The organism is Streptomyces sp. CA-288835 (assembly GCF_050936385.1).
Taxonomy (GTDB): Bacteria; Actinomycetota; Actinomycetes; order Streptomycetales; family Streptomycetaceae; genus Streptomyces.
This window is the reverse complement of sequence record NZ_JBNJMW010000001.1, coordinates 3,020,687-3,078,357: the sequence shown is the minus strand read 5'-3', so window position 1 is coordinate 3,078,357 and position 57,671 is coordinate 3,020,687. Positions and strand designations below refer to the sequence as shown.

Here is a 57,671-nt window from a genome sequence, read left to right as displayed (position 1 = left end):
CCCGCTGGCGGGCTCAAGGGCTTTATGTGCCCGTGGCGGTCAATGTGTCGCCGCGGGATGTGCACACGCCGGGGTTCGCGGGGTCGGTCGCCGCGCGGCTCGCACGGCACGGAGTCCCGGCGGGGGCCCTGCAGTTGGAGATCACCGAGCATGTGCTGCTCGAGGATCCGCACCGGGCCGCGGCCACGCTGGCCGCGCTGACCGGGCACGGCGTGAAGATGTCCCTCGACGACTTCGGCACCGGGTACTCCTCGCTGGTGCATCTGCGTCGGCTGCCCGTGAGCGAGCTGAAGATCGACCGGTCCTTCGTGGCCCGGCTGGCCATCGACACCGAGGACGCCGAAATCGTCCGCTGCACCGTCGATCTCGCTCACTCGCTGGGGCTTCTCGTCGTCGCCGAAGGCGTGGAGGATGACGAGACGTGGGAGCGGCTCCGGGACCTCGGATGCGATGCGGTTCAGGGGTGGCTGGTCGCCGCGGCGATGCCCGCGGAGGAGACGACCGCGTGGCTCCGCGCCCGCGGGTCCAGGGGTTGGCAGCGGCCTCGGGCCGCGCTGCCCGCAGCCGCGGCGGATGATCCGGGACGGGTCGTTTAGGGGACCCCTCAGGGGCACGGTGCTCCACAGGGCGGGAGGCAGAACGGAAACCCGGGCGCAGCCACCCGCACCGGCGCCATAGGATTGGCGCAAACCACACACACTCACCCCTGAGGATCGCTGCATGCCTGGCATCACGCGCGAGGAGGTCGCCCACCTCGCACGGCTGGCGCGTCTGGAGCTGAAGGACGAAGAGCTCGATCACTTCGCCGGTCAGCTCGACGACATCATCGGCGCGGTCGCCCGCGTCAGCGAGGTCGCCGACCAAGACGTACCGCCGACCTCCCACCCGCTGCCGCTGACGAACGTCATGCGCGCGGACGAGGTCCGTCCGTCGCTCACCCCCGAGCAGGCGCTGTCCGGCGCCCCTGCCCAGGAGCAGCAGCGTTTCAAGGTGCCGCAGATCCTGGGGGAGGAGTAACCCGACATGACGGACAGCAACGTCACCATCATCAAGCTCACCGCCGCCGAGATCGCCCAGAAGATCGCCGCCGGCGAGCTCACGGCCGTGCAGGTCACCGAGGCCCACCTGGCCCGTATCGAGGCCGTCGACGAGAAGGTGCACGCCTTCCTGCACATCGACCGGGAGGGCGCGCTCGCCCAGGCCCGTGCCGTCGACGAGAAGCGGGAGCGGGGGGAGAAGCTCGGTCCCCTCGCCGGCGTACCGCTCGCGCTCAAGGACATCTTCACCACCAAGGGGATCCCGACCACGGTCGGTTCGAAGATCCTCGAGGGCTGGATCCCGCCGTACGACGCGACCGTCACCCAGCGGCTGAAGGCCGCCGACGTCGTCATCCTCGGCAAGACCAACATGGACGAGTTCGCCATGGGGTCCAGCACCGAGAACAGCGCGTTCGGGCCGACCGGCAACCCGTGGGACCTGACGCGTATCCCCGGCGGCTCCGGCGGCGGGTCCTCCGCCGCTCTCGCCTCCTTCCAGGCGCCGCTCGCCATCGGCACCGACACCGGCGGCTCCATCCGCCAGCCCGCCGCCGTCACCGGCACGGTCGGCGTGAAGCCGACGTACGGCGGGGTGTCCCGGTACGGCATGGTGGCGTTCTCGTCCTCCCTCGACCAGGGCGGTCCCTGCGCCCGTACGGTCCTGGACGCGGCCCTCCTCCACGAGGTCATCGCCGGTCACGACCCCCTCGACTCGACCTCCATCGCCGCGCCCGTACCACCCGTCGTCGAGGCCGCCCGCAACGGCAGCGTCGAGGGTATGCGCGTAGGCGTCGTCAGGCAGTTCCGCGGCGAGGGCTACCAGGCCGGTGTCGTCCAGCGCTTCGACGAGTCGGTCTCCCTCCTCAAGGAACTGGGCGCCGAGATCGTCGAGCTGGACTGCCCGTCCTTCGACCTGGCGCTGTCCGCGTACTACCTGATCGCGCCGTCCGAGTGCTCCTCGAACCTCGCCCGCTTCGACGGCCTGCGCTACGGCCTGCGCACCGGCGACGACGGCAGCCGCTCCGCCGAGGACGTCACCTCCCTCACCCGTGAGGAAGGCTTCGGCGACGAGGTCAAGCGCCGCATCATGCTCGGCACGTACGCCCTGTCGAGCGGCTACTACGACGCGTACTACGGCAGCGCCCAGAAGGTCCGTACGCTCATCACCCGCGACTTCGAGAAGGCCTTCGAGCAGGTCGACGTGATCGTCTCGCCGACGACGCCGACCACCGCCTTCCCGATCGGTGAGCGCGCCGACGACCCGATGGCGATGTATCTCGCCGACCTGTGCACCATCCCGACCAACCTGGCGGGCAACGCCGCCATGTCGCTGCCCTGCGGCCTCGCGCCGGAGGACAACCTCCCGGTCGGTCTGCAGATCATCGCGCCCGCGATGCAGGACGACCGCCTTTACAAGGTGGGCGCCGCGGTCGAGGCCGCCTTCGTGGAAAGGTGGGGACACCCGCTGATCGAGGAGGCTCCGTCGCTGTGAGCAAGGCACTGTCGAAGGCCAAGGGCTTCAAGAAGTCGAAGTCCGGCACGTACCTGTCCATCGCCACGACCGCGTTCGGCGCGATCGGTGTCGCCAAGCAGATCAAGAAGGCGCGCGTCGAGAACGACACACTGCGGCTCGTCGACGCCGTGGTGACCGCCGCCGGCGTCGTCACCGGTCTCGCACTGCTCTACCGCGAGCTGAAGCGGCTGGGCGACGACGACGTCCTGCTGGGCTGAGAGGGAAGTTTCACCGTGACCACCACGATCGACCTGGTGTCGTACGAGGACGCGCTGGCGTCGTACGACCCCGTCATGGGCCTCGAGGTCCATGTCGAACTCGGCACCAAGACCAAGATGTTCTGCGGCTGTTCGACCGAACTGGGCGCCGAGCCGAACTCGCAGACCTGCCCGGTCTGCCTCGGCCTGCCCGGCTCCCTCCCGGTCATGAACGCGACCGGTGTCGAGTCCGCCATCAAGATCGGTCTCGCGCTGAACTGCGAGATCGCCGAATGGTGCCGTTTCGCCCGGAAGAACTACTTCTACCCGGACATGCCGAAGAACTTCCAGACCTCCCAGTACGACGAGCCGATCGCCTTCAACGGCTATCTGGACGTCCAGTTGGAGGACGGCGAGGTCTTCCGCGTGGAGATCGAGCGCGCCCACATGGAGGAGGACACCGGCAAGTCCACACACGTGGGCGGCGCGACGGGCCGTATCCACGGAGCCTCGCACTCCCTCCTCGACTACAACCGCGCCGGCATCCCGCTCATCGAGATCGTCACCAAGCCGATCGAGGGTGCGGGGGAGCGCGCTCCCGAGGTCGCCAAGGCGTACGTGGCCGAACTGCGCGAGCTCATCAAGGCGCTCGGTGTCTCCGACGCCCGCATGGAGATGGGGCAGATGCGCTGCGACGTGAACCTGTCGCTGCGCCCGAACGGCACCGAGAAGTTCGGTACGCGCTCCGAGACGAAGAACGTCAACTCGCTGCGGTCGGTGGAGCGGGCCTGCCGTTACGAGATCCAGCGCCACGCCGCCGTCCTGAGCAGCGGCGGCACGATCATCCAGGAGACCCGCCACTTCCACGAGGACACGGGCTCCACGACCTCCGGGCGCGTGAAGGAAGAGGCGGAGGACTACCGCTACTTCCCCGAGCCGGACCTCGTCCCCGTCGCTCCGACCCGCGAGTGGGTCGAGGAGTTGCGGGCGGGCCTGCCCGAGCTGCCTCGGGTACGCCGCAACCGGCTGCGTGAGGAGTGGGGGATCTCCGAGCACGACATGCAGTCGATCCTCAACGCGGGCGCGGTCGATCTGATCGCCGCCACGATCGAGGCGGGTGCCGACTCGGTCTCGGCCCGCAAGTGGTGGATGGGCGAACTGGCCCGGAACGCCAACGAGACGGGGCGCCCGATCGACGAACTGCCGATCACCCCCGAGCAGGTGGCCCGGGTGACCTCGCTGGTCAAGGAGGGCTCCCTCAACGACAAGCTGGCCCGTCAGGTCATCGAAGGCGTTCTCGCGGGCGAAGGCACCCCGGACGAGGTCGTCGAGAAGCGCGGCCTGAAGGTTGTCTCGGACGAGGGCGCCCTCACGACCGCCGTCGACGAGGCCATCGCGGGCAACCCGGCCATCGCGGACAAGATCCGCGGCGGCAAGGTGGCCGCGGCGGGCGCCCTGGTCGGCGCGGTCATGAAGGCCACGCGAGGGCAGGCCGACGCGGCGCGCGTCAAGGAACTGATCCTGCAGAAGCTGGGCGTCGAGGGCTGAGCTCTCGGGAGCGTGTCTGAACGCCGGTGGGGCTGGAGCACTCCAGCCCCACCGGCGTTCTGGCGTTCAGGGATCAGGCACCTCGCCGTCCAGGAAGGGCGCAGCCCAGGTCCCGTACTCCGGACCTTTTGCCTCTCGGCCCGTTCCGGTACTTCCGTCCGTCATCTGCCGTCACTACGGTCCCAGCCGGACTGTCAATGGGTCACTCGCGAACCATTGGTCTCGACTGGGAGGTCGGCCTTGTCATCCTCGTCACCCTCGTCAGCGTCACCGGAGATCACCCGCAGACGGCTCATGGCCCTCGGCGGCGGCGCGCTCGGCGCCGCCGTCATCGGCTCGTTCCTGCCGCCCTCCCTTCAGGAGGCGCTCGCGCAGGAACCGCCGAGCGGTGGTCTCGAGGCCGTCGAGCATGTGGTGATCCTGATGCAGGAGAACCGATCCTTCGACCACTACTTCGGCGCCCTGCGCGGCGTCCGCGGCTTCTCCGACCGCAACGCGATCCGTCTGCCCGAGGGGACGTCCGTCTTCGAGCAGCCGGACGGGTCGCGCTCCGTTCTGCCGTTCTCCGTGCGCGAGGCCGCCGAGGCACAGCAGAAGGACCTCCAGTACATCGGGGCGCTCGACCACTCCTGGACCGGCGGCGGCACCGCCTGGAACGACGGCTGGATGAACGGCTGGATCAAGGCCAAGACGCCCGCGACCATGGCGTACTACACCCGCGAGGACCTCCCGCTGCACTACGAGCTCGCCGACACCTTCACCGTCTGCGACGCCTACCACTCCTCGATCCACACCTCCACCAGCCCCAACCGCAACCATCTGTGGAGCGGCAAGACGGGCTACGAGGCGAACGGCGACCGGGCCGTCGACAACGACGCGTACGACGAGGGCACCCACCCCGGCTACGACTGGGGCACGTACGCCGAGCGCCTGGAAAAGGCGGGCGTGAGCTGGCAGACGTACACCGAGTGGGAGAACTTCACCGACAACCAGGTCGAGTTCTTCACCTCCTTCAAGGCGATCGCCCGCAAGGTGCTGGCCGAGACCGAGTTCACGTACCTGGAGGCCTTCTACGCGAAGGTCCGGGACGCCGCCGACGCGACCGAGCGTGAGCGGCTGCTGGCCGTCCTGGAGGAGGGGGTCGGCACGCTGAGTGCCGAGGAGCGGTCGCTGTTCGAGCGCGGGCTGCGGCGGGTGCCCACGGGCAAGCTGGCGGAAGCGTTCGCCAAGGACGTGGCGGACGGGAAGCTCGCCAAGGTGACCTACCTGGTGCCCTCGGCCGTCGACTCCGAGCACCCCTCCGTGTCCTCGCCCGTCCACAGCGCGACCATCGTCTACAAGGTCCTCGACGCGCTCGCCTCGCATCCCGAGGTCTGGCGGCGCACGGCCGTGTTCATCAACTACGACGAGAACGACGGGTTCTTCGATCACGTTCCCCCGCCCGTCCCGGCCGCCGGGAACGAGGAGGAGTACTTCAAGGACCTGCCCACCGGACTCGGTCCGCGCGTCCCGATGCTGGTCGTCTCGCCCTGGACCGTCGGCGGCTTCGTCTGCTCTGAGGTCTTCGATCACACCTCTGTGGTCCGCTTCCTGGAGAAGCTGACCGGCGTGAGCGAGCCCAACATCGGCGCGTGGCGGCGCCAGGTCACCGGCGATCTCACCGGCGCCTTCGACTTCAGCCGCGGCCACCCGCAGCCGGAGGCCGAACAGCCCGGCGCCATCCCGCCGTTCACCGGCCGCTGGAACCCCCAGCCGCCCGCGCAACAGTCGATGCCCCAGCAGGAGCCCGGCACCCGCCCGGCGCGCCCGCTGCCGTACCAGCCCGACGCGCACGCGCGCGTGCAGGACGAAAAGGTGCAGGTACGGCTGGTCAACGCCGACCACTCCAGCGCGCACTTCGCGCTCTATCCGTACGCCGGCGAGTTCAAGAACCCGCAGCACCAGGACGTCGAGCGGGAGGGCGCCTGGGAGGTGCCGGTGCGGGGGACCTCGTACGACTTCACCGTGACCGGGCCGAACGGCTTCCGGCGCGAGTTCGCGGGAGACACCCGCGCGCGTGCCGAGCTCGCCTCCGCCGTCGATGCGGGCGCGCGTGCCCTGCGCCTCACGCTCCGCAACACCGGAAGCAGGCCGCTGACCTTCACCGTCCGGCAACTCGGTTACGCCGAAGCCGCGGCCGGAGACCGGAAGTTCACCGTGCAGCCGGGCCGGGCGGTCGCCTTCGCGCACGCCACACGGGACGCCCACGGCTGGTACGACGTGGAGGTGACCGCGGCCGGGGACGCCGCCTTCCGGAGGCGGCTGATGGGGCATATCGAGAACGGGCGCGCGAGCGTGTCCGGCTGAGATACGCGACTGCTTGCCGCTGAAACGCGCGAGCGTATCCGGCGGCGATTCGCCGCGTGGGGCGGACGCCGGGAAATGCGAGCGGGTTCACATAAGCGTGCTGTGAACTCGCTCGCATTCCTGTGAGTAAGTCCACGAAAACGGCTAACGATCTCTACGGCCTGCAAGAGTTGTCCACGTATTGCTCATGTGTTCTTTGCTCGGCGGTTCCCGGTAAAGATCCACAGTCCCCACCCCCACTGGGAGCTCGTTCGTGGCAGCACTCGCACGCTGGTGTGTCCGGCACCGCCTTCTTGTCGTTCTGTTCTGGGTCCTGGCGCTCGGCGGTACAACCGTCGCCGCAATGGCCGCCGGATCCGCCTACTCGAACGACTACAAGGTGCCCGGCACGGAATCCGGCCAGGCGGCCCAGCTGCTGAAGAAGAGCTTCCCGGACATGGGCGGGGACAGCGACACCATCGTCTGGCACACCGCGTCCGACGCGGGTTCCGTACGCGCCGCCGACGTCGAGCAGACGATGAAGGGCACCCTCGACAAGATCGAGGAACTGCCCGGCGTGGCCTCCGTGACCGACCCGTACGACAGCCAGGCCGCCGGGCGGATCAGCGCCGATGGGCACACCGCCTACGCCTCGGTCACCTTCGACGAGCAGTCCAAGGACATCGACAAGGCCCACGTCCAGGCGGTCGTGGACACCGCCAAGGACGCCGAGGCGGACGGCCTCCGGGTCGAGCTGGGCGGTAACGCCATCGGGCTCACCGAGTCCTCGGGCGGCCATATCGCCGAGGTCGTCGGCGTGGTCGTCGCCGCCGTGGTCCTCTTCCTCGCCTTCGGCTCGCTCGCCGCCTCGCTGCTGCCGATCGCCACGGCCCTGGTGAGCGTCGGCACGGCGTATGCGGGCATCGTGCTGCTCGGCCACTTCATGACCGTCGCCGACTTCGCGCCGATGCTCGGCATGCTGGTCGGCCTCGGCGTCGGCATCGACTACGCGCTGTTCATCGTGACCAGACACCGGCGCGGGCTGAAGCGCGGGCTGCCGGTCGAGGAGGCCGCGCGGAACGCGGTGGCCACCACCGGACGCGCGGTCGTCTTCGCGGGCGCAACCGTGTGCATAGCCCTGCTCGGCATGCTCATCCTGCGGCTCAGCTTCCTCAACGGCGTCGCGATCGCCGCATCCCTGACCGTGTTGCTCACGGTCGCCGCCTCAGTGACCCTGCTGCCCTCGCTGCTCTCCTTCATCGGCATGCGCGCCCTCAGCGGCCGCGAGCGCCGGCACCTGGACGAGCACGGTCCTGAGCCGGAGATCCCCACCGGGCTCGCGGCCCGCTGGTCCGCCTTCGTCGAGCGGCACCCCAAGCTGCTCGGAGTCGTCGCCCTCGCCGTCATGACCGTGCTGGCGCTGCCCACCCTCGGCCTGCACCTCGGCACCTCGGACCAGGGCAACAACCCGGAGACCGCCACCACCCGCCAGGCATACGACCTGCTGGCCGACGGCTTCGGCCCCGGCGTCAACGGCCCGCTGACCCTCGTCACCGAGGTCGACGGCGGCCAGGACCGGCTGGCCCTGGACAACCTCGACGAAACGCTCCGGTCCACCGAAGGTGTCGCCTCGGTGACCCCGGTGACGTACGACCAGGGCGGCGACACCGCGTACCTCACCGTCATCCCGGAGTCCTCGCCGCAGTCCGAGAAGACCAGCGATCTCGTCGACCGGCTGCGTACCGACGTGCTGCCGCGGGCCGAGGCGGACACCTCGCTCGATCTGCACGTCGGTGGTGTCACGGCCGGCTATGACGACTTCGCCGAGGTCATCATCGGCAAGCTGCCCCTCTTCGTGGGCGTCGTGATCGCTCTCGGCTGCCTCCTGCTGCTGCTCGCATTCCGCTCCATCGGCATACCCCTGAAGGCCGCCGCGATGAATGTCGCGGCCGTCGCCGCCGCCTTCGGCGTCGTCATCGCGATCTTCCAGTGGGGCTGGGGAAGTGAACTGCTGGGCCTCGGCAGCGCGGGCCCGATCGAACCCTTCCTGCCCGTGATCATGGTGTCCGTGCTCTTCGGGCTCTCCATGGACTACCAGGTCTTCCTGGTCAGCCGGATGTACGAGGAATGGCTGGAGACAGGCGACAATCGGCGAGCCGTCCGCGTCGGCCTCGCCGAGACCAGCCGGGTGATCAACTCCGCCGCCGTGATCATGATCTCGGTCTTCCTCGCCTTCGTACTCAGCGGCGACCGCGTCATCGCGATGTTCGGCATCGCGCTCGCCGCCGCGGTCGCGCTCGACGCCTTCGTCCTGCGTACGCTCCTGGTGCCCGCCCTGATGCACATGCTCGGCGGCGCCAACTGGTGGCTGCCACGCTGGCTCGACCGCCGTCTGCCGCGCATCAGCATCGAGCCGCCCGACTCCAGCCCTGCCATCCCCTCCCATGCGACGATTCCGGCTGCGCGCGACGGTGCGCTGATGGACGTACTCGTGAAGGAGCGGCAGCAGGATGTACGCGATATCCCTGGGTGAGGACGGCGCCGAACTGCGCCCCCTGGAGCCGTGGCACGCCGAGGAGTTCCTGGCGCACCTGGAGCGGGGACGAGAGTTCATCGGGCAGCACATCCCCTTCGGGGCGAACGCCACGGATGCCGGCTCCGCGCGCGAACTCCTCCAGTCGTACGCCGACAAGCGCGCCGCCGACACCGGCAGCCTGCACGGCGTGTGGCTGGACGGGAAGCTCGTCGGCGGTGTGCTGTTCCTGCACTTCGACGCCGAGCTGGGCACCTGCGAGGTCGGCTGCTGGCTTGAGCCGGCCGGCGCGGGACGTGGGCTCGTCACCCGCGCCATGCGGATCCTCATCGACTGGGCGGTCGACGAGCGCGGCATCCACCGGGTCGAGTGGCAGGCGTCCACCGCCAACGAACCGAGCATCAACGTGGCGCGACGGCTGGGCATGAGCCGCGACGGCGTGCTCCGGGAGAGCTACCCCTACAGGGGCGTGCGCCAGAACCTCGAGGTGTGGTCCGTGCTCGCGCCGGAATGGCGTGACGCACGCGCGCGTGCAGCTCGCGACGATCACTAAGACGCCTCAAGACACCTTGGCGATCATTAAGACACTTCTCAGACAGCGTCCGTACGGTGCGGGGCATGGGATCCAAGACAGTTGACGAGGCCGGCACCCACACCGGCACCGACGCAAAGCGCGACGAGGAGGACGTGCAGCTCACGAAGGACGGCGACACGGCCGCGGACCAGGCCGACGCCGAGGTGTACCAGGACGACGAGCAGGAACACCCGGACTCGGGTGACGGCACGAGTGTGGCCGCCGGAGGCTCCGGTGTGGGCCAGGGTGCCGCCGCCGTCGTCTCCGCCGGGCTCGGCATCGTGTCGCTGACCGGCAGCTGGGTCGGCACGGTGGCCTCCGCGCGACAGGAGATCACCGGCCAGCTGGAGATGCAGGCCGCGGGCAACGCGAGCGTCGCCACGCAGCTCCAGGCGCTCTACGGCGATGCCTGGCAGGCCACCGCTCTGTGGGGCGGGCTCTTCGCGGTGGCCGCACTGATCGTCGGCGTCGTGGTGCTGGTGCGACCCGCGTTCGGGAACCCCGACCGGGTGCAGGCCCCGTGGATCAAGTCGGTCGCCTGGGCGGGCGTCTCTCTCGGCGTCATCGGTCTGTTGCTGGCCGCCCTCAAGTACTCCGACGTCCTGCTCTCCGTGCCCTCCGCCGGCTGAACCGCCCACCGGGAAGCAGTCTGGAAAACCGCACGTCCTGAGGGGCCTTAGGTCCGCCGCGAGCTTCTTACGGCGGACCTAAGGCCCCTCCCGTGCGCAAGATGCGGAACTCTCCCGATGTGACGGACCCCCCTGGGAGACGAAGGTTGAGGCATCGCACAAAGCGAGGCCCGAAACCGACTTCTTCAAGAGGGGTACGAGATGTTCGCGTACGAGCTCCAGCAGATCCGCTCCGCCGAGATGATCCGCGAGGCCGACAACTACCGGATGGTGCGCGAGGCCATCCGCGCCCGCCGCGCCGCCCGCCGATCGGCGAAGGACGACACCGAAGGGCAGGTGAATCGCCGGCCATATCCACGCCGCCACCGCTTCGCACGCGCGGCGTGATCGCGGCGTGATGGCGACCGGGGAAGGCGCCAAGAGCGCCGGAAGTGCGACCGGAAGTGCCAGCGGTGCCGGGAGTCCGGGGGGACTCCCGGCACCGCGCCGTACGGAGCTGCCGCCGCGCCATGCAGGGCAGTTGGGGACCGGCGGGGCGCCGGCGCCGGGGGACAGGCGGGCGCCGTTAATCGCTGCAGCGTTGTCAGACCCCTGTGCGATGCTCGGCGTTGTGGAGACCAGGTCCGTCAGTCCGGTTTTCGTCGGTCGCGCCGACGAGTTGGACGTGCTGAACGACGCGCTCGCCCGCGCCGCCGCGGGCGAGCCACAGGCGTTGCTGGTCGGCGGTGAGGCGGGCGTCGGGAAGACGCGGCTGATCGAGGAGTTCGCCGGTGCGGCCGACCGTCAGGGCGCTGTCGTGGTGCTCGGCGGCTGTGTCGAAATCGGCGCCGACGGGCTGCCGTTCGCCCCCTTCTCCACCGCCCTGCGCGCTCTGCGCCGCCAACTGCCCGACGAGCTGGCCGCCGCGGCGGCCGGGCAGGAGGAGGAGCTGGCCCGGCTGCTGCCCGAGCTGGGCGACACCTCGCGCGGGCGGCACGACGAGGAGGGCATGGCCCGCCTCTTCGAACTCACCGTCCGTCTCCTGGAGCGCGTCGCCGCCGAGCGCACGGTGGTCGTCCTCCTGGAAGACCTGCACTGGGCCGACGCCTCGACCCGCCATCTCCTCGCCTACCTCTTCCGTACGCTCCGCAGCGGCCGCCTCGCCGTCATCGCCACCTATCGCGCCGACGACGTCCACCGCCGTCATCCGCTGCGCCCGCTGCTGGCCGAGCTGGACCGGCTGCGCACGGTCCGCCGTATCGAACTCGGCCGCTTCAGCCGCGCCGAAGTCCGCCGACAGATCGCCGGAATCCTCGCCTCCGAGCCCGCCCCCGCCCTGGTCGACGAGATCTTCGAGCGCTCCGACGGCAACGCGTTCTTCGTCGAGGAACTCGCCGTGGCAGCGAACGAGGGCTGCCGCACCGGCCTCACCGACTCCCTCCGGGACCTGCTCCTGGTCCGGGTCGAGAGCCTGCCCGAGAGTTCCCAGCGGGTCGCCCGGATCGTCGCCGAGGGCGGCTCCACCGTCGAGTACGGACTGCTTGCCGCCGTGGCGCAGCTCTCCGAGGACGATCTCATCGAGGCGCTGCGGGCCGCCGTGGGCGCCAACCTCCTGCTCGCGACACCCGACGGGGACGGCTACCGCTTCCGCCACTCCCTGGTGCGCGAGGCCGTGGCCGACGACCTGCTGCCCGGCGAGCGCTCCCGCCTCAACCGGCGATACGCCGAAGCGCTGGAGGCCGACCCGACGCTCGTACCGGCCGATGAGCGCGCCGCACGCCTGGCCAGCTACTGGTATCACGCGAACGACGCGGCCAAGGCCCTGCCCGCCGTCCTCGAAGCCTCCGTGGCAGCCCGCCGCCGGCACGCCCACTCGGAGCAACTGCGGCTCCTGGAGCGGGCGATGGAGCTGTGGGACTCCGCCCCCGACGCCGTGCGGGCCGAGTTGCGCCCCGTCGACTACACCGAGGCCTATCCGCCCTGCGGCTGCGCCCCGTCTCCTGCGTGCGGCTGCGACCCGGGGAACCAGCCGCTGACCTATCTCGACCTGATGGCCGAGGCGGCCGTCGCGGGCCGGTACTGCGGGGAGCGCGAGCGCGCTCTGAAGATCACCAAGCGGGCCCTTCACCTCCTGGAGGGCGGAGACGAGGCCCTGCGCGCTGCTTGGTTCTGGACCCAGCGTTCCCGACTGGTGCAGGCACTGGGCCGCGGCGACGGCTGGAAGGAACTCGGCACAGCCGAGGAGCTGGTGAGAGGTCTGCCGCCTTCGGAGGTGCACGCCGAGGTCCTGACGTCCGTCGCCAACTGGTCCATGCTCCACACCCCGGGGCCCGATGCCCTGACGGACGCCGAACGTGCCGTGGAGTACGCACGCATGGTGGGCGCCCGCGAGATCGAGCTGAATGCGCGCCTCACTCTCGGCGGCCTCATGGTCGAATCGGGCGATATCGAGGCGGGTCTCGCCGAGTTGTACGAGGTCCGGAGACAGTCGGTCGAGATCGGGGCCGCCCGGGAGGTGGGCCGCAGTCATGTGAACCTGCCGTCCATTCTGGAAGGCATCGGCCGCTCCGAGGAGGCCGTCGGCATCCTGCGGGACGGTCTTGAACTCACTCGCAGAATGGGTTTGTTGGAGTCGGAGTCCTGGGTGTGGGACAACCTCTCGGAGTCTCTCTACTCGCTGGGCCAGTGGGACGAGGCCAGTGAGGCCGCGACGCATGCACAGCACGCCCTCCCGAGCGCCAAGCCGCGCGGCGGCTCCTTCCTGCGCCTCGTCGACATCGCGCTCGCCCGCGGGCATCTCGCAGAGGCGGGCCGCCACCTGGCCGCCGCCCGCGACGCATACGGCACCCATGACCCCATGCCGCAGAACTCCTTGCCGCTGGCCCGGCTCACCCTCACTCTCGCCGCCGCCCAGGGCCGCCTCCCCGACGCCCGCGCCGAACTCGACCGCGCGCTGGAAACCGGCCTGCCACCCGGCACCCAGCGCTACGGCTGGCCGCTGCTCCTCGCCGCCGCCACCGCGGAGGCCGACGCCCGCGGTCTGCCCGCCGCCGAGCAGGGCCGCGTCAAGCACATCGAGCGCATACGTGAGCACGCCAAGCCACTCGCCACGAACGTGCCGCTCTGGCATGCGTACGAGCGCTGGGTGCGCGCCGAACTGCTGCGCGCCGAAGGCAGGGACACCCCGGCCGACTGGTCCGCCGCCGTCACCGCCTTCGAGTCACTTGAGCGCCCCTACGACCTGGCCCGCGTCCGCCACCGCCTCGCCGAGTCCCTGCTGGCCTCCGGCCCGGGCGACGACGACGCCCGCGACCGCGCCACTGAGCTTCTGCGCCTGGCCGGAGCCGTCGCCGACCACCTCCGTGCCCGCCCGCTCACCGAGTCCATCGCCCTGCTCGCCCAACGCGCCCGCCTCACCTTGACGCACACCCCGGGGACCCCGGAGCGGTCAGCCCTCACCCCCGCCGACCCGGCCGAGGCGCTCGGCCTCACCAGCCGCGAGCGCGACGTCCTGCGCCTGGTCGCCGCGGGCCGCAGCAACCGCCGCATCGCCGAGGAACTCTTCATCTCCCCGAAGACCGCCAGCGTCCACGTCTCCAACATCCTCGCCAAGCTGAACGTCTCCGGCCGCGGCGAGGCAGCGGCCCTGGCCCACCGGCTACGGCTGTTCCCGTCCGAGACACCCGCTGCTGAAGCGGCCGGCTGAGGCCTAGGCTGTAAGGACCCCGGGCCGAGGGAGGCGCCGTGTTCAACATGTTCGAGGAACTGTTCGCCCCCGGCCGCAAGCACACCCAGGACGAGCGCAACCGTCTCGAGATGACCCGCGAGGACGCCGGGGACAGCGACCCGGGGCGGGGGCCGATAGACCTCACGTCCGGCAAGGTCGTCGTACGGCTGCCTGGTCAGGCTCCCGCGGAATCAGACGCCGGCGTGCCCGCGGAATCGGACGCTGAGGCGCCCGCGAAGCCGGAAGCCGGGGTGCCCGCGGACCCAGACGCCGGGCAGCGCACGGAATCAGACGCCGGGGTGCCCACGGAGCCGGATGCTGGGTCGCCCGCGAAGCCGGAGGCCGGAGTGCCCACGGAACCAGATGTCCGGGGGCGCACGGAACTGGACGCCGGGGCGCCCGCGAAGCCGGACCCCGGCGGGGACTGAAGGTCCACCCGGAGCTCCTGAGCTACTGCCACCCCCGGCTACGTCACCTCCAGCTCAAGAATCTTGTCGTCCCCGTCCTCCGGGGTACCCCGGCCGTCCGTTTCGCTGGTGACCAGCCACAGCTTGTTCTCGCCCGCCGAGACCACCGTGCGCAGGCGGCCGTGTTCTTCCTCCAGGAAGGCCTGGGGGTCGGCTGCCCTCTCCGTGCCGTTCAGGGGGATGCGCCACAGGCGCTTGCCGCGCAGGCCCGCCATCCAGATGGAGCCCTCCGCGTAGGCGATACCGCTGGGGGAGGCCTCGGCCACGCCCCACTGGGCGATCGGGTTGTGGTACTGGGAGTCGTCGGACTCGCCCTCGGCGTCCGGCCAGCCGTAGTTGTCGCCCGGCTCGATGTGGTTCAGCTCGTCCCAGGTCTGCTGGCCGAACTCGGAGGCCCACAGGCGCTTTTCGGAGTCCCAGGCCAGGCCCTGCACATTGCGGTGGCCGTACGAGTAGACGGCGTTGTCGAAGGGGTTGCCCGGCGCCGGCTCGCCGTCCGGGGTCAGGCGGAGGATCTTGCCGCCCGGGGAGTCCTTGTCCTGGGCCAGGTCAGGTTCGTACCGCTCGCCCGTGCCGGCGTAGAGCATCTTGTCCGGGCCGAAGGCGATCCGCCCGCCGTTGTGATTCGTGCCCTTCGGGATGCCCCTGAACACCGTGTCGGGAGCGCCCAGTTGCTCACCCGCCGGCTTCTCCGCGTCGTACAGCATGCGCACGATGCGGTTGTCGGACGCCGAGGTGAAGTACGCGTAGACCATGCGGTCCGAGGCGTACTCCGGTGAGAGGGCGAGCCCCATCAGGCCACCCTCGCCGGCGGCGGCGACGCCCGGCACCGTGCCCACCTCGGTCTTCTTGCCGCTCTTTGTGTCGACCCGGGTGATCGTCCCCTCGTCGCGCGAGGACACCAACAGGTCGCCTTCGGGCAGAGGCGCGAGGCCCCACGGCGTGTTCAGACCCTCGGCGACGGTCCGCACGACCTTCACGGAGCCCTTCGCGGGCGGCGCCTCACCAGTCGCCTGCCCGCCGGGGGAGGACCCCGGTTCCGTACGACTCGGGGCGGCGTTCGCTCCGCCGTCCGACCCTCCCTCGTCGCCGGAAGAACAGCCGGCCGTCAGCAGGAGGGAGGCGGCGGCCAACACGGCCGTCACAGCTCGACGTTGCACGATCTGGATCCCTTCGACGCGGCAGGTTCTACTGTTCATACACCGCAACCGCCTCACAGGTTCCCGATCTCAGAACGCGAAATGCGACGAGATCCGGCCGGGCAGCACGGCGAGACCTTTACGAGCCCTCCGCACCACCCTCGCTCATCAAGCTGTGAGCCTGTACTCGAGCTGTGAGCCCGTGCTGCCATGACCCCGTGCTGCGCTCAGCCCGTCCCGCTCACTCCCACGACCCCTGAGCCGCAGGCAGCTTCGCCACCTCCGCCAGATCCCGCGCCGACAGCCGCAGCCCGGCCGCCCCCGCGTTCTCGGCCGCCCACCGCTCCCGCTTCGCCCCCGGCACCGGCACCACGTGCCGCCCCTGCGCGAGCACCCATGCGAGCGCCACCTGCGCCGGAGTGACCTCCGCACCGGTCTCCTCACCGATCCGCCGTGCGATACGGCGCAGACCGGCCACGATCGGCTGGTTCGCGGCCATCATCTCGGCGGTGAAGCGGGGATGCCGGGCGCGTACGTCATCGGGTTCGAAGCCCTCGCCGGGCGTGAGCGTGCCGGTCAGGAAGCCGTTGCCGAGCGGCATCGCGGCCAGGAAACCGACGCCGCGTGCCTCGCACCACGGCAGCAGCCCGTCCAGTGCCTCCGGCGACCACACCGACAACTCGGCCTCCACCGCGCTCACCGGGAAGACCTGCTGCACCCGCTCCAGCTGCCGGATCGTTCCGTCGTGCAGGTGTGCCCCCGAGCGACGGCCGGAGCGGGCGCCCACCGCGCACAGCCCGAGCGCCCGTACCTTCCCCGCCGCCACGAGTTCCGCCATCGCGCCCCAGGTTTCCTCGACCGGCACCTCGGGGTCGGCGCGATGCAGCTGGTACAGGTCGATGACGTCCGTCTGCAGCCGCCGCAGCGAGGCGTCGCAGGCCCGTTTCACATACCCGGGGCGGCCGTTGGCCACGATGTGCTGCTCACCGACCAGCAGCCCGCACTTGGTGGAGACGAACGCCTCCGGTCGCCGCTCCTTGAGCACCCGGCCCACCAGCAGCTCATTGGTGAAGGGCCCGTACATGTCGGCGGTGTCGAGGAGGCTGCAGCCCCGGTCGAGGGCCGTGTGCAGGGTCCGTAGCGACTCATCGCTCCGCTGCCGGGAAGCCGAGTACGCCCAGCTCATCGGCATGCAGCCGAGCCCGACGGCCCCCACCTCGAGCGCCGCAGCCCCGATCGTCCTCCGCTCCACCTGGCCGTGCCTCCCTTTTCCGACCCCCAAAACTAACCTCTGGGTCTGTCAATGCTTGGCCTAGCCTCCTGAGCATGACTTCCGAAGTGTGGCTCCCGTTTGATCCAGCCGACCTCGACGGCCGCCCCGAAGGCCTCACCTACCGCTTCTGGGACGGTGAGCAGGACTTCCCCGCCGATCCCGCCGACTGCGCCTTCTATGTCGTGCCCTACATGAAGAGCAGCGAGATCTCGGTGCGTCCGATGGCCGAAATGACGTCCGTACGGGTCGTGCAGACGCTGTCGGCCGGAATCGACCACGTCCAGCCCGGTCTCGGACTGCTGCCTACAGGCGTGCAGTTGTGCAATGCGCGTGGGGTGCACGACGCCAGTACGGCCGAGCTCACACTGACGCTGATCCTCTCCTCGCTGCGGGGCATCCCCGAGTTCGTACGCGGGCAGGAGCGCGAAGAATGGCGGTCGGGGTTCCGGCCCGCGCTCGCCGACAAGTCGGTGCTGATCGTCGGCTACGGCTCGGTCGGTGCCGCGATCGAGGACCGGCTCGCGCCATTCGAGGTCGCGCGGGTGGCGCGCGTCGCGCGCTCCGCACGTGAGACGGAGCGCGGGCCCGTGCATCCGATCACCGCACTGCCCGAACTCCTCCCGGACGCCGATGTGGTGGTGCTCATCACCCCCCTCACCGAGCAGACCAGGGGCCTGGCGGGTGCCGATTTCCTGTCGCGGATGAAGGACGGCGCCCTGCTGGTGAACGTCGCCCGTGGCGGCGTCGTCGACACGAAGGCGCTGCTCGCCGAGCTGGAAACTGGCCGAATCCGAGCGGCACTTGACGTCACCGACCCCGAACCGCTGCCCAAGGGGCACCCGTTGTGGCATGCGCCGGGAGTGCTCATCAGTCCGCATGTGGGGGGCCCGACATCCGCGTTCTTTCCGCGCGCCGAGCGGCTCCTGGTGGACCAGTTCCATCGTTTTGTGAACCGGGAGCCGATGCGGAACGTGGTCCTTACGACGGGCGCGTAGCCTCTGCGACCACCCTCCGCAGTCCCCTGACTGCGGTCGGTTCACGTATCACCGCTGGTCGTCACGGAGAGTAGAGGGACTATGTCCCTGAGTGACGAGACTGGTGTATCGTCCGGACAGGGGATGCGCCGAGCACCGGACGGCGCCGGGGACGAGACGTGGACTGTGAGGGGGGCGACGGGCGATGTACGGCCTATGGACCAACGATCCGACGCGGCGAGGCCGCCGACGGCGAACCTCCCACGCACCACACAGAAGTGGCCACAGCCACCCACACCACCACAGGCACAGCGGTCGCAGGTGGCACGCACCCTCACCCACGAACCGGCCTCGCACGGCCCGGGCGGGGACACCCCCATCGGCAGGCCGGGACCAAAGGGACTCGGGGGCGGCGCGGACCGGAGGGGCACAGTGAGCTCCCAGGGGGCGCTGCTGGCCCGCCGTCCCCTCACCGCCGACGGCACGAGCCTGGTCCCGCAGGTGGTGCTGGCCCTGGTGTGCGCGGCGTACACCCTCGGCTGCGCTTTCAGCTGGGGCTCGGGGACGCTCGCGTTGATCATGGGTGACTTCGGGCTGAGCGCGGCCGCCGCCGTAGCGGCCGTCTCCTGCTTCCTCGGCGCCCGGCGCGGGCGCAGCCGTTTTCGACCTGCCTGGCTGCTGTTCGCCCTCTCCTCCGCGATGACGGCGGCGGGCAACTTCGTCTGGGGCTGGTACGAGGTCGTCCTGTCCCGCCCGATACCCAGCCCCAGTTACGCCGACCTGTTTTTCCTGTGCTTCGCCCCACCGGCCATCGTGGGACTCCTCGTGTTCGCCAAACGGCCCGTGACCAAGTCCGGCTGGATCTGTCTGTCCCTGGACGCCTGGCTCATCGGCGGCTCGCTGCTCACGCTCTCCTGGAGTCTCGCGCTCGCCCAGACGGCCAAGACCGGGGGGCCGAGTGTCGCGCACACCGCGCTGTCGCTGGCGTACCCCCTGCTGGACATCGCGCTGATCAGCATGGTCCTCGCGCTGCACTTCAGGCGGACGCTCGTTCATCGGGCCGCGGTGAACACCGCCATAGGAGCCCTCGCGCTGACGGTGATGTGCGACGCGCTGTTCACCTCACCGCTGCTGCACGACGGCTACCGCTCGGGCCAGTTGCTCGACGCCGGCTGGTTCGCCGGTTCGCTGCTGCTCGCCTACGCCCCCTGGGTGGGGCATCGACAAGGACAGACGGACACGGAAGAAGAGGGGCACACGCGCGTGGTGTCCGGCTACGTGCCACGGCCCCGACCGGGACAAGCAGCACCCCTGCCAGAACAACCGGCCCAGGTGCCCCTCCAGGAAGGAGGTTCCAGTCGGCATCCGGCAGGCCGGCCCATCGCCGGTTCGCTCGCGGCACTCACGCCCTATCTGGCCGCGGCCGTCTGCACGTTGGGCATTCTCTACAACGTGCTCAACGGCCGCAGCGTCGACCGCGTGGTGCTCATCACCGGCGGCACGGTCGTCCTCGCCCTCGTCGTACGCCAGGGCATCATGCTGCTCGACAACATCACCCTCACCCAGGAACTGGCCCAGACGGAGAGCCACTTCCGCTCCCTGGTGCAGGGCTCCAGCGACGTCATCATGATCGCCACGCCGAACGGCATCCTCCACTACGTCAGCCCGGCCGCCTTCGGCGTCTACGGACGGCCCGCGGAGGAACTCGTCGGGACCGAACTCGCCTCGCTCATCCACCCGGAGGACCTGGGCTGCGTGGTGCACGAAGTGCGCCGCTTCCTCGCCGCCAGCCCCCTTGAGGAACCCACTACGCGCATCGAATGCCGCTTCCGGTCCGGCGACGGCGGCTGGCTCAATGTCGAGTCGACGGTCAACCGGCACCACGGCGGCCTCATCCTCAACAGCCGTGACGTGACCGAACGGGTGCGCCTGCAGGCCCAGTTGCAGCACAACGCCGAGCACGACCCGCTCACCGACCTGCCCAACCGCGCCCTGTTCACCCGGCGCGTCCAGCAGGCGCTGTCCGGGCGCCGCTCCTCCGACCGCGGCACCGCCGTGCTCTTCATCGACCTCGACGGCTTCAAGGCCGTGAACGACACGATCGGGCACCAGGCGGGCGACGAGCTGCTCGTCCAGGCCGCGCGCAGACTGCAGGACGCCGTACGGCAGGGGGACACGGCCGCCCGGCTCGGCGGCGACGAGTTCGCGGCCCTCATCGTCGGCGACGGCACCCGCGACCGCACCGCGCGCGAACGCCACATCCTCGAGCTCGCCGACCGGCTCCGCGTCACCCTCTCGCAGCCGTACTCCATCGACGGCAACGATGTCCGGGTGGCCGCCTCCATCGGCGTCGCCTTCGCCGAACCGGGCCTGGGCGCGGGCGAGTTGCTGCGCAACGCCGACCTGGCGATGTACCGCGCCAAGGCCGCGGGCAAGGGCCGCGTCGAGCTGTACGCGCCACAGATGCAGCAGGACGTCGTACGGAAGGCGGAGCTCGCGACCCGGCTGCGGGCCGCGCTGCACGACGGCGAGTTCGCGCTGCTGCACCAGCCCGTGGTCTGTCTCGACACCGGCCGGATCACGACGGTCGTCGCGCAGGCGCGCTGGCGCTCGGCCCAGGGCGCGCTGCTCACGCCCGCCGACTTCCTGCGCGTCTCCGAGGACAGCGACCGCACCGCCGAACTCGGCCGCTGGATACTGGAGGAGGCCATCGAGCAGGCCGCCGAGCGCGGTGCCACCGGGCTCGCCGTGCCCGTCGCCGTCCGGATGAGCGCCCGCCGGCTCCTCGACCGTTCGATGCCCCTCAGCTCCATCGAGGCCCTGCTGACCCGGCACGGCGTGGCCTCCGGTGCCCTGGTCATCGAACTGGCCGAGACGGACCCCCGGGTCTCCATGGACGAGCTGGAGCGCCGGCTGAGCGCGCTCAGGCGTCTCGGCGTCCGGATCGCCCTGGACGGCTTCGGCAGCGGCTACGCGACGATCACCGCGCTACGGCGCCTCCCCGTCGACGTACTGAAACTCGACCGCTCCCTGGTCGAGGGCGTCGTCGAGTCGGCCCGGCTGCACAAGATCACCAGCGGGCTGCTCCGGATCGCCGGTGATCTCGGACTGCAGTCGGTGGCCGACGGAGTGGACCGGCCCGAGCAGGCCGTCGCCCTGCGCGAGATGGGCTGCACCCATGGCCAGGGCATGGCGTTCTCCGAACCGCTCGACGAGGTCAGGCTGCGCCGCGCGCTGGCCTCCGGCCGTTACCCCCTGCCCGGCCACCAGGCCGAGCCGGTTCTCGTGAGCGGCTCGGTGGCCGGGGTTTACGCAGGTGGAGGCTCCGGTGCTTATACGGTCGGCGGCCCTTCGGGGGCGTACGCCACAGGGACGGCTCTCCGCTCACATAATGAGACTCCCGTCCCACCCACTTGACAGGCACAGTGTGCCGGGGAGAGGGTCTGTGCCATGCGCACCCGAATTCTCGTACTTGGAAAGCGCGTCGGCTGAGCTGGGAACGACCGGATCGTTGAACCGGAACTCCCAGCGACCGCACCCGACGCGCTCCCCTCGCTTGCCTCACGGCACGAGGGGTTTTTTGTTGCACAGGCCCAGCCGTACAAGAGTCGCACACCGCACAAACCTCGCAAAAACCCTCAGCATCGAGAAGAGAATGCCGATGACCGAGCAGGCCACCGGGGCCCACCATCCGCAGCCGCGGCCCCGTTCCTCAGGGCAGCCGTCCGCGCCCGAGCACATGACGGGTGCGCAGTCCCTCATCCGTTCGCTCGAGGAGGTCGGCGCCGAGACGGTATTCGGCATTCCCGGCGGCACCATCCTTCCGGCGTACGACCCGATGATGGACTCCAAGAAGGTCCGTCACGTCCTGGTCCGTCACGAGCAGGGCGCCGGCCACGCGGCCACCGGTTACGCGCAGGCCACCGGCAAGGTCGGGGTGTGCATGGCCACGTCCGGTCCGGGCGCCACCAACCTCGTCACCCCGATCGCGGACGCGCACATGGACTCCGTGCCGCTCGTCGCGATCACCGGGCAGGTCGTGTCCAAGGCGATCGGTACGGACGCCTTCCAGGAGGCGGACATCGTCGGCATCACCATGCCGATCACCAAGCACAGCTTCCTGGTCACCAAGGCGGAGGACATCCCGCAGGCGATCGCGCAGGCGTTTCACATCGCCGCCTCCGGCCGCCCGGGACCGGTCCTGGTCGACATCCCCAAGGACGTCCTCCAGGCGAAGACGACCTTCAGCTGGCCGCCGGCCATGGACCTGCCCGGCTACCGCCCGGTGACCAAGCCGCACGCCAAGCAGATCCGCGAGGCCGCCAAGCTGATCACCGCCGCCAAGCGGCCCGTGCTGTACGTCGGCGGCGGCGTCATCAAGGCCGGCGCGACCGGCGAGCTGAGGGTCCTCGCAGAACTCACCGAAGCGCCCGTCACCACCACACTGATGGCGCTCGGCGCATTCCCCGACAGCCACCCGCTGCACGTGGGAATGCCGGGCATGCACGGTTCGGTCACCGCCGTCACCGCGCTGCAGAAGGCCGACCTGATCGTCGCCCTCGGAGCCCGCTTCGACGACCGCGTCACCGGCAAGCTGGACAGCTTCGCTCCGTACGCCAAGATCGTCCACGCCGATATCGACCCGGCCGAGATCGGCAAGAACCGCGCCGCCGACGTGCCGATCGTCGGGGACGCCCGCGAGGTCATCGCCGACCTGGTCCAGGCCGTGCAGAAGGAGCACAGCGAGGGCAACACCGGCGACTACAGCGCCTGGTGGAAGGACCTCAGCCGCTGGCGCGACAACTACCCGCTCGGCTACGACCAGCCCGACGACGGCTCGCTCTCGCCGCAGCAGGTCATCGAACGCATCGGTCAACTCGCCCCGGACGGCAGTATCTTCACGGCGGGCGTCGGCCAGCACCAGATGTGGGCCGCGCACTTCATCCAGTACGAGAAGCCCGCGACCTGGCTCAACTCCGGCGGCGCCGGAACCATGGGCTACGCGGTCCCGGCCGCTATGGGAGCCAAGGCGGGCCAGCCGGACCGTACGGTCTGGGCGATCGACGGCGACGGCTGCTTCCAGATGACCAATCAGGAGCTCACCACCTGCGCCCTGAACAACATCCCGATCAAGGTCGCCATCATCAACAACGGCGCCCTCGGGATGGTCCGCCAGTGGCAGACCCTGTTCTACAACCAGCGCTACTCCAACACCGTGCTGCACAGCGGCCCGGAGGCGGACGGCAAGCAGCCGAGCGCCGGCACCCGCGTCCCCGACTTCGTGAAGCTGTCGGAGGCCATGGGCTGCCACGCGATCCGCTGCGAGTCCCCCGACGACCTGGACAAGGTCATCGAAGAGGCGAACTCCATCAACGACCGCCCTGTCGTCGTCGACTTCATCGTCCACGAGGACGCGATGGTCTGGCCGATGGTCGCCGCCGGCACCTCGAACGACACGATCATGGCCGCCCGGGACGTCCGCCCCGACTTCGGCGACAACGAAGACGACTGAGCGAGCGAGACCGCAGAGACGAGAACACAGAGAAGAGACACAGAGAAATGTCCAAGCACACGCTCTCGGTCCTGGTGGAGAACAAGCCCGGTGTCCTCGCCCGGATCACCGCCCTGTTCTCCCGCCGCGGCTTCAACATCGACTCGCTCGCCGTCGGCGTCACCGAGCACCCCGACATCTCCCGCATCACCATCGTGGTCAATGTCGAGGACCTGCCGCTCGAACAGGTCACCAAGCAGCTCAACAAGCTCGTCAACGTCCTGAAGATCGTCGAACTCGAGGCGGGCTCGGCCGTTCAGCGGGAACTCGTTCTGGTGAAGGTCCGCGCCGACAACGAGACGCGCTCCCAGATCGTCGAGATCGTCCAGCTGTTCCGCGCCAAGACCGTGGACGTCTCCCCGGAGGCCGTCACCATCGAGGCCACCGGCAGCAGCGACAAGCTGTCCGCGATGCTCAAGATGCTCGAGCCGTACGGCATCAAGGAACTCGTGCAGTCCGGCACGATCGCCATCGGCCGCGGCGCCCGCTCGATCACGGACCGGTCGCTGCGCGCGCTGGACCGGTCGGCCTAAGACGCCAAACGGGCGGTCGGAACGCGTCCGACCGCCCGTATTCCGAGACCCCGAGACTTCGCTTCCGCCCCCCGTCATACGGTGGGACGCAACACCTGCACTCCCGAGGAGAGAACCCAAAGTGGCCGAGCTGTTCTACGACGCTGACGCCGACCTGTCCATCATCCAGGGCCGCAAGGTCGCGGTCATCGGCTACGGCAGCCAGGGCCACGCCCACGCGCTGTCGCTGCGTGACTCGGGTGTCGACGTCCGCGTCGGTCTGCACGAGGGCTCCAAGTCCAAGGCGAAGGCCGAGGAGCAGGGGCTGCGCGTGGTGACGCCGTCGGAGGCCGCCGCCGAGGCCGACGTCATCATGATCCTGGTGCCGGACCCGATCCAGGCGCAGGTCTACGAGGAGTCGATCAAGGACAACCTCGAGGACGGCGACGCGCTCTTCTTCGGCCACGGCCTGAACATCCGCTTCGACTTCATCAAGCCCCCGGCGAACGTCGACGTCTGCATGGTCGCCCCCAAGGGCCCGGGTCACCTCGTGCGCCGCCAGTACGAGGAGGGCCGCGGCGTTCCGTGTATCGCGGCCGTCGAGCAGGACGCGAGCGGCAACGCCTTCGCGCTGGCCCTCTCGTACGCCAAGGGCATCGGCGGCACCCGCGCCGGCGTCATCAAGACGACCTTCACCGAGGAGACCGAGACCGACCTGTTCGGTGAGCAGGTCGTCCTGTGCGGTGGTACGGCCGCGCTGGTCAAGGCCGGTTTCGAGACGCTGACCGAGGCCGGCTACCAGCCGGAGATCGCGTACTTCGAGTGCCTGCACGAGCTGAAGCTGATCGTGGACCTCATGTACGAGGGCGGCCTGGACAAGATGCGCTGGTCGATCTCCGAGACCGCCGAGTGGGGCGACTACGTCACCGGCCCGCGGATCATCACGGACGCCACCAAGGCCGAGATGAAGAAGGTCCTCGCCGAGATCCAGGACGGTTCTTTCGCCCGCGAGTGGATGGCCGAGTACCACGGCGGCCTGAAGAAGTACAACGAGTACAAGAAGCAGGACTCCGAGTCCCTGCTGGAGACCACCGGCAAGGAGCTGCGCAAGCTCATGAGCTGGGTCAATGACGACGAGGCGTAAGCCTTGAGGCACGGGGCCGCAGCGATTCGCTGCGGCCCCTTTGCCGAACCCCCGGTAACCGCTTGTCCACGGCGCGCAGCCACGGATGAGTGATCCTTCCGCGGAGGCGCAGGACAGCCTCCGCAGCCGCACTAGACTGCTGAGATACATACGCGTCAGGCCCACAACGTCGTGCGTCTTCCACGCGGCCACCACCCTCCACCGCATGCGGCCGTCGGGACGGCCGTCCGCATTGGACCTGTGAGGACTCACGTGAGCACTGCTGCCAACGGCAAACCGGTCGTACTCATCGCTGAAGAGCTGTCGCCCGCGACCGTCGACGCCCTGGGCCCGGACTTCGAGATCAGGCATTGCAACGGAGCGGACCGAGCCGAACTGCTCCCGGCCATCGCCGAGGTCGACGCGATCCTGATCCGTTCCGCCACCAAGGTCGACGCCGAGGCCATCGCGGCCGCCGGCAAGCTCAAGGTCGTCGCACGAGCCGGCGTCGGCCTGGACAACGTCGACGTCTCGTCCGCCACCAAGGCCGGCGTGATGGTCGTCAACGCACCGACCTCCAACATCGTCACGGCCGCCGAACTCGCCTGCGGCCTGCTCCTGGCCACCGCGCGCCACATTCCGCAGGCCAACACGGCGCTCAAGAACGGCGAGTGGAAGCGCTCCAAGTACACCGGCGTCGAGCTCGCCGAGAAGACCCTCGGCGTCGTCGGCCTCGGCCGCATCGGCGCCCTCGTCGCACAGCGCATGTCGGCCTTCGGCATGAAGGTCGTGGCGTACGACCCGTATGTGCAGCCCGCGCGGGCCGCGCAGATGGGCGTGAAGGTCCTCTCCCTCGACGAGCTGCTCGAGGTCTCGGACTTCATCACCGTGCACCTGCCCAAGACCCCCGAGACCCTCGGCCTCATCGGTCACGACGCGCTGCACAAGGTCAAGCCGTCGGTGCGGATCGTGAACGCCGCGCGGGGCGGGATCGTCGACGAGGAGGCGCTGTACTCGGCGCTCAAGGAGGGCCGCGTCGCGGGCGCGGGCCTCGACGTGTACGCGAAGGAGCCCTGCACGGACTCCCCGCTCTTCGAGCTGGACCAGGTCGTCTGCACCCCGCACCTCGGGGCGTCCACGGACGAGGCGCAGGAGAAGGCCGGTATCGCCGTCGCCAGGTCGGTGCGTCTCGCGCTCGCCGGTGAGCTCGTCCCGGACGCCGTGAACGTCCAGGGCGGCGTCATCGCCGAGGACGTCAAGCCGGGTCTGCCGCTCGCCGAGAACCTCGGCCGCATCTTCACCGCCCTCGCGGGCGAGGTCGCGGCCCGCCTCGACGTCGAGGTGTACGGCGAGATCACCCAGCACGACGTCAAGGTGCTCGAACTCTCCGCTCTGAAGGGCGTGTTCGAGGACGTCGTCGACGAGACCGTGTCGTACGTCAACGCTCCGCTGTTCGCGCAGGAGCGGGGCGTCGAGGTGCGGCTGACCACCAGCTCGGAGTCGCCGGACCACCGCAACGTGGTGACCGTGCGCGGCACGCTCGGCGACGGCGAGGAGGTGTCGGTCTCCGGCACGCTGGCCGGTCCGAAGCACCTCCAGAAGATCGTCGCGGTGGGTGAGTACGACGTGGATCTCGCCCTCGCCGACCACATGGTCGTCTTCAAGTACGCCGACCGCCCCGGCGTCGTCGGCACCCTCGGCCGCATCCTCGGCGAGGCCGGCATCAACATCGCCGGCATGCAGGTCGCCCGTACGGACCTGGGCGGCGAGGCGCTGGCGATCCTTACGGTGGACGACACGGTTCCGCAGAACGTGCTCAACGAGTTGGCGGAAGAGATCGGCGCGACGTCGGCTCGGTCGGTCAACCTGGTCTGACGCTTCGTTCACGAAAGGGTCCGAGCCACCGTGCAGGTGGCTCGGACCCTTTTCGTATGGGGAAGGCCTGCGCTCAGGCGAGGGCCTTCTCGGACTCGCACGCGCTCGCGCACTCCATGGCCTCCGGCTTACGGACCCGCACCCGCCGCAGTGTCACCGATGCCAGGACCGCCGCCCCCAGCAGAAGCACCGTCGCGGCGATCGCCGCCGCTTGCATGCCGTTGGTGAAGGCCTCGCGGGCCGCCGTCGCCAGGGCTTCGCCCGCACGGTCGGGCATTTGAGCGGACACGGCCAGGGCGCCGCCGAGCGTCTCGTGGGCCGGGCCTGGGGCCGAGGCGGGGATTCCGTGGCCGTACACCGTGGTGCCGATGGAGCCGAGGGCCGCCATGCCCAGCGCTCCGCCGAATTCAGTGCCCGTTTCCAGGACCGAGGAGGCGGTGCCGGCCTTCTCCACCGGTACGGTGCCCAGCGCCAGGTCCATCATCTGGGACATGACGACGACGATTCCGGCGGCGATGACCGCGGCCCCGGCCAGCACCAGCCACAACGAGTCCGTGCCGGCGACGGTCAGCAGCCCGTAACCGCAGGCGGCGACCACGAAGCCCCCGGCGACGACGTGCGCCCGGTTTACACCGCGCTGCACCAGCTGCGCGGCGACCGGCGCGGCGATCCCGACCAGCGTGCTGGGCAGCAGCCCCCACAGCGCGGCCTCCATGGAGCTCTTGCCGAGGACCGACTGGAGGTACTGCGTGGTGAAGTACGCCGAACCCATCATCGCGAACATGGAGAGCAGGTTCAGCGAGACGGCGGGGGCGAAGCCGCGGCCGCGGAAGAGGGCGGGCGAGATCATCGGGGAGGGGATGGTGCGCTGGCGGTGGACGAAGAGCGCGGCGAAGAGCAGGCCGACGGTCACCGAGATGACGTAGCGGACGTTCCAGCCCTCCGAGGAGATCTCCTTGAGGCCGTAGATCACCGGCAGGACGGCGGCCATGGACAGCGGCACGCTCAGCAGGTCGAAGCGGCCCGGCGCCGGGTTCTTCGACTCGGGGAGCAGGATCGGGCCGAGGATCAGCAGCAGGACCATCGCGGGCAGGTTCACCAGGAAGACCGAGCCCCACCAGAAGTGCTCGACCAGGAAGCCGCTCATCACCGAGCCGAGCGCGATGCCGGCCGTCATGACGCCCGACCACAGGCCGATCGCCTTGGCGCGCTGGGCCTGGTCCGTGAACATCGTGCGGATGAGCGCCATCGTCGACGGCATCAGCGTCGCCCCGCCGATGCCGAGCACCGCGCGGGCCGCGATCAGCATTTCGGCGCTGTTCGCGTACGCCGCCACCAGCGAGGCCGCGCCGAAGGCCGCCGCGCCGATCAGGAGCAGCCTGCGACGGCCGATGTGGTCGCCCAGCGAGCCCATCGTCATCAGCAGTCCGGCGAGCACGAAGGCGTACATGTCGAAGATCCACAGCTGCTGGGTGCCGGACGGCTCCAGGTCGGCGCTGATGTCCGGAATGGCGAAGTAGAGGACGGAGACGTCCATCGAGACCAGGAGCAGCGGCAGCATCAGGACACCGGTCGCGAACCATTCGCGGCGGCCGGCAAGGGGCGCGGGGTCGGTGGTCGTGCTCGTCGGATTCGTCATGCCGAGCAATGTACGAGCGTCTTAAACGCTTGTCTAGTACGAGTGTGTAATACGTGGGTCTAGGACGCTTGTCTGTCCCAGCGGTACGCTGGCCCGCATGGGACACCGTGAGGATCTGCTCGAAGGCGCCAAGCGCTGCCTGCTGGCGAAGGGGTTCGCGCGCACGACCGCGCGCGACATCGTCAAGGAGTCGGGGACCAACCTGGCCTCGATCGGCTATCACTACGGCTCGAAGGACGCGCTGCTGGCGCAGGCCTACGTGTCGGTGGTCGAGGGGATGGGCGACGCCTTCGAGGGGGACGGGACGGCCCTGAGCGATACCGAGCCAGGATCCCTCGAACGGTTCCAGGGGGTGTGGTCGAACATCATCGGCACCATGCGGGATCCGGGATCGATCTGGCACCTCAGCATGGAGGTCCTGGTCATGGGCGACCAGATGCCCGAGGTGCGCGAGCACCTGGCGCTGGCGCAGCGGGAAGCCGCGCGCGGGCTCGTTCCGATGCTCATGGGCGGGCGCGAGGAGGACGTCTCCGACGAGACCACGGACACCCTCGGCATGTTCTATGTGACCCTGATGACGGGTCTGATCGCGCAATGGACCTTCGACGCGAAGACCGCGCCCGGCGCGGAGCAGCTCGCCGAGGGGCTGCGCCAGGTGATCGCCGGGGTGGCCAGGGCTACGAAAGACTGATCCGGCCGTCCCGCATCTCCGCGACGCGGTCGCAGAAGTGGCGTACGAGTGCCATGTCGTGGCAGATGAACAGGTAGCCCAGGCCCAGGCGTTCCTGTAGTTCGGCCAGGAGGTTCAGGATTCCCGCGCGCAGGGACGGGTCTAGGGCGGAGACCGGTTCGTCGAGGATCAGGAGCTTGGGTTCGCAGGCCAATGCCCGGGCGATACCGGCGCGTTGGCACTGTCCGCCGGAGAGTTCGTACGGGCGGCGGTCGCCGTGGGACGGGTCCAGGCCGACCTGCTCCAGGAGCTCGGCCACGCGGGCGGGGCCGGTCGTACGGTCCCAAGTCCCCTGTACGCGCAGGGGTTCCGCGATGGCGTCGCGGATGCGGTGGCGGGGGCTCAGCGAGCCGTACGGGTCCTGGAAGACGGGTTGCATCGCCTGCCTCAGCGGCCGGAGCCGGCGGTCGTCCAGGGCCGTCAACTCCTGGCCGTCGAACCAGACTTCGCCGCTGTCGGGGCGGCGGAGTTGCAGTACGGCCATGGCGGTGGACGACTTGCCGCAGCCCGAGGGGCCGATGAGGCCGAGTGTCTCGCCGGGGGCGATGTCGAAGGACACGTGGTCCACGGTGGTACGGGGGCCGTGGCGGACGACGAGTTCCCGCACGTCCAGGAGAGGGCTCGCCGCTTGGGTCGCTTGGTTCACTTGGCTCACACCGACTCCAGGAACAACTCGGCGGGGTTGTCGGGCAGTTCGCGCCAGTGGTGGCAGGCGACGGTTCGGCCGTCTTGGGTTTCGGGTGCGGGTTGCTCCGTACAAGTCGCGTCCGCTAGGGGGCAGCGGGGTTGGAAGGCGCAGCCGGCGGGGAGGGCACTCGGTGCGGGTGGCGCTCCCGCTATGGCGGGGAGCCGCCGCATTCGCTCCGCGGGTGGGGCATTGGACAACGTGCGGGTTCGTTGTGGCTGGTCGCGCAGTTCCCCGCGCCCCTGGCGGGGCACGGATGCCAGCAACCCCGCCGTATAGGGCGCCCGAGGCCCCGCGAACACTCCCTCCACCGGCCCCTCCTCCACCAATCGCCCCGCATACATCACCAGCATCCGGTCGGCATGGTCCCGTACCGCCGCGAGGTCATGCGTGACCAGGACAAGCGCGGCGCCCGCGTCCCCCGTGCGGCGGGCCAGCAAGTCCAGGACCTGCTTCTGCGTCTCCGGGTCCTGGGCCGTCGTCGGTTCGTCGGCTATGACCAGGTCCGGTTGGTGGAGCATCGCCATGGCGATGACCGCGCGCTGGCGCATGCCGCCGGAGAACTCGTGCGGGTACGCCCGTGCCTTGTCCGGTGCGATGCCGACCTCCTCCAGCGCGGCCACCGCACGGGCCCGCGCCTCCTTGCGGGAGACACCGTCCACGGACCGTACGGCGGCGGCGAGTTGGTCGGCCACCTGGTGTACGGGGGAGAGGGACGAGAGCGCGTCTTGGGGGACGAGCGCGACGCGGCGGCCCCAGAGGGCGGAGCGTACGGAGCGGAGGGCGTCCACGAGTTCGTCCGCGCCCAGTCGTACGCTCCCCGTCACCGACGCCCCGCGCGGCGGCATACCCAGCAGCGCCCGCGCCGTCAGCGACTTGCCCGCGCCCGACTCGCCCACCAGGGCGAGGACTTCGCCCTCGTGTACGTCGAAGGAAAGGCCCCGTACCGCTTCGACAGCGCCGAAGGAGATGCGCAAGTCCCGTACGGAGAGGAGGACTTCAGTACTCGGCGTATTGCTCGGTGTGGTCATCGGGCGGGCTCCTTGAGAGACACCTTGGGCGACTCGTTCGGCAACTCCATGGGCGGCTTCTTGGGCGAACGGAGCGAGGCAAAGGCGACAGCCAACCGGCCGCGGCGCCCCGAAGCCGAACCGGCCGAAGCCGCGGCCCCCGCGCCCCTCGCACCGCCCTCCGCATAAGCCGCCAACGACACCGCCAGCCCCGCCATCATCGCCAGCGCGACCGCCGGAGCCAGTGCTGCCCACGGGGCCCGTTCCACGTACGCGCGGGACTCGTCCAGCAGCAACCCCCACTCCGGAGCGGGCGGCTGGGCGCCAAGCCCGAGGAAGCCGAGCGAGGCGAGGGCCAGGGCGATGCCCGGCAGGCGCAAAAGCGCGTGGCGGCTGACCGGGGCCGCCACGGAGGGCAGGACGTGACGCGTGAGAATCCACCACGGGGTGGCGCCTATGGCCCGTTGGGCGTGCAGGAACGTCGAGGCGCGTACCTCCTGGACCAGTGCCGCCGCGTGCGCCGACAGCGCGGGCCAGGAGATCACGGCCACCGCGAACGCCGCGCCCCCCGTGCCGGGCCCCGATACCGCGGCGACCAGGATGCCGGCGATGACCGGCGGCAGCGCGTTGGCGATGTCCGCGGCGCCGGACGCCACGGACGGTACGAAGCCCAGGGCGAGTGCGAGGATCAGGCCGACGAGGCAGACCGCGGCGGCCGTACCGACCGTTGACGCCGCCCCGTGCCCGAGCCGGGCCAGCACATCGCGGCCGAGCCCGTCCGTGCCGAGCGGGTACGCCAGGGACGGGGCCTGGAGACGTGCGGTCGTGTCCACGGCGTACGGGTCGCGCAGCAGCCCCCAGCCGATGCAGGTCAGGAGTACGACTCCGAGCGCCACCGGAATGGCCGGGTGCGCGCGGACCGGGCGGACCGCGGGCAGCGTCAGTCCTGCGTCCCGCAGCGCCGGGCCCAGCATCTGGCGCCGTACGAGAGCCGCCAGCGCGCCCGCGACCAGGCCCAGCGTGAGCAGTGCGAGGACCGAGCCCTGGAGCAGCGGCAGGTCCTGCGACTTGGCCGCCCCCAGTGCCGTACGGCCGATGCCCGGCACCGCGAACACCACCTCCACGGCGACCGCCCCGCCCGTAAGACCGACGGCGACCATGCCGAACTGCGGTACCAGCGGCGGCAGTACGCGACGCAGCGCGGCGGCCGAGATGCGCGCCTGACGGACTCCGGCACCCCGCCACAGTTCGACCCACCGCTCATCGAGCACGGCGGGCAGCGCGTCGGCGACCAGGCGGCCGAGCAGACCGCCCGCGGGGATGCCCAGGGCGAGGGCGGGCAGCACCATGTACTGCGGGCCGACCCAGCCGGAGGTCGGCAGCCAGCCCAGCCACACCCCGCCCACCAGCAACGCGAGTGTGGCGAGCAGGAATTCGGGCAGCGCAACGATCATCGCGGCGAACGCACCGGCCGACCCCCGGGCGCGTACGAGCACGGGCGCGACCAGGGCACAGGCGACCAGCAGCCCGACGCCGAGGGCGGCGCCCATCAGGGACAGCGACACCTGGAGCCCGGCGACGACCGACGGCAGTACGTCGGTGCCCGACACCCACGAGGTGCCGAGGTCGCCGCGCAGCAGCCCGGAGGCCCAATTGCCCAGCAGGGAAAGGGGACCCGCGTCCAGGCCGAGGTCCGCGCGGATCGCGTCCAGCGCCTCCGGCGTCGCCTCCTGCTCGGCGGACCGGGCGCGCAGCACGGTGAGCGCCGGGTCGCGGCCGGAGAGCCAGGGGAGCAGTCCGACGGTGGCGAGGACGGCGACGAGGCAGCCGAGCCGGGTGATTCCGGCCCGGCCGCCCGGTGTCCACACCGCCTTCAACAGGCGTGCCACGAGCGTCACTTGACGTAGGTGTCCTTCGTGATCAGCTCACGCTCACGCGGGTCGTGCGCGACGTCCACGACGCCCGCCGCGTCGCCCTGGATGACCCGCTCGTGCAGCATCGGGATGGCGCCGTCGGTGGCGAGCACCGCGGCCTCCGCCTCGATGACGGCCTTCCTGCGCGCGTCACCGGACTTCATCGCGGAGGCCTTGTCCAGGCTCGCGTCGACCGTCTTGTCCGACAGCTGGGAGATGTTGAAGGAGCCCTTGGAGCCGAAGTCGCTGTACAGGTACGCGGCCGGGTCGCCGGAGTCCAGCACGGTCGCCCGGGACAGGATGAAGGCGTCGAACTTGCCCGCCAGCGCGTCGGACTCGATGTTCGCGTACTCGCGGACGTCCAGCTTCACCTTGAACCCGGCCTTCTGCAGCTGCTGTTGCAGCGTCTGGGCCACCTCGGGCAGCTCGGCGCGGTCGGTGAAGGTACCGATGGTGATGGTCTTGCCGGCCGGGTCACCGGCCTTGGCGCGCTTGACCGGCGTACGCAGGTCGGCGGCCCACGGCAGAGCGGGCCCGAGCAGGCCCTTCGCGACGTCGGCGCGGTCCTCGTACACACCCTTGACGATCGACTCGGCGTCGATGGCCTCGCGGGCGGCGGCCCTCAACGCGGCGTCCTTGAAGGGACCTTCGGAGGTGTTCAGGTACAGGGTGTTGGTGCGCGGCATCGGCACCTCGGTGATCTGGTCCTCCTCGAGCAGCGAGGCCTGCGAGACCGGTACCGCCTCCACGACGTCGGCCTCGCCGCTGCGCAGGGCGGCGGCGCGGGCGGTGCCGTCCGGGACGAACTTCACGTCGATTCCCGGGGACTTGGCCTTGCCGCCCCAGTAGTCGTCATAGCGGTCGAGGGTCGCGGAGGAGGTGCCGTTCACCTTCTTCAGCTCGAAGGGGCCGGTGCCCGCGCCGAGGGGGTTGACCGTCTTCCCCTTGTACGCCTTCGCCGACAGGATCGACAGCTGCGGCGAGCTGAGCCGCTGCGGGACGAGCGGGTCCTCGGTGGCGGTGGTAACGGCGACCGATTCGCCCTGGGCCTTCACGGTCAGGTCCACGCCGTCGAGGATGCGGGGCTTGGGGGAGGCGCCGGCGGCCTCGGTGAGCGACTGTACGACGGCCTCGGCGGTGAGCTTCGTACCGTCGTGGAAGCTCACGCCGTCACGTATCTCGAAGGTCCAAGTCTTCCCTTTTTGCTGCCACTTGGTCGCCAGCGCGGGCTGGGCGTCGCCCTCCGCGTCGAGCTTGACGAGCGTCTCGGCGGTCGACCAGCGGGACAGCTTGAACGCGTCGTCGGACAGCGGCGAGAGTCCGGAGCGCGGCGGCAGCATGTGCGCGACGCGTACGCGCTTCTCGCCGCCCTCGGCGGAGCTGTCCGAAGCCGCTCCCGAGAAGCAGCCGGTGAGCAGGGCGGAGGCGGCGGCGACCGCGGAGACGGGGAGAAGGCGGGCGGGCAGACGCACGGGACCCTCCGGTAAAGGGGTGGTCAAAAGGGGTGGTCAGGGGGCGTATGCATGACGGTAGCATGATGACAATCGTTTTCAGTAATCCCGTCCGAAATTCAACCTTCGGTTGGCTGAACTGTGGCTGATCTCTGACTGGGCTCTGGGTCGGTGGCTGGCCTCTGGCCAACGTGTAACCCATCGGTTACGCTTCCGGGTGTGGACGAACTGACCGAGGTGGCCGTAGCAGTCGCCGATCCGGTGCGCCGGGAGATCCTGGTCATGCTGCGCCACACCCCGCTGACGGCCGGCGAGATCGCCGCGCGGTTCAGCATCAGCCGGCCCGCGGTGAGCCGTCATCTGCGGGTGCTGCGGGAGAGCGGTCTGGTGCGGGACGAGCAGGTAGGACGGCACCGGCGTTACTCGCTCGTCCGCTCCCGGCTGGGCCAACTGGCCGCGTGGCTCGGCCAGTTCGACGACCGGCGCCCGGACTGGGCCACGCGCCTCGCGGCCCTCGACACCGAAGTGCACCGCACGCGCCGGGACCGCGGCCGGGCGGCGCCCGCCGACACCGCGCACCACTCCAGGGAGGACACAGCATGACTGGCATGACCCCTGAACCCACCGGGCGGCTCGTACCCACACCCATGGGATACGACCTGATCCTCACCCGCACCTACCGCGCCCCCGTCGCCGACGTGTGGGCGAGCGTCACCGAGCCGGAGCGGACGGCCCGCTGGTTCGGGCCGTGGCGCGGTGAGGCGGGGCCGGGCCGCACCATCGAGGCGCAGATGGCCTTCGAGGAGTCGGCACCCTGGATGCCGATGCGCATCGAGGCCTGCGAACCGCCGCACCGGCTCGCCGTCACCACCGAGGACGAGGCCGGCGTCTGGTCCCTGGAACTGCTCCTGGCCGAGACCGACGGCACCACCGAGCTCCGTCTGGTCCACCACCTCACCTCCACGGACGACCTTGGCTCGACCGGCCCCGGCTGGGAGTACTACCTGGACATGCTCACCGCCGCCCGCACGGACGGGCCCCGCCCCGAGTTCGACGACTACTACCCCTCCCAGAAGGCCTACTTCGAGTCTCTGGCCTGAGTCGTCGCAGGCCAGTTGCAGGATCCGCGACTTCGTACGCACACGGGACTGCGAGTCGATGATCGTCGCCGTCGCCGTGCGGCGGCAGGCGTACACTGCTGGATAAATCTGCTCTTAATTGTTCTTACCTTGCAATTCGGGCAGAAGTGCAGTCAGCACCGTCGGGTCCGGCGTCCGGTCTGCCCGAGGGGTCCGCAGCGAGTGGCCGTCTTCCGCAGTCTTGGGGCGCGGGTAGATCACGTAGGCGCCAGGAGGAAGATTTCTCGATGACCTGGCCCGATGACCCGCGCACCGCGGCGGCCCGGGTGTTCGCCGAGGGCGGCGCGTTCGGCGAGCTTCTGGCAGGGATCGACTGGGCGGCGACGCCGCTCGGGCCCGCCGTCTCCTGGCCGGGGCCCCTGGTGGACACCCTGCGCCTCATGCTCACCTCTGAGCATGCGATGGCTCTGTACTGGGGGGCTGAATTCGCCACGCTGTACAACCAGGGCTCCACATCCATTGTCGGCGCCAAACACCCCTGGGCGCTCGGCAGGCCGTACAAGGAAGTGTTCCCCGAGGTCTGGGACTCCGTGAGCTCCCACTTCCACTATGTGACCGGTACCCGCAAGCCCCTGCTGGTCCCGAATGAGCTGCTCATCATCGAGCGCCACGGCTTTTTGGAGCAGTGCTACTTCGACTCCGCATTCCAGCCTGTGCTGCTGGACGACGGCACTGTCGGCGGCGTGCTGCAGATCCTCACCGAGACCACCGGCCGGGTACTGGGCGAGCGCCGGCTGCGCCTGCTGAGCGAGATCGGCACGCGCACGGCCGGGCTGCCCACCCCGGGCGAGGTTGCCCGTGTGGTCGCCGAGGTGGCGGGCTCCTACCCCGAGGAGATCCCCTTTCTGGGCCTGTACCTGGCCTCCGAGCCGGGGATGCGGCGGCCGGCGGCCTCCGCCGGGCTCCCGTTGGCGGCCGAGACTGACTTGCCGAGTGCGGCCGATGGGTCGGAGGTGGCGGCCCGGCTGGCGCAGGTGGTCGCCGACGGTGCCCCGGCCACGCTGCCGGCCGCCGCGTTCACCGGCGGCAGGACGGCCGGGCAGCATGCCGCGGCCACCTGGATCCCGGTCGGGGAGGCGCTGGCCCTGCCGCTGCACGGCGCGGGCCAGGTGGAGGGTGTCCTGGTGGTGGGCCTCAACCCCTGCTTCCCTCCGGCCGGGACCTACCACGACTTCTTGGAGGTACTCGCCTCCGCCGTGGCCGGGGCGCTGTCGGCCGCGCTCGCGCATGAGTCGGCCGCGCTCGCGCACGAAGAGCAGCGCCGGCGGGCGGAGGCGCTGGCCGAGCTGGACCGGGCCAAGACGACCTTCTTCGCCAACGTCAGCCACGAGTTCCGCACCCCGCTCACCCTGCTCCTGGGCCCGCTCCAGCAGGCCCTGGCCGACGAGGACCGGCCCGAGCGGCGCGAGCAGTTGGAGCTGGCCGAGCGCGGCGCCCTGCGCCTGCTGAAGCAGGTCAACACCCTCCTGGACGTCGCCAGGGCCGAGGCCGGGCAAACGCGGCCTGCCCTCGAACCGGTCGACCTCGCCGGTGCCACGGCCGAGCTGGCCGGGGTGTTCCGCTCCGCCTTCGAGGCGGCCGGGCTGACGCTGGAGGTGGACTGCCCGCCGCTGCCCAAGCCGGTGCCCCTGGACCGGGAGATGTGGGAGAAGATCATCCTCAACCTGCTCAGCAACGCCCTGAAGTTCACCTTCACCGGCGGCGCCCGGGTGGAGATGGCCGCGGCCGGCGACCGGGCCCGGCTGACCGTGACCGACACCGGCACCGGCATCCCCGCGGACGAGTTGCCGCGCCTGTTCGAGCGTTTCCACCGGGTCCGTGGCGCCCGCTCCCGCTCCCACGAGGGCAGCGGCCTCGGCCTGGTGCTGGTGAAGGACCTGGTGGAGGCGCACGGCGGCGCCGTCGGCGTGGACAGCCGACCCGGCCAGGGAACCACCGTCACCGTGGACCTTCCTTTCGCCGCCGCCCACCGGCCCCGTCCGGCGCCGCTCGCGGTCGGCGCCGGATCCCCCGGCGAAACCCCCGGGGAAGGCGGAGGCGGCCGGACCGGCCGCGCCGCGGCATTTGTGGACGAGGCGCTGGGCTGGCTGGCGGCCGACCCCGTCCCCGCGGCGGGCACCCCTGTCCCCGCCGAGGCCGCCTCTGCTCCCGCCGCGGGCACCTCTGTTCCCGCCGCGGCCACCCCTGTCCCTGCCGCGGCCACCTCTGCCCCCGCCGAGGCCACCTCCGCGGCACGCACCCCGCACGCCCCCGCGACCCACGACGCCCCCGACCCCGGTCCGTACGAAACCGACCGCCCCCACCGGCCCCGCCTGCTGGTCGTCGACGACAACGCCGACATGCGCGCCTACCTCACCCAGCTCCTGCAGCCCGACTACGACGTGCTGCTCGCCGCCGACGGTCTGGCCGCCGTGGAGACAGCCCTGGCCCAGCCGGTGGAACTCGTGCTCAGCGACGTGATGATGCCCCGCATGGACGGCTTCGAGCTGGTCCGGGCGCTGCGCGCCCACCCGCGCACCGCCCGCCTGCCCATCGTCCTGCTCACCGCCCGCGCAGGCGAGGAGGAATCCGTGCAGGGCCGGCATGCCGGCGCCGACGACTACCTGGCCAAACCCTTCTCCGCGCGCCAGCTGCTGGCGCGCGTCCGCACCGGGCTGGAACTGTCCCGGCTGCGCGAACAGGCCCTGACCGAGACCCGCAACCAACTCGCCATGCTGGCCTCCCTGGCCGACGCGGGCCTGCGGCTGGCCGACACCCTCGACCCGGACCAGATACTGCAGACCGCCGGCCAGATCCTGCTGCCCCACTTCGCCGACCAGATCAGCATCCACCTCACCGTCACGGCACCCGACCCGTCGCAGTCGCCCCCGGCACACATGGCAGGCGCTCCCCTTCTTGCCCACGAGGACCTGACCACCGCCGCCACCCATGCGATCAACGGCACCGCCCCCGCCCCAGCCGGCCCGCACCCGGCGCCCGCCGCCGTGCTGGCCCTGCCGCTGCACGCCCACGACCAGACGCTGGGGGCCCTGGTATTGGTCCGGCACACCGGCGCGTACTCCGCCGTCGAACACAAGTATCTGGAGAACCTGGCCCACCGCCTCGCCCTGGCCTACGACAACGCCACCCGGTACCACAACGAGCGCCGCCTCGCCCTGACCCTGCAGCGCGCCCTGCTGCCCTACCGCCTGCCCCAGGTGCCCGGGGTTCGCCTGGCCACCCAGTACCGGGCCAGCAACCGCGGCGCCGAGGTCGGCGGCGACTGGTACGACGTGCTCGCCCTGCCCGACGGCTCCGTGGGGCTGGCCATCGGCGACGTCATGGGCCACGACGTGGAAGCCGCCACCGTGATGGGCCAACTCCGCTCCGCCCTGCACAGCCTCGCGATGGAGGGCGCCGGCCCGGCCCAGGTGCTGACCAGGCTGGACGCCTACCTGCAGTCGCTCGAAACCGACCGCTTCGCCACCTGCCTGTACGCGGTCTACGACCCTCACCGTCACCGTCTGAGTTACGCCGCGAGCGGGCACCCGCCGCCCCTGCTGGTAGCCGCCGACACCGCCTACCTGGAGCTGCCCCCGGCGCTGCCGCTGGGACTGGGCAGCGCCCCGGTCGACCGCGACGTGGCGTTCCCGCCCGGCACCAGCCTGCTGCTGTACACCGACGGCCTGGTGGAGAACCGTGCGCTGTCCCTGGACGACGGCCTGGCGACCCTTCGCCAGACCTGCGCCGCGCTGCCCGCCCCCGCCCGAACCGACCCGCAGCAGATCACCGAACGGGCCCTTGAGCTGCTGAACACCCCCGACAGGGTCGACGACGACGCCGCCCTGCTCGCTGCCACCGCCGAACCATCGCGTCGAACCGGTGGCGACCAGTAAAGATCAGAGGCGGAATCAGAGGCGGTGCGCCTTCAGCGTCATGTGCAGCAGGAGGCGGTCCTCGCCGTCGTCCAGGTCCAGGCCGGTGAGCTGTTCGACGCGGGAGAGGCGGTAGTAGAGGGTCTGGCGGTGGATGCCCAGGTGGGCTGCCGTACGGCCCGCCTGCCCCGCGCAGTCGAGGAACGCCTCGGCGGTGCGGGCCAGTTCGCGGTGCGCCGGGTCCAGCAGGGGGCGTACGACGGGGTCGTGGGCCGCCTCCGCGGGTAGCGCCGTCAGCAGGCGGTACGGTCCGATGGAGGCCCACTCGGCGATCGGGCCGAGCCCCGGTTCGGCCAGCGCCGCACCGGCCGCGGCCGAGGCCTCCTGCCAGGCGACACCCAGCTCGGCGAGGCCACTACGGGGCGCCGCGATTCCCGCCGCCGCACCGCCGGAGGCCTCCCGCGTACCCGCTGCAGGGCCGCTTGAGGCGTCCCGCGCCCCGTTCGCCCGGCCACTTGGGGCCCTGCGGGTTCCCTCCGCCGGACCAGAGGTCCTGCGTGCTCCCGCCGCCGGACCGCCCGAGGCCTCCCGTGCCCCGTCCGTCGGGCTGCCTGCGGCCGCCCTGCGCGTTCCCTCCGCCGGGCCGGGGGTCCCTCGCGTTCCGGCCGCCGGACCGGAGGCCCCTCGCGTTCCCGCCGCCGAGTCGGCGTTGACACCGCGCGTTCCGGCCACCTGGCCGTAGGCCCCCGTCGTTCCTGCCGCCTGGCCGGAGGCGCCCCGCGCTCCCCGGCCGGAGGCCCCCCGCATCCCCTCCGCCTCCCTCAACAACCGCGCAGCCGCCGAAGTCGCCGGCGTCAGCACCGTCGACGAGCGCAGTCGCACCAGCAGGGCCAGGCTCTGGCCGGTGGTGCCCCACGGGACCGTGCAGAGGGCCGTCGCCCCCGGGATCGTACGGACCGAAGGCGCGTCGTCCGGGTCGGCGGACGGCCAGGGGGTCACGCAGACCACCGTGTGGAGGCCCTCGCCGCGTATGCCGAGTGCCGTACGGAGTTCCGCCACCGCCATGTCCCGTGGCCAGCCGCGCTCGGCGGTCAGGACCGCGCGCAGCTCGCGGGTCAGGTCCGCGCCCGCCTGGGCCTCGTCCGCGAGGAGGTCGCCGATCCGGGCCGTCACCTCCATGGCCGCGTCGAGCTGCTCCTCGCTGGGGCCCGGTTCGTCGGCGAGCAGCCACACGTAACCGAGGACGAGCCCCCGATGACGTACCGGAAGGCACACCCGGCCCCGGTACACCCCGGCCTCCGGCGTCGGCGGGATACGGACCGGTCCTGTGGCATGGGCGATGCCGAAGCCCTCGAACCAGGTGCGGACCGCCGTCGTGGAGCGGCGGGTGAGGATCGAGCGGGTCCGCACGGGATCGAGGGCGGACTCGTCGATCTCGACGTCACTGTCGTACGCGCCGAAGGCGATCAGCTCGAAGTCCCGGTTCTCCAGCGTCGCGGGGGCGCCGAGGAGCTCCGAGACCTCGTCGACCAGTTCCTGGTACTCGCCTTTCGCCTCGTTCACTCGGGCATTCTCCCGCATTTCCCGCGCTCTTCATACAGATGTCTGAGATCCAGGGCACGGATGCGTGACGTCTGTCGATGGCCCACGATCGGAGGGATCCTTAAGTTTCACGGTGGTTCTCCGCGCCGTCGCTGCTCCGTTCACCCGCGAACGTTCGGCTACGGCCCCCTGCTGGTCGCTGTTGTGGAGGTTGCCCCGTGTTGGGACCCGTGATTCTCGCCGCCTCGCGCAGCGACAAGATGCGCCGGCTGGTGTCGGCGGCCCCGGTGACGAAGCCGGTCGTCCAGCGGTTCATCGCCGGTGAGGGGGTCGACGACGTCGTGCCGGTCGTCAAGCACCTCACCGACCGTGGCCTCGAGGTCAGTCTGGACGTGGTCGGCGAGGACATCACGACACCCGAGCAGTCCACGGCGGCGCGTGACGCGTATCTGCAGCTGATCGACCACCTCGAAGGTCTCGGCCTGGGCGAGCGGGCCGAGATGTCGGTCAAGCTGTCCCTGTTCGGGCAGGCGCTTCCGGGCGGTCATGAGCTGGCGCTCGCCAACGTCCGTCCCGTCGTCGAGGCCGCCGCCCGCATCGGCACCACCGTCACGCTGGACGCGGAGGACCACACCACCCTCGACTCGATGTTCGCCATCCACGAGGAGCTGCGGAAGGACTTCCCGCAGACCGGCTGCGTGATCCAGGCCTACCTGTACCGCACGGAGGCCGACGCCCGCCGTCTTGCCGCGAACGGCAGCCGCGTACGTATCGTGAAAGGGGCGTACAAGGAGCCCGCGTCGGTCGCGTTCCAGAAGAAGACCGAGATCGACAAGGCGTACGTCCGCATCCTGAAGATCCTGATGGAGGGCGAGGGCTACCCGATGATCGGGTCCCACGACCCACGCCTGATCGCCATCACCCAGGAGCTGGCCCGGCGCGTGGGACGCAAACTGGACGACTACGAGTTCCAGATGCTCTACGGCATCCGCGGCGAGGAGCAGACCCGGCTCGCCGCCGAGGGCCACCGCGTACGTGTCTATACGGCATACGGCACGGATTGGTACGGCTATTTCATGCGGCGTCTCGCAGAAAAACCGGCCAACCTTCGCTTTTTCGCCCGCAGCATGCTGACCCGAGGCTGAGACATGACAGACACACGGAGTTTCGGCCGGGGGTCCGGGGGTTGTCCCCCGGGAAAGCACAGCATGCGGCGGCTCGCGGAGAAACCCGCCAACCTGCGCTTCTTCGCTCGCTCGATCCTCACCAAGGGCTGACCCCACCGCTCAGTTAAGGAGTTACGGAACCCATGGACGCTGTGACCCAGGTCCCCACCCCCGTCAACGAGCCGGTGCACGGCTACGCCCCCGGCTCGCCCGAGCGCACCCGGCTCGAGGCCAAGCTCAAGGAGCTGGCCGAGAACCCGATCGACCTGCCCTGCACCATCGGCGGCGAGAAGCGGATGGGCGGCGGCGAGCCGTTCCAGGTCGTGCAGCCGCACAACCGCAAGGCCGTGCTCGGTACTTTCCGCAACGCCACGCAGCAGGACGCGCAGGACGCGATCGACGCGGCCCTGGCCGCCGCGCCCGCCTGGCGCGCGATGTCCTTCGACGACCGCGCCGCGATCATCCTGCGCGCCGCCGAGCTGCTGTCCACGACCTGGCGCGAGACCCTGGCCGCCTCCACGATGCTCGGCCAGTCGAAGACCGCTCAGCAGGCCGAGATCGACTGTCCCTGCGAGCTGATCGACTTCTGGCGCTTCAACGTCAAGTACGCCCGTGACCTGCTCGCCGAGCAGCCCGTGGCCAACGCGACGGGCGTCTGGAACCGTCTCGACCACCGTCCGCTGGAGGGCTTCGTCTACGCGATCACGCCGTTCAACTTCACGGCGATCGCCGGCAACCTGCCGACCGCGCCCGCCCTCATGGGCAACGTCGTCGTATGGAAGCCGTCCCCGACGCAGACCCACGCGGCCGTCCTCCTGATGCAGCTCCTGGAGGAGGCGGGCCTGCCCAAGGGCGTCATCAACCTGGTGACGGGCGATGGTCTGGCGGTCTCGGAGGTCGCCCTGAACCACCGCGACCTCGCGGGCATCCACTTCACCGGCTCGACGAAGACGTTCCGTCACCTGTGGAAGACGGTCGGCGCGAACATCGACAAGTACCGCACGTACCCGCGTCTGGTCGGCGAGACGGGCGGCAAGGACTTCCTCGTCGCGCACCCCTCCGCGGACCGCGCCGTGCTGAAGACCGCGCTGACCCGGGGCGCCTTCGAGTACCAGGGCCAGAAGTGCTCGGCGACCTCCCGCGCGTACATCCCGGCCTCCATCTGGAACGCCGGTTTCAAGGAGGAGTTCGCGGCCGAGGTCGACGGCATTAAGATGGGTGACGTCACCGACCTCTCGAACTTCATCGGCGCCGTCATCGACGAGCGCGCCTTCGCGAAGAACAAGGCGGCCATCGACCGGGCCGCCGAGGACCCGAAGTGCACGATCGTCGCGGGCGGTTCGTACGACGACTCGGTGGGCTACTTCGTCCGCCCGACCGTCGTCGAGTGCTCGGACCCGGCCAACGAGGTCTTCACGACGGAGTACTTCGGTCCGTTCCTCGCGGTGCACGTCTACGACGACGAGAAGTACGAGGAGATGCTGACCCAGATGGAGTCGGTGTCCGACTACGCGCTCACGGGCGCCGTCATCGCGAACGACCGCGCGGCGGCGGCGTACACGGCGGAGAAACTCCGCTACGCGGCCGGCAACTTCTACATCAACGACAAGTCCACCGGCGCCGTCGTCGGCCAGCAGCCCTTCGGCGGCGGCCGCAACTCCGGCACCAACGACAAGGCCGGCGCCCCCCAGAACCTCCAGCGCTGGACCCTCACCCGAGCCGTCAAGGAGACCCTGGTTCCGCCGACGGACTACACGTACCCGCACATGGGCTGATCCCTCACCGGCCCAACAGCCGCCCCCGCTCCGAGACTTCGGAGCGGGGGCGGTGTCGTATCGGTCTATCGGCCGTATCGGCCGTATCGGCCGTATCGATCGGCCCGGTCAGCGGTCGCAGGTCGTGCGGCCCGGGGACCAGCGGCAGGCGAGGGCCGCGAAGCCGCCGTCCGCCACGACCGGGACGGTGACCGTGTCGCCGCCACGGACGACGCGCGGCTCCCGGACCAGGCCCGACGGCCCGTCGGTCACGGTCTCCACGAGCCACTTGCCCGCGCCCAGCCGCATCGGCACGTCCACGTTCTGGGCCGCGCCCGCGAACGTGCCGCCGATGAACCAGCGGCCGTCCGGCGCTTTCCGCGCGAGCACCGCGGAACGGGCCGGGTCGCCGGTGAGCAGGCGCGTGTCCTCCCAGCCGGTAGGAAGCTGCTCCAGATAGCGGCGGGCCTCGGGACGGGCCTCGTACGACTCCGGGGTGCCGGCGAGGTTCTGGATGCCGGACTCGTAGAGCACGCTCAGCCCCAACTCACCCGCGTCCGAATTGACGTTGGGGCGGTACGGGCGGTGGAAGGCGCCCGGGGTGAAGTCCATGGAGCCGATGACGTTGCGGGTGAAGGGCAGCGCGGCCAGCTGTGCCGCCGTGTTGTTGCGCTTCTCCTCGCCGCCGACGCCCTCCAGCGTCATGACGTGCGGCCAGGTGCGCTGCATGCCCTTGGGGATCGTGGAGCCATGGAAGTTGACCATGAGGTGGTGCTTGGCGGTGTCCTCCAGGGCTTCGTCGTACCAGCGCATCCGCTCCTGCGACTCCGAGTCCATGAAGTCGATCTTCACGCCCTTGACGCCCCACTTCTCCAGCGTGGACAGCCACTTCTCGCGCTCGGCGGGATCGGTGAGCAGGGTGTAGTGGAGCCAGACCTGGATCTCTACGCCGCGTTCCTTGCCGTAGCGCACGAGCTCCGGCATCCAGTTGTTCGTCTGCCAGTCGGGATCGATGACATCCCACTCGCCGGGCTTGTAGTACCAGCCCGCGTCGACGACTTCGTACGGCCAGCCGCGCTCGGCCGCGTAGTCGACGTACTTCTTCTGAGCCTCCAGGCTCTGCCCCGCCTCCTTGCCGCCCGCGAGCCAGGTCCACAGCGCCGGGCCCGGCTTGATCCAAGAGGTGTCGCGGATACGGGACTTGGGGGCCAGGTCGTCCGTGAACGTCGACTCTGTGACGGTCGCCAGGTCGCCGGTGACGACTGCGCGCCAGGGCGTGGTGAGCGGGCCGTCCGTCTGGACCGGCTCGTTGTTCCACAGACTCACGCCGTACGTCGGCGAGTTGGCGGCGTGGCTGAGCTGGGCGCCCGCGTAGTCGCCGGTCAGATCGGACTCGGCGAGCAGGGCGTAGCCGCCGTCCGTCTTGAAGAGGCCCTGCATGGAGTACGTGCCTTCGGGTGCGGCGGCTGCCGACTCGTAGCGGACGAAGGGGAGTTCGTTGTCCGCACGGTAGCGGTTGATGACGGCTTCGGCGTTGGCGGGGAAGGTGAAGGCGGAGGCCTCGCGGACGACGTCGCCGTGCTCGCCCGGCAGAACGTAGCGGTAGGCGACGCCGTCCCGGGCGACCCGCGTCAGCAGGTCGATGCGGGCACCGTCGGCCGTACGGAACCGGAAGCGGGACTCGGTCATCCGGGCAACGCGCTGGTGAGACTTGCCGGTCGGGATGGTGTAGCGCTCGTTGACCGTGCGGTCGCTACGGCCGGCGAAGGCCAAGCCCTTGGAGAAGTCGGCCTGTTCGGTGACAAGGCCGAGCGGAGACGGTTCGAGGACCGTACGGCCGGCGCGTCTCACGCTGAGCGTCGGCCGCCCTTCGTCGAGAGCCACCACGGCGGTGGGGGAACCGTGCGGGCCGCGCACCTCCCAGGACGCGGCGGCCGCGGAGTCTTCGGGCACCTCGGCACGAGCGGGAAGCGCCGCCGTGGCGGTGGCGAGCAGTGCGGAGCAGAGCGTCAACACGATGGTGCGGGCCCGGGGTTGGACCGCCATGTAGAACCCCTCCTGTCACAGACATCGGATGACTGTGAGCGTGAAGGGGCTCAGGAGGGGTGTCAAGGAGTCTGACAGCATCAGACATCGGATTGCTGATGGGGGATTCAGTACAGAGGGAAGGGAACCCGCTCCCTCAACGGGTTGACGCGTGAACCCCCGGCAAGTCGTCGAAGGCCGCTTTACCGTCCGTTGTGAGCAAGGTCCGCGCGGTGGTGGCAGCGGTGGCGGCGATGATCAGGTCGTGCGCCCCGCGTGGCTTGCCCTCCTTGCGTACGTGAGCGAGCAGACGCGCGTGCACTCGTGCTACGTCGGCCGTGTAGTCCTCGACCGGAACCAGCGCGCGGATGCCGTCGACGAACTCCTGTCGCCCGGCCCGTCGGATGTCGTCCGCAAGCTCGACGCCGAGCTGCAGCTCGGCCAGGGTGATGGCCGCGATGGTGATGTCGTCGTCCGCGGCAAGGAGCTCGGCGAGGCCGCTGCCCCCTCGCTCCGCGCGGATGATCACGCCGGTGTCCAGGATCAGGCGTCGGGCCATGCCGCACCCAGTTCATCTGTCGTGACCTCGCGCGCGGACAGCACATCCTCGGCGTAGTCCTCGTCCACGGGGTGCGCGGCGAGGAACTCCCTCAGCGCCGCGCCGTTACCAGCGGGTGCGGGTGCCAGTATGGCCAGCCTGCGGCCCCCTCTCGTGATCACGATGGTCTCGCCGTGCTCGGCACGGTCGAGTACCGAAGCGAAGTTCCGGGAGACGTCGGTTGCCGTCATCGTCTTCATGGAATCAGAGTATCTGATTCCTGCTGGCAGAGGGGTCTGATCCAATCTACCGTCTCAGATAGTAGGAAGCCCAAGTAATTGTGGAGACAGACGCTCCGTCCTCGCTTAGCTTTGTAGGAGCCGAACGTCTCGCTCGATCAAGCGAATGGCGGTCGTGAGCCGGAGCCCTAGGCAGGCAACCCCTGCGGCACCGCTCCCCGCCCCACCCGGCGTCTCGTAACCCCTTCCGCACTCCGTGCCGCCATGAAGGAGTCGATTTCCATGGCCGAGACGACCGCCCGCCGAGTCCGTCGCATCTCCCGTACGAGCGAGTCCGACCGTAAGAACGCCGCCGCCGCACTTCAGCGCGCCCTCGACCGCCGGGACAACGGCGGCGCGACGGGCCACTGAGCCCTCGGGTCTTCGACGGGCCACTGAGCCATCGAGCCGTCGACGGGCCACTGAGCCCTCAGCTTCCGGGAGCCGCAACCCGTAAGTGGTGCGGCGCGGGCCTCAACTGCCGCGCCGCACCTCGAAGTAGTCGACGCGCCCGCCGTTCTGCGCGAGCGCCGACACCTTGAGCTTGGCGGCCGAGCCGGTCTCCGCCTCGATCGCGAGGAACGAGAAGCCGGTGTAGCGAACCCGGGACCACTCCACGGTCTCCGGGTCCTCCGACTTCCCCTTGGTCCAGTGGAAGCTGTCGACCGACTCCCGGTCGTTCACCTTGCCCTCGTAGCTGTCCTTCACCCCGTCCGGGAAGCCGTACAGCTTCTTGCCGGCGCCGCCCGCGGTGACATACACGGTCCCGTCGCGCGTCGGATCGGTCGAGGCGCCCACGGGCACACGCTTGCCGACCTTGCCGTCCTTGATCGCGTCGGTCCGTTCGTAGACGTGGTTGTGCCCGTTGATGACCAGGTCCACCTGGTGCTTGCTGAACAGCGGCAGCCAGGCGTCGCGCAGGCCGCCGTCCGAGGCGTGCGTCGCCGTCGAGTACATGCAGTGGTGGAAGAACACCACAATGAAATCAACGGACTTGCGCAGCTCCCCGAGCCGCTTGTCCAGCCATTCGCTCTGCTTCCCGTCCGAGTAGCCGAGGTTGGCGGGAATCTCGTACGAGACGTCGTTCGCGTCCAGCGCCACGATGCCGACATTGCCGTACGTGAACGAATAGACGCCCGGCGATTTCCTCGGATCGAAGCCGTTGTCGGGGAGTGACCAGCGGGCCGCCTGGCCGCCGTAGCCGTCGGGGGAGTACCAGGCCTCCATGTCGTGGTTGCCGGTCGTCACCATCCAGGGCACGGACTTCGCGACCGACTCGGTCTGCGCGAGGAACTGGTCCCAGACGCGGGCGTCGTACGTGTCGGAGTCCTTGCCGTGGCCCGTCGTGTCCGCGTAGCAGATGTCGCCGGCATGGAGGTGGAAGGACGGGTTCTGGCCGAGGATCACCTGGTCACTCGCGAGCGCGTCGTAGCTGACGCCCTGGTCGCCGAAGGCCGTGAACACGAACTGCTCGGGGCGCGCGGGCGCCGTACGGAACGAGCCGATCGTCGACAGGCGTTCGGCCGACGTCGGGTCGAAGCCCTCGTGGCCGACGCCGTAGTAGTACGTCGTGCCGGGCTTGAGGCCGTCGAGGGCGGCGTGCAGGTAGTACTGCTCGACCGCGGGGAGCTTCTTCGACAGGGAGGGGGTGCGCAGGTCCCGGACCTCGGCGTCGATCCTGCGGCTCAGGTCCCAGGGCTTCGAACCCACCCGTACATAGGGCTTCTTGACGGCGAAGGGCACCTGCCAGGAGATCCGCATCTGCGTCTTCGGGTCGGCGCCGAAGGCGAGATGGCGGCCGAAGGGGGCGACCGCGGAGCCGGGGACGCGACCGGTGGCGGGATGCGTCACCGGTGCGGACGTCGTCCGCGCGGGGCTCGCCGAGTCGTCGCCCGTACAGCCGGACAGCAGCCCCGCGCCCGCGAAGGCGCCCGCGGTCACCAGGGCTCGCCGCGACAGTCTCGCCCGCAGGTACTCGTGCTGCTCGGCCATGCTCATACGGCTGGCCAACTGCTCGGGGATGCCGACGTTCGGGACGGGGTGCTCGGGCGGTGACGCGCCGGGTGGAACAGTCATGGTGGGAAAACTGCCCAGCGACTCCCAACACAGGCCTGACTTCTGGTTGAACGGAGATTGACGGGCCGATGCGGCGTCACCCGTCGGGTCGTCAGCCGTCGGCTCGTGGAAGGGCCGCAGACGGGCCGCCGACGGGTCGTAGGTGGGCCGTACGTGAGTCGTACATACGTGTCCGTATCGCGGACGTCCCGTGTCATCCCGTGGGATGGAGGAGTAGGGTGCCGACATGTCTCGCAGCCTCAATCTCGCAGTGATCCCCGGTGACGGCATCGGCCAAGAGGTCGTGGTCCAGGGGCTGAAGGTGCTCTCCGCCGTCCTTCCGCAGGATGTGAAGCTGGAGACCAAGGAGTACGACTTCGGCGCCAAGCGTTACCACGCCACCGGTGAGACCCTCACCGACGCCGACCTCGACGCACTGAAGAAGCACGACGCGATCCTGCTCGGCGCGATCGGCGACCCGAGCGTTCCGTCCGGTGTCCTGGAGCGCGGCTTCCTGCTGAAGCTCCGCTTTGCCTTCGACCACCACGTCAACCTGCGTCCGTCGAAGCTGCTGCCGGGTGTCGCGACCCCGCTCGCGGGCCAGCCCGAGATCGACTTCGTCGTGGTTCGCGAGGGTACCGAGGGCCCGTACACCGGGAACGGCGGCACCATCAGGAAGGGCACCCCGCACGAGGTCGCCACCGAGGTCTCCGTCAACACGGCCTTCGGTGTCGAGCGCGTCGTCCGCGACGCCTTCGCCCGTGCGCAGGCCCGCCCGCGCAAGAAGCTCGCGCTGATCCACAAGAACAACGTGCTGACCTTCGCGGGTCACCTGTGGACCAACATCTTCAACAAGGTGGCCGAGGAGTTCCCCGAGGTCACCACCGAGTACATGCACGTGGACGCGGCGACGATCTACCTCGTCACGCAGCCCGAGCGCTTCGACGTGATCGTCACCGACAACCTCTTCGGCGACATCATCACCGACCTCGCCGCGGCCGTCTCCGGCGGCATCGGCGTCGCCGCGAGCGGGAACATCAACCCCTCCGGCGAGTTCCCGTCGATGTTCGAGCCGGTGCACGGCTCGGCGCCCGACATCGCGGGCCAGGGCAAGGCCGACCCCTCCGCCACCGTCCTGTCCGTCGCCCTCCTGCTGCGTCACCTCGGCTACGAGACCGAGGCCGCCCGCATCGAGGACGCCGTCTCCGCCGACCTCGCGGAGCGCGGCACCACGACCCGTACGACCGACGAAATCGGCGACGCGCTCGCCGCCCGAGTATCCGGCTGACCCGCCGGAACTCCTCGAGCCGCCGGGTCGCATCCGCACCCGGCGGCTTTTCCTATGCCCCGCCGGGTGCCACCATCATCCCCTGGGCCGCATTCACACCCATATCCTCCACGGCTCCGCTCACGCGATAATCGAACGCAGAGCCGCGGATTGAGGGAAAGCTCGGACGTCCTAACACTGGCCATCGGCCAGTGGGGCGTGAGCGCGGCCCGCACTAGACAACCGGTGAAGGACAACCACTCATGACGACGCCCACGATCGAGCTCAAGCCCTCCGCGCACCCGCTCTCCGACGCGGAGCGGGAGGCGATCCTCGCCAACCCCGGGTTCGGCCGCCACTTCACCGACCACATGGTGACGGTCAAGTGGACCGAGGGCCGCGGCTGGCACGACGGGCAGCTCGTGCCGTACGGGCCGCTCTCCCTCGACCCCGCGACCAACGTCCTGCACTACGCGCAGGAGATCTTCGAGGGGCTGAAGGCCTACCGGCAGCCGGACGGCTCCGTCGCCACCTTCCGCCCCGAGAAGAACGCCGAGCGTTTCCAGCGGTCCGCCCGCCGTCTCGCCATGCCCGAGCTGCCCGTCGAGACGTTCATCGAGGCCTGTGACCTGCTCGTCCAGCAGGACAAGGCATGGGTGCCGGCGCACGGCGGCGAGGAGTCGCTCTACCTGCGCCCCTTCATGATCGCGACCGAGGTCGGTCTGGGCGTGAAGCCCGCGAACGAGTACCTGTTCATGGTCATCGCCTCCCCGGCCGGCGCGTACTTCCCGGGCGGCGTGAAGCCCGTCTCGATCTGGGCCTCCGACGACCGCGTGCGCGCCGTCCCCGGCGGCATGGGCGACGCCAAGACCGGCGGCAACTACGCCGCGTCCCTGCTCGCCCAGGCCGAGGCCGCCGCGAAGGGCTGCGACCAGGTCTGCTACCTCGACGCCGTCGAGCACAAGTGGGTCGAGGAACTGGGCGGCATGAACCTGTACTTCGTGTACGGGAACAAGATCGTCACCCCGACGCTCACGGGCTCCATCCTGGAGGGCGTCACCCGCGACTCGCTGCTCTCGGTCGCCGCCGACCTCGGCTTCGAGTCCGAGGAGGCCCGCGTCTCCATCGACCAGTGGCGGGAGGACACCGCGAACGGCAGCCTCACCGAGGTCTTCGCCTGCGGTACCGCCGCCGTCATCACGCCCGTCGGCACGGTCAAGAGCCACGCGGGCGAGTGGCAGCAGAGCGGCGGACAGCCCGGCGAGGTCACCGTCAAGCTGCGCGAGGCGCTGCTCGACATCCAGCGCGGGGTGAGCGAGGACAAGCACGGCTGGATGCACAACCTCGGCTGAGCCTTGCGGTGAAGCCCAGTTGGTCCCCGCTCTCCTCAACTGGAGGGCGGGGACCGGCCGTTCACCCTCCCGGAACACCGATCACCTGACGCGCACGGACGCCTGACACACCGTCCAGGTTGTACGCAAACCGTCTGATTGACCCCGTACCGCTGATGCGTTTGTATCCCTGTGGGCCCCGGCACTGGGCCGGGGGAAACAGTGACCAACGGGGAAAACCGGGGGAGTTCATGAGCAGAGCCATGCATGCCGTGTCCATTGCGGCGATCGCACTGAGCACCATCGCGGTAAGCGCCACCACGGCGTCGGCCGCGCCGCGTCCGGACATCGAGCGGGTCACCGTGTCGGCCACCGGCGAGCAGGGGGCGGGCAGCTCGTCGGGGCCGTATCTGAGTGCCAACGGCCGCTACGCCGCCTTCGGATCCGATGCGCGGAACCTGGTGCCGGGCGACACGAACAACGCCGAGGACGCCTTCGTGCGCGACCTGCGCACGGGTCGGCTGGAACGCGTCAGCGTCGCGACGGACGGCACCCAGGCCGACCGGGGGACCAAGCCGGCGGCCATCAGCGCCAACGGCCGGTACGTGGTTCTCGTCTCGACGGCCACGAACCTCGCCGACTGGACCGAGCCGTCGGTCGACTGGGCGCAGGACGTGTACGTCCACGACCGCGCCACGGGCCGTACGGAACTGGTCAGCAAGACACCGAAAGGCATGTCTTCCTACGCAAACGGATCCGCGGCGATCTCCGACGACGGACGCCACGTGGCCTTCAACGCCCGGCCCAGCCAGATGGAGACCGGCGACCAGCCCATCTATCCCGCTGTCTATGTCACCGACCGCCGCACCGGCACGATCGAGCGGATCACCAACCGCGCTCACCCGGGCCGGGGCTCGTACCACCTCGACATGAGCGCCGACGGCCGCTACGTGGCGTACACGCAGAACGACGTGCGCGGCGGAACGGGCCTGCTGATGGTGCACGATCGCCGCACGGGCGCCGAGGAGCAGGCCAATGTCACCCCGGACGGGTCCCCGGCCGAGAGGTTCGCCGTCGACCCGTCGCTCTCGGCGGACGGCCGGACCCTCGCCTTCGACTACACGGGCGACGACTTGGTGGCCGGAGGCGCCGCGAATACGAACGCCTACGTACGCGACCTGCGGACGGACGCGACCCGGGGTGTCGTCCATGACGGCGAGGGCGGCGCGGGGCTCTTCGGGTCCCAGCTCAGCGACGACGGCCGGTACGTCGCCTACACGTTCGTGGCACCGCAGGGAGAGGAGAACGTGTACGTACGGGATCTGCGCACCGGGACGTCCCGGCTCGCCAGCGAGTCCGTCACGGGCGGCCCGGTCACGGAGGGCGAGGTCTACGTCACGTCGTTCGGTGGCGGTAGCCGGCTTCTCGGCCTCGGGAGCGACTCCGCCCAGCTGGTGCCGGACGACACGAACGACAGCTCCGACGGGTTCGTCCGCCGCCTGCGCTGAGTGACATGACGTTCGCATACTGAGACACCCGGTGAGCACGGGGGCGGTCTGTGCCAGACTGCCTCCGTGCTCTCGTTCGCCACGATTATTGGCAGCAGGCGCGCCGGTCCGCAGTGACCGCCCCGTACGACCACGTACGGGCCGGACACCGTCGTCCTCGACCCGCGCGCAGACCTCTCGCACCCGCGAGGGGTTTTTCTGTTTCCCGGCCCAACCGCAGCCGGGACCGGAGCGTGAGGGACCATGAGGGCGGTGGAGCCGGTCATTCCGGTAGACCGCATCCCACACAGGAGCCAGTAGAGATGACAGACGCAACCGACGAGAACTACGGCCCTTCCCACGTCGACGACGACTTCCACGTCTTCGACACGACGCTGCGCGACGGTGCGCAGCGCGAGGGCATCAACCTCACCGTCGCGGACAAGCTGGCCATCGCACGGCACCTGGACGACTTCGGCGTGGGCTTCATCGAGGGCGGCTGGCCGGGCGCCAACCCGCGCGACACCGAGTTCTTCGCCCGCGCCCGGCAGGAGATCAACTTCAAGCACGCCCAGCTCGTCGCGTTCGGCGCCACCCGCCGCGCGGGCGGCAAGGCGGCCGAGGACGCCCAGGTCAACGCGCTCCTCGAGTCCGGCGCTCCCGTTATCTGCCTGGTCGCCAAGTCCCATGACCGGCATGTCGAGCTGGCCCTGCGTACGACGCTCGACGAGAACCTGGAGATGGTCCGCGACACGGTGGCGTACCTCCGCTCCCAGGGCCGCCGGGTCTTCGTCGACTGCGAGCACTTCTTCGACGGCTACCGCGCGAACCCCGCGTACGCGAAGGCGGTCGTACGGGCGGCGTCGGAAGCGGGTGCCGACGTGGTCGTGCTCTGCGACACCAACGGCGGCATGCTGCCGGCCCAGGTCCAGGCCGTGGTCGCCACGGTCCTGGCCGACACGGGCGCCCGGCTCGGCATCCACGCCCAGGACGACACAGGGTGCGCGGTCGCCAACACCCTGGCCGCGGTGGACGCGGGCGCGACACACGTCCAGTGCACGGCGAACGGGTACGGGGAGCGGGTCGGCAACTCCAACCTGTTCCCGGTGGTGGCCGCGCTGGAGCTGAAGTACGGCAAGAAGGTCCTCCCGGAGGGCGCGCTGTCCGAGATGACGCGCATCTCGCACGCCATCGCCGAGGTCGTCAACCTCACGCCGTCCACGCATGAGCCGTACGTAGGGGTCTCGGCCTTCGCGCACAAGGCGGGACTGCACGCCTCCGCGATCAAGGTCGACCCGGACCTGTACCAGCACATCGACCCCGAGCAGGTCGGCAACACCATGCGGATGCTGGTCTCCGACATGGCGGGCCGGGCGTCGATCGAGCTGAAGGGGAAAGAGCTGGGCGTCGACCTCGGTGACGACCGTGAGCTGGTCGGCCGGGTCGTGGAGCGGGTCAAGGAGCGCGAACTCCAGGGCTACACGTACGAGGCCGCCGACGCCTCCTTCGAGCTGCTGCTCCGGGCGGAGGTGGAGGGCAAGGTCCGTAAGTACTTCGAGGTGGAGTCCTGGCGGGCGATCGTCGAGGACCGCCCCGACGGCAGCCACGCCAACGAGGCCACGGTCAAGCTCTTCGCCAAGGGCGAGCGCATCGTCGCCACGGCGGAGGGGAACGGTCCGGTGAACGCGCTGGACAAGACCCTGCGCGTGGCCCTGGAGAAGATCTACCCCCAGCTGGCCAAGCTGGACCTGGTCGACTACAAGGTCCGCATCCTGGAGGGCAAGCACGGCACCTCCTCCACGACGCGGGTCCTCATCTCCACGTCGGACGGCGCGGGGGAGTGGTCGACGGTGGGCGTGGCGGACAACGTGATCGCCGCGTCGTGGCAGGCCCTCGAGGACGCGTACACGTACGGGCTGCTGCGGGCGGGGGTCGAGCCCGCGCAGTGACGCGTGCGGAGGCGAACGGGCTTGCGCGGAGGCGGAACCGGCTCGTGCGGTGAGCGTGCGTGGGAGGAGCCTGCGTGGGAGCGGTTCCGCATGACCTCTTGACGGGTTTCTGGGACGCCACTTGACTCTCGTTCTGCTGCCCAAATGACTGAGCCAGTACGAGAGTTGACCACCGGCGTACCGAAGCCCGGCCGAAGGGAAAGTCATGCGCAGAGCCGCCCTGCTCGTCTCCGCCTCGCTCTTGGCGGGCCTGCTGCCGTTAGCCTCGTCGGCCGCTGCCGACGAGGCACCGCAGCGGGTCAGCAAAGACGCCCCCTATCTCAACGCCAAGTTGCCGATCAAGAAGCGCGTCGCGGACCTTCTCCCCCGGATGACCCTGGAGGAGAAGGTCGGCCAGATGACCCAGGCCGAGCGGGGCGCCGTCACCGACCCGAGCGACATCGCCACGTACGGCCTCGGCTCGATCCTCTCGGGCGGCGGCTCCACGCCCACGCCGAACACCCCCGAGGCCTGGGCCGAGATGATCAACTCCTTCCAGCGCTCCGCCATGTCCACCAGACTGGGGATCCCGCTGATCTACGGCGTCGACGCCGTACACGGCCACAACAACCTCGCCGGCGCCACGATCATGCCGCACAACATCGGCCTCGGCTCGTCGCGCGAACCCCAACTCGCGTACAAGGCGGCCGTGGTGACCGCCGCCGAGACCCGCGCCACCGGCATCCCCTGGGACTTCGCGCCCTGCCTGTGTGTGACCCGCGACGACCGCTGGGGCAGGGCGTACGAGTCCTTCGGCGAGGACCCGGGCCTGGTCGAGTCCATGGCGACGGTCATCCAGGGCCTCCAAGGAGCGCCCAGCGGCAAGGACCTGAAGCGGAACGACAAGGTCCTCGCCAGCGCCAAGCACTTCGTCGGCGACGGCGGCACGGAGTACGGCTCGTCCACGACCGGCACGTACACCATCGACCAGGGCGTCACCAAGGTCACCAGGAAGGAACTGGAGGCCGTCCACCTGTCCCCGTACCAGGACGCCGTGGACCGCGGTGTCGGCACGGTCATGCCGTCGTTCTCCTCGCTCGACATCGTCGGCGACGGCAAGGGCGCGGTGAAGATGCACGCCCGCGCGGACATGATCAACGGCGTCCTCAAGGACCGTATGGGCTTCGACGGCTTCGTGATCAGCGACTGGGAGGCGATCAACCAGCTTCCCGGGGACTACGCGAGCGACGTCCGTACGTCCATCAACGCGGGCCTCGACATGATCATGGTCCCGAACGCCTACAAGGACTTCCATCGCGCACTGCTGGACGAGGCGAAGGCGGGCCGCGTCAGCGAGAAGCGGATCGACGACGCCGTCTCGCGCATCCTGACGCAGAAGTTCAAGCTCGGGCTCTTCGAGAATCCGTACGCCGACACCAGCGGGGCATCGAAGATCGGCTCGCCCGGGCACCGGGCCGTGGCGCGTGAGGCGGCGGCCAAGTCGCAGGTGCTGCTGAAGAACGCGGGCGGCGTGCTGCCGCTGAAGAAGTCGCAGAAGGTGTACGTCGCCGGGTCCAACGCCGACGACATCGGCAACCAGTCCGGCGGCTGGACCATCAGCTGGCAGGGCTCCTCCGGGGACATCACGGAGGGGACGACCATCCTGGAGGGGATGCGGAAGGCCGCCCCGGGCTCCACGATCACATACTCCAAGGAGGCCACCGCTCCTACCTCCGGCCATGACGTGGGCGTGGTCGTCGTCGGGGAGACTCCGTACGCCGAGGGCATGGGCGATGTCGGCAACGGCCACGACATGGTGCTGAGCGCCGCCGACCAGGCCGCCGTGGACAAGGTGTGCGGCGCCATGAAGTGCGCGGTACTGATCGTTTCCGGCCGTACGCAGCTCATCGGCGAACGGCTCGGCGACATCGACGCCCTGGTCGCGTCCTGGCTGCCGGGCACGGAGGGCGACGGCGTCGCCGACGTGCTCTACGGGAAGCGGGACTTCACCGGGCAGCTGCCCGTCACCTGGCCGAAGTCGGAGGCACAGCTGCCGATCAACGTCGGGGACGCGGCGTACGACCCGCAGTTCCCGTACGGATGGGGCCTGACGACGCTGACGAAGGCGCCCGGCGGCGGTGCCGCGACCCTGAAGGGCCTCGCGGTCGCGGCGGCCGTGGCCGAGCGGATCGGGTCCGAGGAGGCGGGCCGCAAGATCGTCACCAAGGCGCGGCTGCTCGTGCAGCAGAAGATCGGCTCCGGGATCAACCAGGCGGTGGCGAAGCCGTTCGCCGAGGCCGACCGGCTGCTGCTGGCCGGGCGGTACGGGCAGGCAGTGGCGAAGCTGACGGCGGCGTACCGGGCGGCGTGACGGCGAGACGGCGGCGTACCGGGTGACGTGACGGCGCGGCGGCGTGACACAGGGGGACGGTGCATGCGCCCGGCGTGCACCGTCCACCCCACTTTGCGCCGCACAGGAGTAACTTCGAAGGTATGAAGGCCGCACTCAACCGTGGACTGACCGTACTGGTGATCGCGTTCGCGGCCTTGGCGGTGCTCTCCGTCGGGGCCCCACGCGCCGATGCCGCCACGGACGTCTCGACGGTCGCGGAGGCTCTGAAGGAGAGCCCCGTGTACGTCGACCCGTCCATGTCCGGGCAGCTGTCGAAGGGCGACGCCGCCGCCTTGGCCGACACCATCGAGGACGCCGACAAGCCGGTCTTCGTCGCGGTGCTGCCAGCCGACTTCCCGAAGGAGAACCTCTTCCAGAACCTGCGCACGGCGACCGGTGTCACGGGCCTGTACGCGATCCGGCTCGGTGACGAGTTCGACGCGAAGGCCGACGCGGCTGTCCTGCCGCCGAACGGCGTGGAGAACCTCGTCACCAGCGTCCAGGGCGAGAA

The 57,671-nt window shown here is 70.1% G+C and carries 42 protein-coding genes and 1 pseudogene (2 of these 43 running past the window's edge); 31 read left to right on the top strand and 12 right to left on the bottom strand.

What is annotated here, in order from left to right:
- The 12 genes from ACQEVY_RS13765 to ACQEVY_RS13710 form a co-directional block, all read left to right on the top strand.
- A protein-coding gene (locus ACQEVY_RS13765) for a putative bifunctional diguanylate cyclase/phosphodiesterase (protein ID WP_432948210.1) crosses the window boundary here: on the top strand, nucleotides 1-596 show its 3' portion. Its footprint begins 1,810 nt before the window's first position; only the last 596 of its 2,406 coding nucleotides appear in the window; its start codon lies beyond the left edge, outside the window; its stop codon occupies nucleotides 594-596.
- A gap of 124 nt (nucleotides 597-720) precedes the next feature.
- Nucleotides 721-1,017 carry an Asp-tRNA(Asn)/Glu-tRNA(Gln) amidotransferase subunit GatC gene (gatC, locus tag ACQEVY_RS13760; RefSeq protein ID WP_030258164.1) on the top strand — a complete coding sequence of 99 codons (297 nt, stop codon included), beginning with the start codon at nucleotides 721-723 and terminating at the stop codon, nucleotides 1,015-1,017.
- A gap of 6 nt (nucleotides 1,018-1,023) precedes the next feature.
- Nucleotides 1,024-2,529, top strand: coding sequence for an Asp-tRNA(Asn)/Glu-tRNA(Gln) amidotransferase subunit GatA (gatA, locus tag ACQEVY_RS13755; RefSeq protein ID WP_432948208.1), 1,506 nt, complete (start codon nucleotides 1,024-1,026; stop codon nucleotides 2,527-2,529).
- Entirely contained in the window at nucleotides 2,526-2,768 is a 243-nt protein-coding gene (locus ACQEVY_RS13750) for a hypothetical protein (RefSeq protein WP_165256369.1), read from the top strand. The genes gatA and ACQEVY_RS13750 overlap by 4 nt, the downstream gene beginning before the upstream one ends.
- Nucleotides 2,769-2,783: 15 nt before the next feature.
- Nucleotides 2,784-4,295, top strand: a complete 1,512-nt coding sequence (gene gatB, locus ACQEVY_RS13745) for an Asp-tRNA(Asn)/Glu-tRNA(Gln) amidotransferase subunit GatB (protein ID WP_432948205.1) — start codon at nucleotides 2,784-2,786, stop codon at nucleotides 4,293-4,295.
- Between the two features lie 240 nt (nucleotides 4,296-4,535).
- A complete protein-coding gene (locus ACQEVY_RS13740) occupies nucleotides 4,536-6,641 on the top strand; it encodes a phosphocholine-specific phospholipase C (protein ID WP_432948203.1) in 2,106 nt (701 codons plus the stop codon).
- Nucleotides 6,642-6,894: 253 nt separating this feature from the next.
- On the top strand, nucleotides 6,895-9,153 hold the full coding sequence (locus ACQEVY_RS13735) for an MMPL family transporter (RefSeq protein ID WP_432948201.1): 2,259 nt from the start codon (nucleotides 6,895-6,897) through the stop codon (nucleotides 9,151-9,153).
- A complete protein-coding gene (locus tag ACQEVY_RS13730; RefSeq protein WP_432948199.1) occupies nucleotides 9,131-9,706 on the top strand; it encodes a GNAT family N-acetyltransferase in 576 nt (191 codons plus the stop codon). The genes ACQEVY_RS13735 and ACQEVY_RS13730 overlap by 23 nt, the downstream gene beginning before the upstream one ends.
- 65 nt (nucleotides 9,707-9,771) lie before the next feature.
- The gene (locus ACQEVY_RS13725) at nucleotides 9,772-10,356 is read left to right on the top strand and encodes a hypothetical protein (RefSeq protein WP_432948197.1); all 585 of its coding nucleotides are present in this window, start codon (nucleotides 9,772-9,774) and stop codon (nucleotides 10,354-10,356) included.
- A 201-nt stretch (nucleotides 10,357-10,557) separates the two neighbouring features.
- A complete protein-coding gene (locus ACQEVY_RS13720) occupies nucleotides 10,558-10,743 on the top strand; it encodes a hypothetical protein (RefSeq protein WP_432948195.1) in 186 nt (61 codons plus the stop codon).
- A gap of 211 nt (nucleotides 10,744-10,954) precedes the next feature.
- Entirely contained in the window at nucleotides 10,955-14,041 is a 3,087-nt protein-coding gene (locus ACQEVY_RS13715) for a helix-turn-helix transcriptional regulator (RefSeq protein ID WP_432948193.1), read from the top strand.
- Nucleotides 14,042-14,088: 47 nt separating this feature from the next.
- Nucleotides 14,089-14,490: a DUF6191 domain-containing protein gene (locus ACQEVY_RS13710; protein WP_432955203.1), complete on the top strand. Its 402-nt coding sequence runs from the start codon at nucleotides 14,089-14,091 to the stop codon at nucleotides 14,488-14,490.
- Nucleotides 14,491-14,528: 38 nt separating this feature from the next.
- Here ACQEVY_RS13710 and ACQEVY_RS13705 read toward each other — a convergent pair whose 3' ends face one another.
- Together ACQEVY_RS13705 and ACQEVY_RS13700 are read right to left on the bottom strand one after the other, a co-directional pair.
- On the bottom strand, nucleotides 14,529-15,728 hold the full coding sequence (locus ACQEVY_RS13705; protein WP_432948191.1) for a PQQ-dependent sugar dehydrogenase: 1,200 nt from the start codon (nucleotides 15,726-15,728) through the stop codon (nucleotides 14,529-14,531).
- Between the two features lie 181 nt (nucleotides 15,729-15,909).
- Nucleotides 15,910-16,920: an aldo/keto reductase gene (locus ACQEVY_RS13700; protein WP_432948189.1), complete on the bottom strand. Its 1,011-nt coding sequence runs from the start codon at nucleotides 16,918-16,920 to the stop codon at nucleotides 15,910-15,912.
- Between the two features lie 74 nt (nucleotides 16,921-16,994).
- Between ACQEVY_RS13700 and ACQEVY_RS13695 the strand changes: the two genes are divergently transcribed.
- From ACQEVY_RS13695 to serA, 6 genes are all read left to right on the top strand, one after another.
- Nucleotides 16,995-17,936: a 2-hydroxyacid dehydrogenase gene (locus ACQEVY_RS13695; protein ID WP_432948187.1), complete on the top strand. Its 942-nt coding sequence runs from the start codon at nucleotides 16,995-16,997 to the stop codon at nucleotides 17,934-17,936.
- Nucleotides 17,937-18,347: 411 nt separating this feature from the next.
- Nucleotides 18,348-21,332: a putative bifunctional diguanylate cyclase/phosphodiesterase gene (locus ACQEVY_RS13690; protein WP_432948185.1), complete on the top strand. Its 2,985-nt coding sequence runs from the start codon at nucleotides 18,348-18,350 to the stop codon at nucleotides 21,330-21,332.
- Between the two features lie 238 nt (nucleotides 21,333-21,570).
- Complete coding sequence (locus tag ACQEVY_RS13685) at nucleotides 21,571-23,427, top strand: acetolactate synthase large subunit (RefSeq protein WP_432948183.1); 1,857 nt, start codon at nucleotides 21,571-21,573, stop codon at nucleotides 23,425-23,427.
- A 47-nt stretch (nucleotides 23,428-23,474) separates the two neighbouring features.
- The gene (ilvN, locus tag ACQEVY_RS13680; protein ID WP_432948181.1) at nucleotides 23,475-23,999 is read left to right on the top strand and encodes an acetolactate synthase small subunit; all 525 of its coding nucleotides are present in this window, start codon (nucleotides 23,475-23,477) and stop codon (nucleotides 23,997-23,999) included.
- A gap of 121 nt (nucleotides 24,000-24,120) precedes the next feature.
- On the top strand, nucleotides 24,121-25,122 hold the full coding sequence (ilvC, locus tag ACQEVY_RS13675; protein WP_432948179.1) for a ketol-acid reductoisomerase: 1,002 nt from the start codon (nucleotides 24,121-24,123) through the stop codon (nucleotides 25,120-25,122).
- Between the two features lie 252 nt (nucleotides 25,123-25,374).
- Entirely contained in the window at nucleotides 25,375-26,976 is a 1,602-nt protein-coding gene (serA, locus tag ACQEVY_RS13670; protein ID WP_432948177.1) for a phosphoglycerate dehydrogenase, read from the top strand.
- Nucleotides 26,977-27,049: 73 nt separating this feature from the next.
- On the opposite strand, the gene ACQEVY_RS13665 is transcribed toward serA, so the two are convergent.
- Nucleotides 27,050-28,615 carry an MFS transporter gene (locus ACQEVY_RS13665; RefSeq protein WP_432948175.1) on the bottom strand — a complete coding sequence of 522 codons (1,566 nt, stop codon included), beginning with the start codon at nucleotides 28,613-28,615 and terminating at the stop codon, nucleotides 27,050-27,052.
- Nucleotides 28,616-28,712: 97 nt separating this feature from the next.
- Between ACQEVY_RS13665 and ACQEVY_RS13660 the strand changes: the two genes are divergently transcribed.
- Nucleotides 28,713-29,306, top strand: coding sequence for a TetR/AcrR family transcriptional regulator (locus tag ACQEVY_RS13660; protein ID WP_432948173.1), 594 nt, complete (start codon nucleotides 28,713-28,715; stop codon nucleotides 29,304-29,306).
- Here the strand turns inward: ACQEVY_RS13660 and ACQEVY_RS13655 are convergent.
- Genes ACQEVY_RS13655 through ACQEVY_RS13640 form a run of 4 tightly spaced genes read right to left on the bottom strand, consistent with a single transcriptional unit; the run spans nucleotide 29,293 to nucleotide 34,425 of the window.
- A complete protein-coding gene (locus ACQEVY_RS13655; RefSeq protein WP_432948171.1) occupies nucleotides 29,293-30,000 on the bottom strand; it encodes an ABC transporter ATP-binding protein in 708 nt (235 codons plus the stop codon). The genes ACQEVY_RS13660 and ACQEVY_RS13655 overlap by 14 nt on opposite strands.
- A complete protein-coding gene (locus ACQEVY_RS13650; protein ID WP_432948169.1) occupies nucleotides 29,997-31,061 on the bottom strand; it encodes an ABC transporter ATP-binding protein in 1,065 nt (354 codons plus the stop codon). Before ACQEVY_RS13650 ends, ACQEVY_RS13655 begins: the two co-directional genes overlap by 4 nt.
- Nucleotides 31,058-32,917: an ABC transporter permease subunit gene (locus ACQEVY_RS13645; RefSeq protein ID WP_432955201.1), complete on the bottom strand. Its 1,860-nt coding sequence runs from the start codon at nucleotides 32,915-32,917 to the stop codon at nucleotides 31,058-31,060. Before ACQEVY_RS13645 ends, ACQEVY_RS13650 begins: the two co-directional genes overlap by 4 nt.
- 17 nt (nucleotides 32,918-32,934) lie before the next feature.
- Nucleotides 32,935-34,425: an ABC transporter substrate-binding protein gene (locus tag ACQEVY_RS13640; protein ID WP_432948167.1), complete on the bottom strand. Its 1,491-nt coding sequence runs from the start codon at nucleotides 34,423-34,425 to the stop codon at nucleotides 32,935-32,937.
- A 198-nt stretch (nucleotides 34,426-34,623) separates the two neighbouring features.
- Here ACQEVY_RS13640 and ACQEVY_RS13635 point away from each other — a divergent pair, with 198 nt between their 5' ends.
- The 3 genes from ACQEVY_RS13635 to ACQEVY_RS13625 all read left to right on the top strand — a co-directional run bounded on the left by ACQEVY_RS13635 (nucleotide 34,624) and on the right by ACQEVY_RS13625 (nucleotide 39,418).
- Nucleotides 34,624-35,007 carry a metalloregulator ArsR/SmtB family transcription factor gene (locus tag ACQEVY_RS13635; RefSeq protein WP_328768441.1) on the top strand — a complete coding sequence of 128 codons (384 nt, stop codon included), beginning with the start codon at nucleotides 34,624-34,626 and terminating at the stop codon, nucleotides 35,005-35,007.
- A 5-nt stretch (nucleotides 35,008-35,012) separates the two neighbouring features.
- Nucleotides 35,013-35,504, top strand: a complete 492-nt coding sequence (locus ACQEVY_RS13630; RefSeq protein ID WP_432948165.1) for an SRPBCC family protein — start codon at nucleotides 35,013-35,015, stop codon at nucleotides 35,502-35,504.
- 266 nt (nucleotides 35,505-35,770) lie between these two features.
- On the top strand, nucleotides 35,771-39,418 hold the full coding sequence (locus ACQEVY_RS13625) for a SpoIIE family protein phosphatase (protein ID WP_432948163.1): 3,648 nt from the start codon (nucleotides 35,771-35,773) through the stop codon (nucleotides 39,416-39,418).
- A gap of 15 nt (nucleotides 39,419-39,433) precedes the next feature.
- On the opposite strand, the gene ACQEVY_RS13620 is transcribed toward ACQEVY_RS13625, so the two are convergent.
- A complete protein-coding gene (locus ACQEVY_RS13620) occupies nucleotides 39,434-40,978 on the bottom strand; it encodes a helix-turn-helix domain-containing protein (RefSeq protein ID WP_432948161.1) in 1,545 nt (514 codons plus the stop codon).
- A gap of 179 nt (nucleotides 40,979-41,157) precedes the next feature.
- Between ACQEVY_RS13620 and ACQEVY_RS13615 the strand changes: the two genes are divergently transcribed.
- Complete coding sequence (locus ACQEVY_RS13615) at nucleotides 41,158-42,084, top strand: proline dehydrogenase family protein (protein ID WP_432948159.1); 927 nt, start codon at nucleotides 41,158-41,160, stop codon at nucleotides 42,082-42,084.
- A gap of 164 nt (nucleotides 42,085-42,248) precedes the next feature.
- The gene (gene pruA / locus ACQEVY_RS13610; RefSeq protein ID WP_432948157.1) at nucleotides 42,249-43,880 is read left to right on the top strand and encodes an L-glutamate gamma-semialdehyde dehydrogenase; all 1,632 of its coding nucleotides are present in this window, start codon (nucleotides 42,249-42,251) and stop codon (nucleotides 43,878-43,880) included.
- Between the two features lie 108 nt (nucleotides 43,881-43,988).
- On the opposite strand, the gene ACQEVY_RS13605 is transcribed toward pruA, so the two are convergent.
- From ACQEVY_RS13605 to ACQEVY_RS13595, 3 genes are all read right to left on the bottom strand, one after another.
- Nucleotides 43,989-45,905, bottom strand: a complete 1,917-nt coding sequence (locus tag ACQEVY_RS13605) for a glycoside hydrolase family 97 catalytic domain-containing protein (RefSeq protein WP_432948155.1) — start codon at nucleotides 45,903-45,905, stop codon at nucleotides 43,989-43,991.
- A gap of 136 nt (nucleotides 45,906-46,041) precedes the next feature.
- Complete coding sequence (locus ACQEVY_RS13600; RefSeq protein WP_432948153.1) at nucleotides 46,042-46,443, bottom strand: PIN domain-containing protein; 402 nt, start codon at nucleotides 46,441-46,443, stop codon at nucleotides 46,042-46,044.
- Nucleotides 46,428-46,682: a type II toxin-antitoxin system Phd/YefM family antitoxin gene (locus ACQEVY_RS13595; RefSeq protein WP_432948151.1), complete on the bottom strand. Its 255-nt coding sequence runs from the start codon at nucleotides 46,680-46,682 to the stop codon at nucleotides 46,428-46,430. Before ACQEVY_RS13595 ends, ACQEVY_RS13600 begins: the two co-directional genes overlap by 16 nt.
- 261 nt (nucleotides 46,683-46,943) lie before the next feature.
- On the opposite strand from ACQEVY_RS13595, the gene ACQEVY_RS13590 reads away from it, so the two are divergent.
- Nucleotides 46,944-47,072 carry a hypothetical protein gene (locus ACQEVY_RS13590; protein ID WP_432948149.1) on the top strand — a complete coding sequence of 43 codons (129 nt, stop codon included), beginning with the start codon at nucleotides 46,944-46,946 and terminating at the stop codon, nucleotides 47,070-47,072.
- 102 nt (nucleotides 47,073-47,174) lie between these two features.
- Here the strand turns inward: ACQEVY_RS13590 and ACQEVY_RS13585 are convergent, their stop codons facing one another.
- Nucleotides 47,175-48,776 carry a fibronectin type III domain-containing protein gene (locus ACQEVY_RS13585; RefSeq protein ID WP_432948147.1) on the bottom strand — a complete coding sequence of 534 codons (1,602 nt, stop codon included), beginning with the start codon at nucleotides 48,774-48,776 and terminating at the stop codon, nucleotides 47,175-47,177.
- A 226-nt stretch (nucleotides 48,777-49,002) separates the two neighbouring features.
- On the opposite strand from ACQEVY_RS13585, the gene ACQEVY_RS13580 reads away from it, so the two are divergent.
- From ACQEVY_RS13580 to ACQEVY_RS13555, 6 genes and pseudogenes are all read left to right on the top strand, one after another.
- Nucleotides 49,003-50,043 carry a 3-isopropylmalate dehydrogenase gene (locus tag ACQEVY_RS13580; protein WP_328768432.1) on the top strand — a complete coding sequence of 347 codons (1,041 nt, stop codon included), beginning with the start codon at nucleotides 49,003-49,005 and terminating at the stop codon, nucleotides 50,041-50,043.
- A 242-nt stretch (nucleotides 50,044-50,285) separates the two neighbouring features.
- A complete protein-coding gene (locus tag ACQEVY_RS13575; protein ID WP_432948145.1) occupies nucleotides 50,286-51,374 on the top strand; it encodes a branched-chain amino acid aminotransferase in 1,089 nt (362 codons plus the stop codon).
- A gap of 230 nt (nucleotides 51,375-51,604) precedes the next feature.
- Entirely contained in the window at nucleotides 51,605-52,861 is a 1,257-nt protein-coding gene (locus ACQEVY_RS13570) for a TolB family protein (RefSeq protein ID WP_432948143.1), read from the top strand.
- 302 nt (nucleotides 52,862-53,163) lie between these two features.
- The gene (cimA, locus tag ACQEVY_RS13565; RefSeq protein ID WP_432948141.1) at nucleotides 53,164-54,789 is read left to right on the top strand and encodes a citramalate synthase; all 1,626 of its coding nucleotides are present in this window, start codon (nucleotides 53,164-53,166) and stop codon (nucleotides 54,787-54,789) included.
- 283 nt (nucleotides 54,790-55,072) lie between these two features.
- Nucleotides 55,073-57,139: pseudogene (locus ACQEVY_RS13560) on the top strand (glycoside hydrolase family 3 protein); the annotation flags it as partial.
- A gap of 122 nt (nucleotides 57,140-57,261) precedes the next feature.
- A protein-coding gene (locus ACQEVY_RS13555) for a hypothetical protein (RefSeq protein ID WP_432948139.1) crosses the window boundary here: on the top strand, nucleotides 57,262-57,671 show its start. The gene runs 922 nt beyond the window's last position; the window shows 410 of its 1,332 coding nt (coding positions 1-410); it begins with the start codon at nucleotides 57,262-57,264; its stop codon lies beyond the right edge, outside the window.

What these genes read in the sequence shown, in the direction of transcription:
- gatC (WP_030258164.1), top strand. Translation starts at nt 721, where the DNA reads ATGCCTGGCATCACGCGCGAGGAGGTCGCCCACCTCGCACGGCTGGCG.
- gatA (WP_432948208.1), top strand. Translation starts at nt 1,024, where the DNA reads ATGACGGACAGCAACGTCACCATCATCAAGCTCACCGCCGCCGAGATC.
- ACQEVY_RS13730 (WP_432948199.1), top strand. Translation starts at nt 9,131, where the DNA reads ATGTACGCGATATCCCTGGGTGAGGACGGCGCCGAACTGCGCCCCCTG.
- ACQEVY_RS13725 (WP_432948197.1), top strand. Translation starts at nt 9,772, where the DNA reads ATGGGATCCAAGACAGTTGACGAGGCCGGCACCCACACCGGCACCGAC.
- ACQEVY_RS13720 (WP_432948195.1), top strand. Translation starts at nt 10,558, where the DNA reads ATGTTCGCGTACGAGCTCCAGCAGATCCGCTCCGCCGAGATGATCCGC.
- ACQEVY_RS13715 (WP_432948193.1), top strand. Translation starts at nt 10,955, where the DNA reads ATGCTCGGCGTTGTGGAGACCAGGTCCGTCAGTCCGGTTTTCGTCGGT.
- ACQEVY_RS13710 (WP_432955203.1), top strand. Translation starts at nt 14,089, where the DNA reads ATGTTCGAGGAACTGTTCGCCCCCGGCCGCAAGCACACCCAGGACGAG.
- ACQEVY_RS13705 (WP_432948191.1), bottom strand. Translation starts at nt 15,728, where the DNA reads ATGAACAGTAGAACCTGCCGCGTCGAAGGGATCCAGATCGTGCAACGT.
- ACQEVY_RS13695 (WP_432948187.1), top strand. Translation starts at nt 16,995, where the DNA reads ATGACTTCCGAAGTGTGGCTCCCGTTTGATCCAGCCGACCTCGACGGC.
- ACQEVY_RS13685 (WP_432948183.1), top strand. Translation starts at nt 21,571, where the DNA reads ATGCCGATGACCGAGCAGGCCACCGGGGCCCACCATCCGCAGCCGCGG.
- ilvN (WP_432948181.1), top strand. Translation starts at nt 23,475, where the DNA reads ATGTCCAAGCACACGCTCTCGGTCCTGGTGGAGAACAAGCCCGGTGTC.
- ACQEVY_RS13665 (WP_432948175.1), bottom strand. Translation starts at nt 28,615, where the DNA reads ATGACGAATCCGACGAGCACGACCACCGACCCCGCGCCCCTTGCCGGC.
- ACQEVY_RS13660 (WP_432948173.1), top strand. Translation starts at nt 28,713, where the DNA reads ATGGGACACCGTGAGGATCTGCTCGAAGGCGCCAAGCGCTGCCTGCTG.
- ACQEVY_RS13650 (WP_432948169.1), bottom strand. Translation starts at nt 31,061, where the DNA reads ATGACCACACCGAGCAATACGCCGAGTACTGAAGTCCTCCTCTCCGTA.
- ACQEVY_RS13630 (WP_432948165.1), top strand. Translation starts at nt 35,013, where the DNA reads ATGACCCCTGAACCCACCGGGCGGCTCGTACCCACACCCATGGGATAC.
- ACQEVY_RS13625 (WP_432948163.1), top strand. Translation starts at nt 35,771, where the DNA reads ATGACCTGGCCCGATGACCCGCGCACCGCGGCGGCCCGGGTGTTCGCC.
- ACQEVY_RS13620 (WP_432948161.1), bottom strand. Translation starts at nt 40,978, where the DNA reads ATGCGGGAGAATGCCCGAGTGAACGAGGCGAAAGGCGAGTACCAGGAA.
- pruA (WP_432948157.1), top strand. Translation starts at nt 42,249, where the DNA reads ATGGACGCTGTGACCCAGGTCCCCACCCCCGTCAACGAGCCGGTGCAC.
- ACQEVY_RS13605 (WP_432948155.1), bottom strand. Translation starts at nt 45,905, where the DNA reads ATGGCGGTCCAACCCCGGGCCCGCACCATCGTGTTGACGCTCTGCTCC.
- ACQEVY_RS13600 (WP_432948153.1), bottom strand. Translation starts at nt 46,443, where the DNA reads ATGGCCCGACGCCTGATCCTGGACACCGGCGTGATCATCCGCGCGGAG.
- ACQEVY_RS13595 (WP_432948151.1), bottom strand. Translation starts at nt 46,682, where the DNA reads ATGAAGACGATGACGGCAACCGACGTCTCCCGGAACTTCGCTTCGGTA.
- ACQEVY_RS13590 (WP_432948149.1), top strand. Translation starts at nt 46,944, where the DNA reads ATGGCCGAGACGACCGCCCGCCGAGTCCGTCGCATCTCCCGTACGAGC.
- ACQEVY_RS13585 (WP_432948147.1), bottom strand. Translation starts at nt 48,776, where the DNA reads ATGACTGTTCCACCCGGCGCGTCACCGCCCGAGCACCCCGTCCCGAAC.
- ACQEVY_RS13580 (WP_328768432.1), top strand. Translation starts at nt 49,003, where the DNA reads ATGTCTCGCAGCCTCAATCTCGCAGTGATCCCCGGTGACGGCATCGGC.
- ACQEVY_RS13575 (WP_432948145.1), top strand. Translation starts at nt 50,286, where the DNA reads ATGACGACGCCCACGATCGAGCTCAAGCCCTCCGCGCACCCGCTCTCC.
- ACQEVY_RS13570 (WP_432948143.1), top strand. Translation starts at nt 51,605, where the DNA reads ATGAGCAGAGCCATGCATGCCGTGTCCATTGCGGCGATCGCACTGAGC.
- cimA (WP_432948141.1), top strand. Translation starts at nt 53,164, where the DNA reads ATGACAGACGCAACCGACGAGAACTACGGCCCTTCCCACGTCGACGAC.